The sequence below is a fragment of the Bacillus sp. FSL K6-2431 genome (assembly GCF_038005165.1).
Lineage (GTDB): Bacteria > Bacillota > Bacilli > Bacillales > Bacillaceae > Bacillus > Bacillus pumilus.
In genome coordinates this window covers 2,532,791-2,590,461 of record NZ_JBBOSQ010000001.1, presented here as the reverse complement: position 1 = coordinate 2,590,461, position 57,671 = coordinate 2,532,791, and the positions used below count along the sequence as shown (strand labels likewise).

Below are 57,671 nucleotides of genomic sequence, written 5' to 3'. Positions count from 1 at the left end.
CTTAAACACACGGCTGACGTAATTGGGGTCTGTATATCCTGCCTGATAGGTAATTTCTTTTAAACTAAGCGAGCTGTCTTTGAGAAGCTTTTTGATTTTATCCAGCCGGCAGGTCGTCACATACTCTTTAAATGTCAGCCCTGTCTCGTCTTTAAACCGTTTTGTGAAATAGGTTGGACTTAAATCAACATAGGCGGCAGTCTGCTCCAGCGTGATCTGTTCACAAAAATGCGTTTTGATGTAGCGCTTTGCCCGCTCGATATCATTCACAGTCTGGTTTCTTGCTTCGTACACGTCAAATAAATATTCACAGCACTGACGGCATTCAGCAGCGGTGCTGATCGTTAATATTGGCCAGTCTGTTCGGAGCCGTGATTTAAATAAAATCAGCAGCTCTTTTAGTTGTGACAGGGTCGCCCCCTCTAGCTCAAAGGCATCGAATAAAGCGAGCGCATCCTCTCTTCTCCCTTCTTCCATTGCCTGCATCATATCGTCTGCAAGCTCAGGCAGATGGATCAATGGATGAGACTGTTCTTCTGTTTGGTAAAAACCATAACGAACAACGCCGGGGCTCTTTTTCCGCTGATAATAGGCAAGCTTCGCCTCTGCTGCACTTTTCTGAAGATAAAGCGGATTTGAGACCGGGTGTCCTATGCCAACGACAGGTGAAGGCTGATCGCTTGTTGTGGCAGTTCGAATCGCCTGCAGGACATCTGCCTTTAACTGACCAGGCGCTTGGTGACGATAAATAAGACATGTAAACAGCTCACCACTCACCTGAATCGGCACTGTATGAAAAAGGGGAGATGTCTGTAAATCAATCAACAGCTGATCCCCGATTGTCCGCTGTACAGCGATGACAAGACCTGCTTCGAATTCATGAAACAGTTGTTGAAACTCCGTTGAGGTATAGGATTGACCGTTTATGACATGAGCTTCAAGCCAATTTGACTGCTGACCGGCCGCCATCGCCTGCCGCTGAGACGCCTCCTGCTGAATCTCTGCCGCAACCGTGCGAATGGCGGCGATGGTTTCATCTTTGTCAGCCGGTTTGACGAGGTATTGCTTCACCCCTTCTTGCATCGCTTGCTTGGCATAATCAAACGTATCGTAGGCTGTCAGCATAATAAATTTTGTATGAGGGCTGCTCGCTTTGATTTGCTTGATCGCTGTGAGTCCATCCATTCCCGGCATCTGAATATCCATGAGCACAAGATGAACGGGCTCAGTTCGCACGAATTCAACCGCTTTCTTTCCATTTTCAGCTTCTCCTGCGATATGACACTCTGGAAGCCAATCCGTCATGAACTTCCGCATCGCTAGCCGTTCTATTTTTTCATCATCCACAATCAGCACGTTCAGCATGATGGTCCCTCCTTCATCGGAATAGCCAATTGAATGGTGGTGCCTTCGTTTGGCTTTGAGTCAATTTGCAGGGCATCTTTTACCCCATAAAACAAATGCAGCCTTGACATCACATTGCGAAGACCGATCCCTGTCGAGTGCCCTTTACTCAAGATGTTTGGATCTTCCTCTTCTTTTTCTGATAGCAATCTCCTTTTCTCTTGTTCGTTGATTCCCATCCCATTGTCCCGAATCCGAATCATCACATAGCCGCCTTCTTGATAGATCGAGAGTTCGACAAGCCCGTTTTCCTCCTTTGGTTCGACGCCATGAATAAAGGCATTTTCAACAAGCGGCTGTAAGGTGAGACTTGGGATATGTACAGATAAACACGATTCATCTATGATCGTTTTGCATGTGATACGATCGGCAAATCTCGTTTCTTGTATATGAAAATATTCTTTGACCACTTTTACTTCTTGTTCGAGCGTAACGGATGCACTGAGAGCTGACAGCGAATAACGCATGAGAGTGGAAACAGATTGGATCAACCTCGATGTGGCATCCGCTGATTCTAAGTAAGCCATGCGTGAGACGATGTTTAAGGTATTAAATAAAAAATGTGGGTTCATTTGGTTTTGCAGCGTTTTCAGCTTCATGTCTTTGATTTTTTGATCTAAGGCTGCCTTTTGTTTCATCTCTTCAATCATCATTTTCATCTCTTGTCGCATTCGCTGAAAAGCCTCATTTAATACAGAAATTTCATCCTTTGAGGTGACATGCAAGTTCGCTCCATCAAAGTTTCCTTCTGATACTTCCTTTACGCTTCGAGAGAGATGGACGATCGGTCTTGATATCCCGCCAGCAATCATATACGCCATCCATAAGGCGACCCCAATGGACAGCGTAAACAAACATAGGGTAAAGAGCGCATAGGTTTGGTGTCTTTTTTGCAGAGATTGATAGAGTACTTGATACTCAGACAATTCATCATCAAGCAGGGTCATCGTTTGCTCTTGTATGTAGGAGGAGACGGTTCTTACTTCCTTCACACTTGCTGCATATTCTTTGATTTTCCCTTCTTTTACATGTGTCATGGTCGCATCACTTTCATTGATGAGCGTCCGCATCATATATTGGTATTTTTCGATAGAAGGAATGGCCGCATGAAGCCCGGCATCTTTTCGCAATGCCTGGTCGTAGGATTTCATTTTTTGTTTTGAAGCTAGATATTCTTTGGCAAACTGCTGATCCTTTTCAATCGCATACGCATTGACCTTTTCATACATCGTTTTTGCCTCTGTCGATATATCATTAAGCAGGAGAAAAGAACGAAAGCTTCTGCTATATTCTGATGTGATATTCGAGCTGCTCCAATAGACGAAAAAAGCGGCCACATTGCCAAGGAACACAAGGGTCAAAAATGCCAGTAGCAATTTACTTCGAATCCTTCTCACGGCTGCACCCCCTGCCTTCTGTCTGTTTGCTGCAGCGGCAGATCCTCGCGCCGAATCACACTCGTTCCTGTGTACTGAAGCGGTTCTTCTTTTTCACCTTTTTGCAAACGCACAAGCGATTCCACTGCTTGATAGCCCATTTCATAAGGGTGCTGAACAACGACTGCATCAATCTCTCCATCATCGAGCGCCTGAATCGTATCTGGCAACGTATCAAATGCGAGTACATAGATATCTGTGGACGATTGATATTGCGCTGTTGCTTGAATAATCCCTGCACCATCTAATGCACTCGTGCCGTAAAATGCGGTGAGCTTCGCATGATCGTTTAATAGTTTATACGCGGCACCGGAGGCCCCTGATTTGGTAATGGCTGATTCTTCTATTCCAGCAATATGAATGCGTTTTTCAGCGGCGACGGCATCTCGAAACCCTTTGACGCGCTGCTTTTGATGAACGGCATCAAGCCTGCCTGTGACAATTCCTACATACTGTTCGCCTTTTGTATCTGCGATGAGTGCCTGTCCTGCGATAAAGCCAGAATAATAATTGTCCGTGCCTACATACACTTGACGCTTGCTCCCCTCTGCATCCGTATCAACGGTGACAACATCAATGCCCTTTTCCCTCGCCTTCTGAAAAAGCGGTTTGTATTTTTTCGCATCAAGTCCCTGTGTCATAATGCCATCGACATGCCCTGCGATTGCCATATCAATGGTTTTCAAATGGTCGTCTATATCGGCTTGCTTCGGACCCAAATATTCTAAATACACGTGATGAGCGGCTGCCGCATCAGCAGCTCCCTTTTGTACTAGCTGCCAATATTCGTTATCAAGCTCCTCCGGTACAAGGACAAAGTGATATTGATAGGTTGTTGACGCTTTTTCGGAAGCGCTCTCAATTTTAAATAAATCTTGACCTAATGATGTTAAAAAAATGACAGATACGACACAAAAAGTGAGAAAGGCGCCCACCCCGATCCACTTTGATACTTTCACCACATCCTCCCCCTTTCAAAAATTGCGCATAAAAAAAGAGCTGCTTATAAGCATACTCTCTCAACCTCTATAATTCCTTTGTCATAAATAAACTGTTTGGATCTTCGTGATATGAACCGAAAGGCGGACAAATATAAAACCCAACACTCTCATATAGTTTTCTTGCTGGCTCGAAGAAAGACATCGCACCTGTCTCTAAGCTGATACGTGAATAGCCGCGCCTTTTTGCCTCTTGGAGAAGATGGTTCAGCATATACCTTGCTACACCTTTTCGCATATGGTGAGCTGCGGTCCTCATGGATTTGATTTCGCCGTGATCACTTGACAGCTCCTTTAACGCTCCGCAGCCAAGAAGCTCTTCTCCATCCCGCACACTCCACACTGTGACATCTTGCTTTTTCAAATCAGCTAACGGAAGGGCATGAATGCTTTCTGGCGGGGAATGCTCTTTCATTTCTTCTATATGAGCGGTAATCAGCTGCTCTATTTGTCCATCCGTGAGTGTATCTTGTTGAATGTACACATCTATCACTCCTTCACAAATATTGTACGTGAAGAGTCAGCATTCACCTGCTGTTATGTCAGATAAACGAACAAACAACCGGCATCCATCTGCCAGTTGTTCATTTGATAGCGCTTATTTATGAAGAAAGAACCGCTTGTAATTCTTCTGCTGTACTGCTCTCCAGCTGACTTCCGACCCCTACAGCCACTGCGCCTGCTTTCAGCCATTTTGGCACATCAGCTGGATGAATCCCACCCGTTGGAATAAATTCAATGTCTGGAAATGGGCCTTGTAAGTTTTTCATATAGGATAAACCGAAGGAGCCGCTTGGAAAAAGCTTGAGCAAGCAGTATCCAGCTGCTTTTGCCTGCATGATTTCACTTGGGGTGAGGACACCTGGTACATAGAGTGTGTCGTGAAATGAGAGATGCTCTCCAATGACAGGGAGATACCCTGGACTGACAATAAATTGCGAGCCTGCGTCAATGGCTGATTGCGCCTGCTGAAGGGTGGTGATTGTGCCCGCTCCTACAATCAGATCTTGCTCATGCTGAAAGGATGCGATGATGCGTTCCGCATTGGGCGTGGTATACGTCACTTCAATGGCACGAACGCCCTTTTTCTTTAAACGCTCTATGATCTCAATGCCTTCTGCTTCGCTCCCCGCTCTCACCACTGCGATCAGCTTACAAGCCGCGAGATGTTCTTTAACGCTCAAACTTGCTGACTTTCCCATATCCTTCGTCCCCCTTCATATATTCCCGTCTCTGATATCGTTTGGCGTCTTTCATAAAGGCCTGAAGCTCTTCCCGAGTAGGCAGGCCGTCCTTATCGCCTGGAGACATCACCGCAAGAGCCCCTACAGCATTGGCTCTTATCACAGATTTTTCATATGATAAACCGTCCAGTAAACCGCTGATAACCCCCACGGCAAACCCATCACCGGCACCGACTGTATCCACGACATTTGGCACATAAAAGCCGCTCACAATCCCCTGACTGGCTGCACTTTTATAAAAGGCACCTTCTGCACCGAGCTTAATGACCACAAGCTTGACGCCTTTTTGCAAATAAACATCGGCAATCTCTTCCGGCTCGTGATAGCCTGTGAGCCTTTGCCCTTCTGCAAGCCCCGGAAAAAACCAATCTACTTGAAAAGCGATCTGATTCACTGTATGGATCATATCTTCCTCCTCTTCCCATAGCTGCAGCCGAAGGTTTGGATCAAATGAAATGGTTTTGCCTGCTTCTTTCATCTTTTGAAGAGCACGAAAAGAAAACGCTCTCATTTCATTGGATAATGCAGGTGGAATACCTGTCATATGGAGATGTCCTGCCTGTTTGAAATAATTCGCGGGAAAGTCGCTAGGACTCATTGTGCTCGCAGCAGAGCCTTTGCGATAATACGTGACGTCAGGATCTCCATCCATCACTTTGGATTTAAGTAAAATCCCTGTTTGAGACCCATCATTTGAACGGATCACTGCACTTGTATCGACTCCTTCTTTTTGAAGCTCTTCTAAAATAAATGTGCCAAGTGAATCTGCTCCGACTTTGCTCATCCATCCCACATCAAAACCTAGCCTCGCCAAACCGACTGCCACGTTACTTTCGGCACCAGCAAGCGCCTTTTGAAATGTATGCACTTGATGAAGCTCTCCGGCTTCTTTTGCGTAAAACATCGCCATTGATTCCCCAAATGTGACCGCATCCAATGCTTTCACTCATTTCTCCCCTTTCTTGGTACCGGTTTCAAATCAGTTGAAAAAGAGAGAGCATGCACGTATGTATACTCTTCTCTGTCTGTTTATAAGGATTTTCTTACGATGATTTCTCCATCAAGCTGAATGGTTTGGGGCGCACTTTCATCCCCTTCAAGCCGAGTCTTGATTTTTTGCATGGCGGCTTTCCCCATTTCATGAGATGGCTGGGCAACCGTTGTGATTCCAGGCCCAATCAGCTTATACCATTCTGTATCATCAAAGCCTGCGATGCCTATATCTTCTGGAATCTTTAACCCGAGTTCTACAAGCTCACTGATCAGCTTCAGCATAAGTAATCCATTGGCTGCTAAAATCGCTTTTTTTTGCTGGCTTGATTGTACAAAATGGACAAGCTCTTCTCGCAGTTGTTCCTTTTGTTTCAAATCAATTTCTGCAATGAGCGGCTTCTTATATTTACTCATGGCTGTCTGTTCATATGCTTCTTTTCGTTCTTCACGAGGACTGATTCCATCGACCGGTTCAGTAAAGAAGGCGATGTGCTCATAGCCTTTCTCATACATTTGTTGAAGCAACTGGATGGTGATATCACGGTTATTCGTTGTCACTGTGTCGACTTTTAGTTCAGGTAATTTCCGGTCAACAAGGACAATCGGCACACCGTTTTCCTTCAAATCCTGCAGAATGTCATTGTTCTGACCTGTCGTATTGATGATGAGCCCTTCAATATAATGTGCATTCAGCTTGAGGAGCATTTCTCGTTCTTTTTCTGGTCGGTTATCTGTGTTGCATACCATGATGCTGTATCCATATTCATCACAAATTTCTTCGACTCCGCGAAGTGTCGCTACAGAGAATGGGTTCGTAATGTCGGCTACAATGAACCCAATGACCTTGCTTTTTCTTACTTTCAAACCTTGTGCGAGCTGACTCGGACGATAATGCAGTTCCTCAATGGCTTTTTTAATTTTTTTGACCTTTTCAGTAGAAATTTCATTTGTTCTGCCATTGATATATCTGGATACAGTTGATTTTGAAACACCTGCATAAGCGGCCACTTCGTTGATGGTCACTTTCGTTTGCTTTTTCTCTTTCATTCAAAAAACTCCCACAATCAATGTCTTCTCATTTGTTTCGAAACCGATTTCAAATAACTTAAAAAGAGCATATCATAATTTCTTGAATTCTAGAAGATTTTTTTGCTTGGAGATGGCAAAAAACCATTTAAATAAACAAAAAGAAAGCGATTTCAAAATAACGGTTGACGGCATGCTCTTTTTCCTCTAAAATTTTCCTTGAAACCGATACCAAATAAAATACCCATACTTTGTTTCAGATGGAAAGGGAGGCTTATTTCAAATGGAAAATCGTTATGCTGTACATCCTGAGCAGGTCAAACGTTTTACAACAGAGGAACTTCGTCGTCATTTTCATATTCCTACACTATTCGTCAGCGGTGAATTAAAGCTCTACTATTCACATGAGGACCGCGTGGTGATTGGCGGAGTCATGCCATCTGCAGAGCCGCTCAAATTAGATGCCGGCGACTTTCTACGTACAGAATATTTCCTTGAAAGACGAGAAATCGGCATTGTAAATGTCGGCGGTCAAGGAACAGTCACTGTCGATGGTGAAGCCTTTGTACTGGAGCACAAAGATTTCTTATATATTGGGCTTGGACACGAAGATGTACAGTTTGCTAGTTCATCCGGCGAGGGAGCCAAGTTCTATCTTGTATCCGCCACGGCTCATCAAGCGTACCCTACGCAAAAAGCAGCTATCGCTGAATTAACACCGAATCACTTAGGGGAAGCGTCTGCTTCAAACGTACGAAACCTGTATCAAGTCATCCACGCAAACGGCATCCAAAGCTGTCAGCTCATGATGGGAATCACTCAGCTGGAAACCAATAACACGTGGAATACGATGCCCGCTCATATTCATGATCGACGTATGGAAGTGTACTTATATCTTGATATCGAAGAAGATGCTCGTGTCTTTCATTTTATGGGGGAGCCATCTGAAACAAGACACCTCGTTGTGGCCAATGAGGAAGCGGTCATTTCTCCTGCCTGGTCCATTCATTCAGGCTCGGGTACAGCGAATTATTCATTTATTTGGGCGATGGCGGGCGAGAACTATACGTTCAAAGATATGGACTTTGTCCCAATGGACCAGCTGAGGTAATGTGATGACGACAGCATCCTATGTAGCGTCCCTCTTTTCTCTTGAAGGCAAAACAGCCCTTGTGACAGGCCCTGGAACCGGCATTGGGCAGGGCATTGCTGTGGCGCTTGCCAGGTCAGGCGCAAATATTATCGGCACATACCACCACACACCGCTTGAGGAAACGAAAGCGCTAGTCGAACAGGCGGGCCGCTCGTTTCATGCGGTTCAGGTCGACTTTTCCGACCCTCAAACTGCAAAGCAGGCTGTCGATGCCATGTTACAAAAGCATACGATCGATATTTTAATCAATAATGCTGGCACCATTAAAAGAGAGCAGGCCGCTCATTATTCAGAGGAAGATTGGCATACGGTCATGGATGTGAATATCAATAGTCTCTTTTTCCTCACCCAAAGGGTTGGGCGGCAGATGCTGAAAAATGGGCAAGGGAAAATCGTCAATATCGCCTCCCTTCTATCGTTTCAAGGCGGCGTCTTTGTCCCCGCTTATACAGCAAGTAAACACGCAGTCGCAGGGCTGACGAAGGCTTTTGCAAACGAATGGGCGAACCAGCATATACAAGTGAATGCGATCGCTCCTGGTTACATTGCGACCAATAACACGCAAGCCATTCGGGACGATGAGAATCGAAATGAAGAGATTCTCAAACGAATCCCTGCCGGGCGCTGGGGAAAGCCTGAGGATCTAGCCGGTGCGGCTGTTTTCCTTAGCTCACCAGCCTCCGATTATATGAACGGTCATATTTTAGCGGTTGATGGCGGGTGGCTTGCGAGATAAACAGACGAGAGAATTCCTATTTGCAGGGATTCTCTTTTTTCTATTTGCATAATTCTCCACCATCCGAGTCACTCTATAAAAAACATGACATGAGGGTGAGGTATTATGAAAAGTCGTATTGAACAAGATATAGCGTCCGTCATCAAGCGCGTCAAAAGCTTTGCTGGGAAAAGTGATGATATCGTGTTCCACTCATTTTCATTTGGCCCTTCTGCTATCTCTGCATGTCTCATGTACGTTGAAGGACTCACAGAATTTGAGATGATTTCCAAACAAATCATTTCACCCATGCAAAAGGAACTGGCTATCACCGAGGTTGATTCTAGTACGCTTCCAGCCCTGTCTAAAACGTTCTTTGGCATCCAAAATGACGTGCTGGAGGATATGAACCTTGCCATCGAGCAGTTATATAACGGCAGGGCTATTTTATTTGTAGATGGCGCGGCTCAAGCACTTGCGCTCCAAACGAACCTTTTTCAATTTAGAGAAGTAGAAGAGCCACAATCGGAAGTCCTTGTAAGAGGGCCTCGGATCGGTTTTATTGAAAATCTTGAAAAAAACACGGCTTTGATCCGTGAGCGGGCAAACGACCCAAACCTTGTCATTCAAAAGGTAAATGTAGGTACTCGCAATAAGAAGTCCGCAGCCCTTGTGTACGTTCGTGATATTGTTGACCCTAAATTAGTAGAAGATGTTTTATCACGTATGACCGAAATCAAAATGGATGACATCCCTGAAACCGGCTATATTGAACAGCTAATTGAGGACAGCCACATCTCCATTTTTCCGCAGATTCAAAATACAGAACGTCCTGACCGAGTGATTGCATCTGTGCTTGAAGGAAAAGTGTCAATTTTACTCGATGGCACTCCTTTTGCGCTCATTTTACCGATGACCTTTACAGCCTTGATGCAATCACCTGAAGATTATTATCAGAGATGGACTAGCGCGACTCTTTTACGTTTACTTCGTTATATCGCCGTGCTGCTCACGATTTTTTTACCTGGGCTTTACATTGCACTTGTCTCTTATCATCCAGGCTTATTACCCACACGGATGGCACTCACCATCGCAGGCAGCCGGCAGAATGTTCCGTTCCCTCCTGTTGTTGAGGCGATTCTTATGTCTTTTACGATAGAGCTGCTGCGGGAAGCTGGACTTCGGCTTCCTAGAGCCATCGGGCAGACAATTGGGCTCATTGGCGGCGTCATCATTGGTCAGGCGGCTGTCCAAGCCAATATCGTCAGTGCCTTAATGGTGATTATTGTGTCGCTGACTGCACTTGCTGACTTTACGGCACCATCCTATGACTTTAGTTTCCCACTACGCATCTTGCGGTTTATGGCTATTTTCAGTTCAGCGATGTTTGGGTTATATGGCTTAATCATGTGTTATTTATTTGTGCTTTGTCACCTGATGCAATTAAAGACCTTTGGTTTTGACTATTTCACACCTGTTTTGTCTTCACCGTTTTCAGATTTAAAGGATACGTACGTACGTTTACCAATTGGGCTATTTAAATCGAGACCGAAAACAGCAAAAATAAAAAATCTCAAAAGACAAGGAGATTAAACGATGTACAGAGCTGAGAAGCTATCATTGTTACAAGTCACCATTCTGTGCAGCTCTACAATGATAGGCGCTGGAATTTTAACCATTCCTCGCAGTTCTGCCAATTCAGGATTCCCTGATGGCTGGATCATTGTATTAATACAGGGAGTCATCTTTGCTTTCGTTGCTTTTTTGTTAGGATGGATTGCTGAAAAAAATGCGCCGGATACTATTTTTGAGTCAAATAGAAAAGGAGCCGGTGCCATCATTGGCACGTTCTTTAATTTAATGCTGATTGCCTATTTACTAGGCATTGTCGGTTTTGAAGCGCGTGTACTCGGGGAAGTTGTCCAATTTTTCCTGCTGGAATCGACTCCCATGGCAGTGATTGTGATGATTTTTCTTCTCGTGGCGATCTATCATTTGAAAAGTGGTATCTTTCCAGTCGTCAAAATGGTCACGTACATTTATCCCATCGCCTTGATCATTTACATTGGGCTCATGCTGTTTTGTCTGAAAATATTTGATTTTGATTATTTACGTCCTGTCATGGCGCACGGGTTTAAAGATTTCAGTAATTTGTTCTCTCAAACATTTATTCAATTTACAGGCTTTGAGGTCATTTTGTTTGTTGTACCACTCATTTATAAAGACAAATGGTCGAAGGCGAAATGGGCCGCTGCCATTGGAGTTGGAATTACAACCCTCGTGTACTCGCTCACACTTTTTATTGTGATTGGCTCCATGACAGTGGGAGAAACAAAATCCCTCACCTGGCCCACTGTCTCACTCATTCAAGCACTAGAACTTGAAGGGGTCTTCATTGAAAGATTTGATATTTTTTTACTGACGATCTGGACGTGCCAGCAGTTTATTTGCATGCTTGGCTTTTTCCAATTTGCCATTAAAGGATGCCACACAGTCTTTAAGACGACCAATGTAACGAGACTGCTTTGGCTGCTGTTTTTGATTACCTCTGCCCTCTCTTTATTTCCGAAAAATATCAATGAAGTCTTTTACTACTCTACTTTACTCGGCTACGCATTGTTCGCGGTTTTAGCCATTCCTTTTATTACAGCTGTTCTGCTGATGATACGCAAAAAATGGGGAGGTCGTTCTGCATGAGAGGAAGGCGTGTACTGTTATTCTTTTTTTCCTGCTGCCTTTTTCTTCTATCAGCAGGATGCTGGGATTTAAAGGATATTGAAAAACTATCGTTTGTACGCGGTGTTGGTATTGATGAGGAAGACGAGGATGGCGTTAAGCTGACCTACCAAAACCTTGTACCGAAAACAGGCGGAACACAAGAAGCCGATTCTCCCAGCTATGTGAATGTTGTCTCGAAGGGAAAAAATGTGCTGGAGGCTGTCAGTAATGTCGCCTTGAAGGACCCGCCGATCTATAGTGATCACCTGAAAATCTTTTTGTTTGGTAAAACCCAGGCGGAGCATCACGATATTCAAGGAACACTCAATCATTTTATTCGAGATGATGAGGTTCGGCGCAGCAGCTATCTCCTCGTGACACGAGGAGATGCGTCAAAAGTCGTCAACCAAAAATTGAAATCACAGCAAAAGGTCCCAGTTGAGCATATCTTCGAAACATCCAAAAATCGAAGCTTTAACGGAAAGATCGCACCGCCAACACGTATTGGCAGAGCGTCTGATTACTTTCAGATGGGCGTTAGTTTCCTTGTGCAAAGTGTAGATGCGATAGACGGTGAACTTATTTATGATGGAGCAGGCATCATTCACGGAAAAACACGTAAGCTGATCGGTTTCATCCCTGCGAAGGATGTCCAATCTTTAAACTGGGTGATGAACCGAATTTCAGGCGGCGTTGTACCTGCCACCTACAAAGGTTATCCGATAACGTATGAAATCAAAAAAGCAAAAACGAAGGTCGAGCCCTATCTGAAAAATGGAAAGGTATCCTTTAAAATTAGCGTACAAACAAATGGAAAATTGTCTGAGGATCAATATCCTCCTGAAAACTCATTCGATGAGCAGTATATCAAACGATTTGAGCGGATCTTTGCTCATAACATTAAAGAACGCATTCAAAAAGCGATCCATCATGTGCAAAAAGAAGTGGGCGTTGATCCCATATTGTTTAACCAGCAATTCCGTATGAAATATCCTGACTATTGGAATCAGCATGGTACCGAGTGGGATAGGCTCTTCCAAGAAGCAGCCATTGATTACGATGTCAAAGTCAGCATCTTGAACTTTGGTGCAGAAGGTGCAACAAAAAGCTTTAAATGGTAAAGCAAAAAGGCGGTTATCCCGAAGGGGAGCCGCCTTTTTTACGCACGACGATGAGAAGCTGATACAAGGTCACTTGATCAGTCAACGCTTTTGTTTGAAAGCCAAGTGACGCTCCTACTCTTGCCACCTCGTCAAAAAACAATTGGACGTTTTGATCAATCGGAACATTGATCCTCTGCTCAATCACCCGTTCAAACAAATGATCTGGGAAAAGCGCACGCATGGTATTTGGTGTGAAGAACCTCAGGTGACCTCGGTCTAAAATTCCTACATCTTGATACGTAAAATCCCCTGTCATTAACGGAAAAAGCACCTCCGCATGCATCATGTTGGGCAGGCAGCAAATGATCACGCCGCCTGGCTTTAAAGATGCGTGCGCTTGTTCAATGATGTGCCAAGGATCTGACACATGCTCTAAAACATCCGAAAAAATGACCGCATCAAAAAAAGCCTCTTTCTCTAACCATGGGTACTCATCCGCTTTTGCCTCGATGACTTCTTTGTAATATGCCTTTGCAATGGCTGCTTTTAATGGATCAGCCTCTACTCCGTACATGTCAACAGACTGCCGATTCATTAGTTCAAGCCCTGTTGCTCCTGCGCCGCATCCCGCATCCAGTACACAAACAGCATCTTCAGGCAGCAGAGCCGCAAAGTACGGATGAGGGGTCATCAAATTAAGATCAATGCCCCATTTATCTAAAAACCGAAGCCTGTTCTCTGCAAACAATGTAGAGATGTTCGTTTCTTGATTCGCTCGAAAGGTTGCATGACCGTGATGATGCACAAATGAATCGTGAACGATTTGAAGCTGATATCCCTTCAGCAAGGATCTCAAACAAAGGTCGTCATCCTCAAAAGATCCATACACGAACCGCTCATCAAATAAACCCACCTCTTCAATAAGCTCTCTTTTCACAAGCAGACAAAACCCCACAAGCCGATGTACATAAGTTCTCTGACCTTTTTTTACAGCCGTATAATTCTTAGCAAATGCTGGTAGCTCCTTTACATCTGTATACGTTGGCTCGACCATTTGAGGACCGCTCACATAATTGGAGACTGGCCCTACCATCCCGATACGTTCTGATGCAAATAACGCCTCTTTTAATGGAGAAAGCCAGTTTTCCGTGACGATCGTGTCGTTATTTAAAAAGAGAATGCTATCCCCAGTCGCTTTTTTTGCTCCTTGATTACAGCCCTTTGCAAAGCCTCGATTTTCTGCATTTTCTATGAAAATCACATCTTTCAGCTCTCTCACATATTCCTTCGTCCCGTCGGTTGACGCATTATCAACGATGATGAGTTCATATTGGTCACTTCGGGTATGCTGCTTGATGCTGTCGATACATTTTTTCGTTAAATGCAGTTCATTGTATGTCAGGATGACAATGCTCGTTTTCCCTTTCATCTCATTTCCACCTTTCGCCCGCCTATTCCATATGTATGTCATATGCAGCACGTTCAGAAGATGAGAGATTGTCCTTTCTTGATTAAACGTTTGTTTAACAAAGAAAAACCAGCTGCATGCGGGCAGCCGGTCATTGTTCACACCGTTTTTCCTTCGTCACCTGTAACGGAACGGTTCCTCTTTTTTAAATCTTCTTCAATTTCTTCAAGACTTTTCCCTTTCGTTTCAGTCACCATATATTTCACAAACAAGAAGGCGCCTACGCCGATGACCGCGTAAATAAGGAAAAGGTTACTGATACCCATCGCGCTTAGTAAAGTTGGGAATGTAAGCGAGATGATTAAATTCCCTGTATGAAGAAGGAAGGTAGAGACGCCTGTACCGATTCCTCGGACATGTACCGGAAACAGCTCAGGAAGCATAACCCAAACGACAGGACCCCAGCTGACAGCAAAGATGACGATAAAGAGCCCTAAACAAATAATAGTCGTCCATCCTGCAACTGTTGACCCCTCGAAAAATCGATTGACCACTGACAGGACTATTAAACTAAGGACCATGCCAGCATTCCCAAATAAGAGCAACGCTTTACGCCCTACACGGTCAATGATTTTAATCGCCACAAACGTCATGACAACATTCACTGCCCCAATTCCGACGGTTCCTAAAATGGCCGCTGAATTACCAAAGCCAACGCTTGTGAATGTTTTTGGTGCATAGTAAATAATCGTATTGGTACCGATAAACTGCTGCAGAAAGGCAAGACCGACACCAGCGATTAATGCTGGGCGTACCCATGGCTCAAATAATTCCTTAAAACCGCCTTTTTCTTCACTTTCCGCCTGTTGAATGTCTGAAATTTCTTCTTCCACTTCTTGCTTACTTTTTCTGAGTTTAGATAATATCTCTTTCGCACGGTCTGCCTGTCCATGGACAAACAGCCAGCGGGGGCTTTCTGGCATAAACATAATCCCACATAATAAAAGCACAGAAGGCACGACCGCAATTCCAAGCATCAGGCGCCATGCCTCTGCATCCGCTAAAGAGTAATTCACAATATAGGCGAGAAGAATACCAAATGTGATCATGAGCTGGTTTAATGAGGACAGTGCACCTCTCGATTCCTTTGGAGCAAGTTCAGATAAATATAATGGAACAATCGTGGTCGAGCACCCGACAGCAAGTCCTAGCACAATTCGGAATAAGACCATCACTTCCGTATTCGGAGCAAGGGCTGTACCAAATCCGCCGATAATAAATAAAATCGCTGCGGCGATGATGGCTTTTTTCCGCCCAAATTGATCTGTCAGCTTTCCAGATAAAGAGGAACCGAGCATCGCTCCGATTAAAATCGAGCTGACAACAAGTCCCTCTGTAAATGCGTTTAACCCTAAATCCTCTTTCATAAATAAGATGGCGCCAGAAATGACACCTGTATCATAGCCATATAAGGCGCCGCCAAGTGCGCCGAAAAAATAAAGCCATCCATTCCGATTTTTCATGTTCATAACCCCTCTTTTGTTTCTGTATGTACTGTATGTTTCTCTATGGAAAATCATTTTCCTCACTTTCTGTCACTTCAAACATTTCGATGTTTTATGACAAATATATTTCATTTGCGTATCATTGAAACTTTTTACGATAAGGAAACGTCAATTAAGCGTTAGTGAAAAAAACGTCGCACTATATCCCGTTTTAAGGTATATTTGTTTTAGTTTGTAAGCAAAAAGAAGGACATCTTTACTATAAAAATCATAGCGAGGGTTTAAAATATATGGATCAATCAAGAAGCAAACGCAAAGGAAAAAAGCGTTTAAAACCATGGGTGAAAGTCACTCTATTTATAGTCGGTATCCTTTTACTGACAACCGCTTCTGTCACAGGCTATGCCTACTATAAAGTGACAAGCGCTGCAAAAAAAGCACAAGTATCTTTAGATCGCGGCGCTCAATCTGTCAAACGGATTGAAGCATTCGATCCTGGGAAAGACAGCTTTTCTGTCTTGCTGCTTGGTATTGACAGCAGACCGGGCGAAACAGTGAAACAAGCACGAAGCGATGCGATGGTCTTAGCAACCGTCAATCGTACAAATAAAACCGTAAAATTATTAAGCATTCCAAGGGACTCATACGTGAATATTCCAGGGCATGGCTATGACAAAATTACACATGCACACGCATTTGGCGGTGCAGATTTAACTTTAAGTACAGTCGAAGATTTACTAGATATTCCGGTTGATTTTGTGATCCAAAGTAATTTCAAAGCATTTAAAGAGATCGTCAATGAACTAAACGGGGTCTCTATTAACGTCAAGGATGAATATGTAGTTAAACAGGTTCTAAAAGATACAAAGGGCAAGGTACAGCTTCAAACAGGAACCCATACACTAGACGGTGATCAAGCTCTTGCATATGTGAGAACAAGAAAAGCAGATAGTGATTTAATGCGCGGGCAGCGTCAAATGGAAGTATTAAAAGCCATTTTTGATAAATCAAAATCGTTAACATCTATTCCGTCATATGACAATATCATTGATACACTTGGTGATAATGTCGCGACCAACCTTTCAATGAAAGAGCTAGTCGGGCTTTTCCCGCTTCTGACGTCATTGAAATCGGTTGATACCATTCAGCTGAAAGGCTCTGATTACCAGCCAAACGGAGTTTATTATTACCAATTGGATCAAAACCAGCTAAACGAAGTGAAGACTGAATTGAAGAAGCAGCTTGAATTATCATAAACAGAAAGCGTCCCTAAGGGGCGCTTTTTGATTGTTGACAAAGGGCTAAAATGGTTTTTATTTTAGCTCTTTGTCTTCTTTTCAGCGTGATAGAAAACCTTTGCACTCTAGGAAGAACGAGCACAGAAGCGGAGCGAATTTAATATTCGTGAGCATCGGCGCACAGGACTGACACCGAATGCGAGGGTTTGTCTACACGCTGAAAGCGTCCCTAAGGGGCGCTTTTTTACTTGCTGACGATGATGCAGATTTTACCCCTTTGGCTTATTTCCTTGATCATTCGATCATTTTTGTTTAGCCTTGATAGAGAGGACAAGCATCGTATTGCTCATGAGAATGAACGAAATCGTACATACTTTGAAGAGGCTATTGCATGCATGAAGGAGGATTTGACAGCGATGAAAAAAATGATTGCGATTGATTTAGACGGTACACTTTTAAATACAAAAAGTGAAATATCTGCTCAAAACAGGGAGGCATTGATCCGCGCGAAGGAAGCGGGATATATTGTCACCATCTGTACAGGGCGGGCGACTTTTGACGTGAAGGAACTGCTTGGCGATTTGGACATTCCTATTATTGCAGCAAACGGCGGAACCGTTCATACAGAAGGTTACGAACTTTTCAGCCGTATCACACTTGACCAAGAAGCAGGAAAACGAGCGGCTCAGGCTTTAGTAGAACGAAACATTTACTTTGAGGTTTACACGGACGATTCGCTCCTCTCTCCTTTTGATGGAAAAGAGAAGCTGAAAGCAGAATTTGATGTGATCAAAAGCGCGAATCCAAATGAAGATATAGCTGATTTATGGGAAGGGGCAATGACTCAATTCAAACAATTCGGCATCAAACCAGTGGATGATATTCGTCAGATTTTTGGGTCGAATGAAGCGACCTATAAATTACTCTGCTTCTCGTTTGATATGAACAAACTACAGGAAGCTCGAGATCTTCTCGCGGAAATGCCTGAGCTTTCATTGACCTCTTCTGGAAAACATATCATTGAGGTTCTTCCAAAAGAGTCTGGAAAAGGACATGCTCTTAAAAAGCTCGCAGCTCATTACGGCGTAGACCGCTCACATATTTATGCGATTGGCGACAGCCCCAACGATCTATCCATGTTTGAGGAAGTAGGCCACCGCATTGCAATGGGGAATGCCGTTGATGTCATTAAAGACAAGAGCACCTACATTACAAAAGGCAATCATGAAGACGGTGTTGCTTACTTTATTGATTTGCTTTTACAAAATCAATTCCATGAAAAAAAGACGCTTGTGTGATCAGCGCCTAGAGAGAAGTCTAAAAGTCCGATGCGAGCATTGATCGGGCTTTTTCTTTATTTTTTAATTCGAACTGCCGTCTCATACTTATCCTTCCAGTACGTACTTGTTTTCATATTCGTAAGCACGACACCATTTGAGACGGTCATGTGAATCACTTGATTTGATCCTGCATAAATGGCCGGTATCAATGACGTGCCACTAAAGAAAACGAGATCTCCCGGCTTCAGCTCCGACCGTTTCACAGGCGTACCTGCCTTGACTTGACCTGACGCATAACGAGGCAGCTCAATACCAAGCACTTCACGATACACATATTGTGTGAACCCTGCTGTGTCAAAGCCTTGCTTTGGATTCGTCCCACCTTTAACATAAGGAACTTCACCAATATACGTAGCGGCTTTTGAGACAATCGGGTCTTCTTTTGCTAATTTCAGCTCCGTTAATCGTTTCGCACCTGTCCATTTTTCGCGCCAATACGATTCAGACAAATAAGAAATCGTGACACTTTCCGAACGGCTCGCATGAATAAAACGGTCGCCCCCAATATACATCCCTACATGAGAAATGCCTGGCTTATAGGTGTTGCTAAAAAAGACAAAATCCCCAGGACGTACATCATCTAATGCCACTTTTTCTCCAACCATCCACTGCTGTTCAGCGCTTCGAGGCAAATAAATCCCTAGTGATTTTTCAAATACATATTGTAAAAAGCCTGAACAATCAAAGCCAATCTTAGGGTCTGCTGCACCAAATACATAAGGAATACCTACATATTTCATCGCATCTTTCACAAGACGATTATCCGAGATTGACGGTGTGCCGGGAAGTCGTTTGACTGCATAAAATCGGTCCGTCCAGTATTTGCTTTTGCTGACGTTTGTTTTCACCACACCTTGACTAAGCGTGATGTGGATGACCTGATTGTTACCAGCGTACAATGCCACATGTGTCGGGATATCCTTTGTTTCTTCAAGGCTTCGAAAATATACAAGGTCACCTGGCTGGGCTTTGTCCCATGATACCTTTTTTCCAATCTGATACTGATCGATTACCTTCCGCGGCAAATCAAAAGCGCCTGATGTCTTGTACACATATTGCGTAAACCCTGATGCGTCAAAGCCCGTTTTTGGATCGGTTCCTCCTTTATGATAAGGTGTTCCAATCAGCTTTTCCGCTTGCTGCAAAGGAGACGCTGTTTGAGCAACTGCTTCTGATTGAGACATGAACATGAGCCCTACGAGCGCGCACCCACCAATCAATATTCCTTTCCACTTCATGATCTTTCCCCTCCTTTCTTCTATAGTTTCGGCATGACACCTTTCATTTTACACCTTATTTCGACAAAAAAAGAGCACGCGATATGCGTGCCCTTTATCCTTTTTAGGTTATTTACCTGCTTCCGCTTTTGACTGCTTTTGCTGTTCAATTTTCTGCATTTCAACCGAGATCTTTTGTTTTTCATGATCTGTGAGGCTGTCACTAAATTTAAAAGCAGACATAAAGACAAAGACTAAAATTAACGCAACAAACGGCCAGCTTGCTTTTAGAAATTTCATTTCTTCTCTTTCCCTCCGTTTTCTTTTAAGTGTTTAACTTTATCAGCGTGATCTACTTCAAAGAAAATGTGTCCGTCTTTTTCTTTCCAATCCGCATTCGTACCATTTGTCAGCATACGGATAATGGATTTTGATTCAAATGATCCTGCTTTAACCGGAGCAGGTGTTGCTTCTTTGATGTACATTGGGACCACTTCAAATGTCGCTTTTCCATCTTCATTCAGATGATACTGAACAAGTGCAGAATCACGTGTTCTTGACCAGCCTTGGTCAAAAATAAAGTTTCCTAAGCTATAGAAGATCGCCGTGCCGTTATAGACTTCCATTGGCTCAAGAACGTGCGGATGAGCACCGATAATGATATCAGCACCAGCCTTAGACATCGCTCTTGCCAATTCTCTTTGTCTATCGTTTACCTCATTGTTGTACTCCTGTCCCCAGTGAGCATGAACAACGACGACATCTGCCTTTTCAGCAGCCTGCGAAATCATCGGAATAAAGATAGATGGATCGGCTGGCAAGATACCCGCCTGGCGATTCGTTGCTTTAAAATCTTTCCCATACACATCTGTAAAACCAAGTGTAGCGATTTTGACACCATTTACTTCTTTATACGAAATGTTCTGCTTCGCATCCTGAAGGTTAAGGCCTGCGCCTGTATAATCCATGTCAGCTTGTTTAAAGGCATCAATCGTTTTGTTCAGCCCTTTTTCACCATAGTCTGCCGCATGGTTATTCGCAAAGTTTAATACAGAGAAATTCAAATCCTTCAACGCTTTGACAGAATCCTCATCTGTTTTTAAATGAATATTCTTTTGCGCCGCTTGTTCCCGGTCTGATGCGACTGGATGCTCAAAGTTACCAGTCACATAATCTGATACATCAAAGTATGGTTTAGCATAGCGAAAGAGATGCTGTTTTCCATAACGGTCTGTTACTTTCTCTACGTTTCTTCCAAACATAATGTCACCGACAAACGAAGCGGTCAGGATGTTTTCTGGATTCTTTTGTACAGTTGGCACTTTTGCTTGCCCGATAAACGTAAATAGAAATGTACAAGCAATGACGATCGGTAAAGCAATCAGCACGTGTTTATTCGTTTTTTTCTTTTGGTTCTTTGTGATTTTCAGCAGCTTTTCCTGAAAGCTCAATTTTTTATTCATCATTGGACACACCTTATCTTAAAATAGATAGTAAACATACATGATGGCAAATGTTGCACCACTTAGAAGTAACGTGCTTCCAAGGGTCATCGTAAGACCTTGCTTTTGAATCGTATTTGCAATCAATCCAGGAACGATAATACCGATTCCGCGGAATTCTGCTATTTCAAATGGGACCACTGGGTAGAAGAAATCAAAGACTAGCTTTAAGGCAATCCCTGTAATCAGCATTGCAGCAAACTTTCTGCGTCCGTATAAAATCATAAATTTCGATAGACCAAAGCGAACGATGACATACGTAAGCAAGCTGACAGATAAGACAACTAAAATGAAGACTGGCTGGTTAAATACAAGCGCCAGATAACCTGGGACAACAAGTCCAGCTGGTACGATTCCTGTTTTTTCTGCAAAGATTAAACTAAGTAGAACACCTAAAATTAACGAGATATAAAGATCTGATCCGAACATTTTCTATATTTCCTCCTAGCTGACAAGCTGCTTAATTTTGTATTCTTGAATTTTTTCGATTAACGGTTCAGCGGCACCATGAATATTGCCGACTCCATAAACCACTCGATTATGAAGCTTTTTCTCAAGCATGTTCATAATTTCTTCTGTAGATTGATATTCAAGGTTGTGTAAGTGGTCAGCCGGAATTTTTCCATCCTCATATGCCTTTACAATTGGATCTGTTGTTTCACCAATTAAGACGAGATCACTTGCTTCAATATAAGGAAGTACATCCTCCGCAAACTGGATCGTTCGATCTACACGATCCGCACGGCAGTTCATGATAATAATCGGTTCATCTGTTGGATATCCAATTTCTTTCACACGCTTCCAAATGTTCAATGTAGATGATGCGTCATTTGCCGCAAAACCATTTACAAAGTGTCCAGGCGTTTTCGCATCCATTAATGGAAGAATTCTCATCGCTCCTGGATCAGGCGGCGCATTTAACATTCCTCGGAATGCCGTATCTTCATCAATTCCCAATGCCTGTGCAACACCAAGTGCAAGTGAGGCATTATCTGGGAAGACCATGTACTCAAATTTCCGTAAATACTCATCAGAAATCTTGGAATTATCTGCAACAATGACTTCTGTATTGCGTTTTTTCGCAATCTCTTTAAAGAAATCCGTATATTCACTATCCGTAATAACCAAGTGTCCATTGTAAGGAATTGTCGCTGTAAAGGCTTCTGCTATTTCATCAAGTGTCGGCCCCATGACGTCCATATGATCTTCAAGAACGTTTACGATCACGCCAATATTCGCTTGAAGCAGCTCTTCCTGAAAGATGATTTGGTAATCTGGATTTACCGCCATACATTCACTGACGATGGCATTTGCTCCTCTTTCAACGGTTTCTCTCATAACTTCCTTCTGCTCACCGATATTCGGTCCTTGCGGTTTCCTTTTAATCGGTTTCTCCTCTGGCGTATCCCAATAAATCATTCTTGCATCTGTTCCCGTTGTTTTGCCGACAGTTTTATAACCTGCCTCCATTAAGATACCGGTTGTCAATCTTGTAACGGTAGACTTTCCGCGAATACCATTAATATTGACGCGCACCGGTAGGGCATCGATATTTTTCTGGTGACGCTTCTTTTCAATAAAGCCAATCCCTAACATGATGACACAGGCTATAACGATTAACCACATCGCTTATCTACATCTCCTTTTTTTATGAGTGTGATATGTAAATTCAATCAACAGTATATAGGTTCAGCATAAAATCACAATCGGTATTATGTAACATAATCTTTCACTTCCTCGTATGCCAAATTCCTCTAATCAGAAGGTGTATTGACCTAGCTCCTCTTTAAATGAAAAGGCCAAAAGACGGACAAAAATCAGCCTGAATTTCGCCTTCAATCAAGAGTAAGCGTTACCATCAAGCATCGAAAAATCTTTTGTCCTTTTCTCCCTAAATTTTTTGACAATTGTTAAGATGTATTTTGAATCAATGTTTTAAAGCCCTTTAAACTCTATAACCTCAGTCATATCAGCGCTTTAAATGAATAGTGCGTGTTTTGGAATGTTTTCGATTTTTGAAGGAACAGGTTAGAAAGTCATCCTCAGCGCTCAGAATGCTATGTGTTGACCTATGACAAAGGTCATCTCTAAAAAAATCAAGTCATATGCTTATTTTCAGGTCACGAAAAATTGGGATAAGATGTAAACTATTGATCATTTCGAAATGCCTTCTCATTACGAATTTCGCTCCTTATGACCTAAACAATGAAACATTATTCATTTCTTTTTATCAAGATTCATCATTTCTTAACATTTTTAATATGATTTTAGTTGAAAGTTGTCAGCTTATGTCATGCTTTCAACTAAGGTGACGAATAAAATCAGCCTCTCCGCTCACACTATGGTTAAAAAACTGTGAGAGGAGGCTAAAGATGCCAAATACGAATGAGCAAACACGCTTACACTTTTTATCAGGCGGTTTTGAGGAAAAAATTCGAATCCTGAAGAAAGCATTTCAGCAAAGCGCCGATTTTGAATACCGGGAATTAATGGTGAATGAAACGAAATCAGTGCTGTTTTATATTAAAACAAGAGTTGAAGAAAGCAAATTAAACGACTTCATTATCGGCAACTTGCTCGGTCCTCCTGGAGAGCAGAACTATACAAAATCACTTAGTACACTCGAAACAGGAGACTTGACGCTGATTGTCGACAGCATTATTGCAGGAAGCATTGCCTTCCTTGATGAAAAATCCTCACAGATCAAAATATTTGCCGTTGGACAGCCGCCGCTGCGTTCCATTTCTGAACCTTCTTCTGAAAGTATTATTGCAGGCGCACATGATGGGTTTGTTGAGAGTTTAGATACCAATTTATATTTACTGCGGTCACACTTAAATGATCGAAAACTTGCGATCCAGTATCATAAGATCGGCACAAAATCTGAAACAAAGGTTGCGACAGTTTATATTTCTGATATTGCCAATCAAGAAAAGATAGATGAGGTCAACAGACGAATTTCTTCCATTAAAGTAGACACGCTGCTCAGCCCCGGTTCTATTGTAGAAGCGATTGAGGATGATTCATATTCCATCTTCCCGCAGCTCATTGATACAGAACGACCTGACAAAGTGAGATCCGCCATTCTTGAGGGGAGAATTGTTGTGCTGATGGATGGCAGTCCAATGGCTATCATTCTGCCTATTACGTTCTTTAGCTTCTTTCAATCACCAGATGACTACAATAGTCGCTGGATTCCAGCTACGTTTATTCGTATTCTTCGTTATGTTGCCTGTATCATCGCTGTGATTTTGCCTTCTTTTTATATTGCGGTCATCGGCTTTCATTATGAGGTTGTCCCGGATGAATTAGCGATTACGATGAAAAATTCCATTATTGGCGTTCCTTTTCCACCTTTAATAGAAGCTATGCTGATGGAGATTACGATTGAGCTCATACGCGAGGCAGGGGTGCGTCTGCCAAAACCAATTGGACAGACCATTGGGATCGTAGGCGGTTTGGTCATTGGAGATGCGGTAGTAAAGGCTGGGCTCATTTCGAATGTTCTTATCGTTGTGGTCGCCGTGACCGCTGTTGCTTCCTTTGTTCTTCCTTCGTTTGAAATGACGTCTACCATCAGGATGCTGCGTTTTCCGCTCATGTTCATGGCATCGATGTTTGGGTTTATCGGCATTTCATTCGGCCTGTCGATCGTCCTGATGAATTTATGCCGCCTTGAATCACTAGGTGTCCCGTATTTATCTCCAGTAACTCCATTTAACTGGCAGGACTTAAAAGACACTGTGATTCGATTACCGATGTGGATGTATAAAAAACGCCCTGTTTACTTAAATCCAAAAAAGAAAGAGCAAATTGAAAATTTGAGAGGATGGAAAAATCAAGATGAAAAATAAAATATCTCCATCTCAAGCTGTCTTTTTTATCATTCAATCTCAAATTGGTGTCGGTATTTTAGCCCTGCCTCATTTGCTTATGAAAGATATGGGGCATGATGGCTGGATGGCTATCATTTTGGCTTGTTTTTTTATCCAAATCATCAATACCATTTTTATATATATCATTCACAAATATCCTGAGACATCATTTTTCGAGGCGTTAATTGAGGTTTTTGGAAAATGGATTGGGCGAATCTTAGTGGCTCTTTATACAATTTATTTCGCCTCAGTCTGTATTGTCGTTCTATCTATTTTCACGAGAATTCTGGGTATATGGGTTTTACCACTTACACCCAATTGGGTGATCAACCTACTACTCATGATATCCATCCTTTACATCGCCAAGGAACAAATTACAGCGATTGTCAGATTCAACTTTATTCTGACTCCTTTTTTACTCTTGTTGTCTCTCATCATGCTGTATTCATTAAAAGGAACCAATATCGACTACCTTATGCCCTTTTTCCAAACGGACTTCTCTCAATTTCAGCTTGGATTAAAGGATGTTGTATTATCTATGAATGGATTTGAAATGATTTTGATCATCTCTCCACTGATGAAAGGCACCATTAAAGCGCGATACAAGGTCATGACCATTGCCAATATATGCACGACTCTTTACTACCTATTTATCACAGTGATTTGTTTTATGTTTTTCAGCCCGATTGAGCTTAAAATCATTCCAAATCCTGTTCTTTATCTGTTAAAAACCATTTCGTTCGGTGTGATTGAGCGGACAGATCTGATTTTTCTGAGTTTCTGGGTATTTATCATTCTTGCCACACTCAGTAATTATCTTTACTTTTGTGCAAATGGCGTAGCAAGTATTCTCAAGAAAAAAGACCACAAAAAATACGTCTTTTATTTTGCCATTTTGATCTATGCGGCTAGCTGCTATCTTGCAACCGATAATTTTAGAATTCAACGTTTTAATGACTTTACCACCATTGCGCAATATTCATTTATTTACACACTCCCGATCTTTATGGCAATTATCATCTTTTTCAAACATCGTAAAGGGAAGGTGAAATCACATGCGTCATAAGTACATACTGACTTTGCTCATGTGTGTGTCTCTCATATTCATGCCTGGCTGCTGGGATCAAAACTTATTAAAGAATATCTCTCTTGTTTTAACCTCTGCTGTTGATCAAGGAGAAGATGACAATGCCAAGTACTCGATTACTTATCGAAAGGTGCAGCAGTCTCAAAGTATGGAGCAAGGAAACACAGGCAGCTTTTTAACCACTCTTCTCACAACGGAAGCACCTACTTTAAGGAAAGCAAGAACCAACTTCAGCCGGATTGTGGATCAAAAAATAGACATGTCGAAAATGCGGGTGATGCTGGTCGGTGATGAATTTGCCCAAAATCGTCTTCTTCCCTACTTAGATATGTTTTATCGTGATCCGAAAAGCCCCCTCCTCGCAAATCTCGCCGTTGTTCAAGGGGGGACCTGTGAAGAAGTGATTAACTCGCTGCTGAAGGAAAAGCTCATTGTGAGTGACTATTTAAATAACTTGATCACAACCGCATCACGCTCATCCCAAGTAGCACCTAAAAACATTCAAAGTATTCGATCTAAAATGCTCCAAACTGGAGAGGACTTCACACTGCCCTTAATCCATTTTGATCAATCGAAGAAATTAATCAGTGTAAAAGGTGTTGCCCTATTTGATAATGAGAAAAAGAAAGGCGAGTTGTACGGTCAAGATGCGATCTTGCTCACCATCATGGACGGAAAAATGGGCAACTATGCCAACTTCACAAAAAAAGTGAGAAGTGACATGAAGTCAAAGGAAAACAATTACATCACCATCCAAGTCACTGATGTGAAGAGAGACATCGAGATTCTGAATCCTGATCATCGAAACTTAACATACTCACTCAAATTTGAATTTAATACTTCTGTCCTTGAATACCCAAAAGATAATCTTGATACAGACAAAAAAATTAAAATGCTGAACAAAAGACTTTCAACCATCTTGACAAAAGAAGCAGAAAAAATTGTTGCTACGTTACAAGAAGCAAATTCTGACGTCTTAAGTCTAGGCAGAAAATATAGAGTCAGACATTATGATGAGTATATGAAAATGAATTGGGTCACTGATTATCCAAATGTAAAAATCATCCCAAAAGTCAAAGTGAATATTACCCAAACAGGGATTATTAGTTAAGAAAAGGAAGATGTCATCTTTCTTTTCTTTTTTTATTTTTTTAAGATTGTCATTTAAAAGCTTTCATGATAATCTATTTGTGTAAACGGTTACACATTCACGAAGGGAGGCACTCCATTGGCTACCATTAAAGATGTTGCAAAAGCTGCACAAGTGTCTGTTGCCACTGTGTCTCGCGTGCTTAACGATACTGGATATGTCCATACAGATACGAAAACCCGCGTGACACAAGCGATGCAGGAGCTGAACTACTTTCCCAATGAAGTGGCTAGATCCCTTTTCAAAAGAGAATCCCGCTTAATCGGTTTGATCTTGCCTGATATCACAAACCCCTTCTTTCCTCAGCTTGCTAGAGGCGTAGAGGATGAGATTCATGCGCAAGGTTTTCGGTTATTATTCGGAAACAGTGATGAAGATCGAGAAAAGGAATTGGCTTATTTACAAACCTTTAAACAAAATCAAGTAGTCGGTGTCATCGCTGTCACAAACGAACCTGAATCAGATATATACAATGATGATGAATTGCCGGTTGTGTTCTTAGATCGAACCGTCTCGCATGCACCTTCTGTATCTGCAGATACTGCAGCTGGCGGGAAAATGGCTGCAATGGAATTAATCAGGCGCGGCAGCCGGCAGATCACACTGCTGAAAGGACCTGCCCACCTTCAAACAGCGAGGCAGAGATTCAAGGGTGCACTCGATGTACTGACCGAAAAGGGTGTCGACTTCCATGTGATGTCTAATGCTTCATTTTCTTTTCAAGAAGCCCGTAAGAGTGCCAAGGCTCTTTTCCAGCTGTACCCTGAAACAGATGGCATCATTGCCAGTAATGACATTGTCGCAACAGCGGTCATACACGAAGCACTTCGGATCGGAAAAGCCGTTCCAGAGGATGTTCAAATCATTGGGTTTGACGATATTCCGCAAAGCGAGCTGCTCTTCCCTTCCCTATCGACAATTAGGCAGCCTGCCTATGAGATGGGAAAAGAAGCGGCGCAGCTGTTAATTAAAGCGATTCAGAAACAACCTATAGATCAACCAGTTATTCAAATGCCCGTCTCTTTTATTGAACGAGAGACCACAAGAAAGGTGGATTCACAATGAGTCATATTGTCGTAGTAGGAAGCTGTTCAATGGATTTAGTCGTCACTTCGGATAAACGGCCAAATGCCGGTGAAACAGTGTTAGGCGAATCATTTAAAACCGTCCCAGGCGGAAAAGGCGCCAATCAAGCAGTCGCCAGTGCCAGACTCGGTGCTGATGTTTACATGATCGGCCGGGTCGGTGATGACGCTTATGGTCAAGATATTCTCAGCAATCTACAAGACCAAGGGGTCCGCACCTCATATATGAAACCGGTTACCGAAATGGAAAGCGGCACGGCTCATATCATTTTAGCGGAAGGTGATAACAGCATTGTCGTGGTCAAAGGGGCAAACAATGAGGTGACACCTCACTATGTAACAGATGCTCTTTCTTCTATTGAAGACATTGGAATGGTCCTCATTCAGCAAGAAATTCCTGAAGAAACAGTCGAAGCCGTCTGCACCATTTGCAGTGAGAAAGGGATTCCGGTCATCTTAAATCCCGCACCAGCTCGTCAAGTTTCTCAGCAAATATTAGATCAAGCTGCCTATATTACTCCAAACGAACACGAAGCAGCTCTTATGTTTGATGGACTCACCATAGCAGAAGCTTTGCGCCAATATCCAAACAAATTACTCATTACAGAAGGAAAAAATGGTGTTCGTTACTTTGACGGAATAAAAGAAGTGTTGGTGCCAGGCTACCCTGTGAAAGCCGTTGACACTACAGGCGCTGGTGATACTTTTAACGGTGCTCTAGCTGTAGCACTAGCAGAGGGAAAATCCCTATACGACGCACTTGCCTTTGCCAACTTAGCCGCATCTATCTCTGTTACAAAGTTCGGTGCACAAGGCGGCATGCCAACAAGAGAAGAACTGGAGAGAAAAAAATGAAAAAAAACGGCATCTTAAACAGTCATATCGCCAAGGTACTTGCTGACCTTGGTCATACAGATACAATCGTCATCGCAGACTGCGGCCTGCCGATTCCAGAAGGTCCAGTCAAAATCGACCTGGCACTATCAATCGGCACACCGTCCTTTCAGGAGGTCACCTCCCTCCTTCTTCAAGAAATGGCGGTTGAACACATGACTGTAGCTAGTGAAATCAAAGAAGCCAATGAGCGAGATCATCTATTTCTAAAGAAAGCGTTCTCAAAGCCATTACATGATGTAGACCACGAGACGTTTAAAGATATGACCAAACAGGCAAAAGCAGTCATTCGCACGGGTGAAGCCACCCCATACGCAAACTGCATTCTTCATGCCGGTGTCATCTTTTAAAAGGAGGAGCCAGATATGAACATTGAGATGCATAACATCCATAAGGCCTTTGGAAAAAACACCGTTCTTTCCGGGGTCTCCTTTGACCTCGTCACAGGTGAGGTTCACGCGCTCATGGGTGAAAATGGCGCAGGAAAATCAACTTTAATGAACCTGCTCACAGGTCTTTATTCATTAGACCAGGGAACGATTCAAATCGACGGGAAAGAAACCGCTTTCAAAAATCCGAAGGAAGCGGAACAACACGGCATCGCCTTTATTCATCAAGAGCTCAACATATGGCCAGATATGACCGTCTTGGAAAACCTATTCATCGGGAAAGAAATCTATACGAAATTTGGATTGCTAGACACAAAGAAAATGAAGGTTCTTGCCCAAAGCCAGCTGGACCGATTGTCTGTGAACCTCTCGCTTGATCAAGAGGCAGGTAGCTGCTCTGTTGGACAAAAACAGATGATTGAGATTGCAAAGGCATTAATGACAGAAGCGAAGGTCATCATCATGGATGAGCCAACAGCAGCTCTTACAGACCGTGAGATTGAAAAGCTCTTTCAGGTTATTGAATCTCTCAAAAAGGAAGGCGTATCCATCGTCTATATTTCTCACCGTATGGAGGAAATTTTTGCGATCTGTGACCGGATTACCATCATGCGCGATGGGAAAACGGTCGATACGAAAGCCATACCTGAAACAAATTTCCATGAGGTCGTCAAAAAAATGGTCGGCCGCGAATTAACAGATCGATACCCTGAGAGAACGCCTTCTCTAGGAGATACTATCCTTGAGGTGAAGCAAGCGACAAGAAAAGGACAATTTCAAGATATCAATTTCTCCGTTAAAGCTGGAGAAATCGTCGGTGTTGCAGGCTTAATGGGCGCTGGCAGGACCGAAATGATGCGGTCACTGTTTGGTCTTGATCCTCTTGATCAAGGGGAAATCTGGGTTCATGGGAAAAAGGCTATCATTAAAAAACCAAGTGATGCCGTCAAGCTCGGCATCGGCTTTATCACAGAGGATCGCAAAGATGAAGGACTCATGCTGGATGCATCCATTCGAGAAAACATTGGTCTGCCAAACTTAGAAAGCTTCTCTCCAAAGGGACTGATCGATAAGAAAAACGAACAGGATTTTGTTGACCTGCTCATCAAAAGATTGACGATTAAAACGGCTTCCTCTGAAATCTCTGCTCGAAGTCTCTCTGGTGGAAATCAGCAAAAAGTCGTCATCGCCAAATGGATCGGCATCCAGCCGAAGGTCTTGATTTTAGATGAACCGACAAGAGGTGTCGACGTCGGAGCGAAACGAGAAATCTACCAGTTAATGAATGAACTGACTGATCGAGGTGTTGCCATTTTAATGGTCTCCTCTGAGCTCCCAGAAATTCTAGGGATGAGCGATCGAGTGCTTGTCATTCATGAAGGAACCATCAGCGGAGAATTAAATAAAGCAGACGCAACACAAGAACGAATTATGACACTAGCTACAGGAGGGAAGTAACATGAAACCACTTACTTCAAATGGACGATTTGACAACATCATGCAAAAGCTTGGGCCATTCTTAGGACTCATCATCCTTGTCGCCATTGTTTCTATTTTAAACCCGGCCTTTTTAGAGCCATTAAACATCTTAAACTTACTGAGACAAATCTCCATTAATGCCCTCATTGCCTTTGGAATGACGTTTGTTATTTTAACAGGAGGAATTGATTTGTCGGTCGGTGCCATTTTAGCACTTTCTAGTGCGCTGACTGCCGGATTTATCGTGTCTGGTATGGACCCGATTTTAGCTATTATCGTTGGCTGTATCATCGGCGCTATTCTTGGGATGGTCAACGGTCTTTTAATCACAAAAGGAAAAATGGCTCCTTTTATCGCAACACTTGCCACGATGACGATTTTCAGAGGATTAACACTTGTTTATACAGACGGAAACCCGATTACAGGACTCGGTTCTAACTATGCCTTTCAGTTATTCGGACGCGGGTATTTCTTAGGCATTCCTGTTCCAGCGATCACGATGCTTCTCACCTTTATCGTGCTCTGGGTGCTGCTTCATAAAACGCCTTTCGGCAGAAGAACATATGCAATCGGTGGGAATGAAAAAGCTGCGCTCATTTCAGGAATCAAAGTACCACGCGTAAAAATTATGATCTATTCATTGGCAGGTTTCATGTCTGCTTTAGCAGGTGCCATTTTAACCTCTCGCCTAAACTCAGCTCAGCCAACAGCTGGTACGTCCTATGAGCTTGATGCGATTGCTGCCGTTGTACTTGGCGGGACAAGCCTTTCCGGCGGAAGAGGGCGAATTGTCGGCACACTGATCGGGGTGCTTATCATCGGTGTCCTGAACAACGGTATGAACTTACTTGGTGTATCATCATTCTATCAATCTGTTGTGAAAGGGATTGTCATCTTGATTGCAGTCCTACTAGACAGAAAGAAATCTGCTTAAGGAGGCAGCTGCTATGAAAAAATTTCTCATTCTCATTCTGACTCTCTCATTGTTCATGCTTTCTGCCTGCTCGCTAGAACCGCCAGAGTGGGCCAAATCAACAAAAGATGGGAAGAAAAAAGACATCAAAATCGGTCTCTCGATCTCGACCTTAAACAATCCATTCTTCGTTTCTCTTAAAAACGGGGTGACGAAAGAAGCGAAAAAGCTTGGCATCGAAGTCGTCATTGCAGATGCTCAAAATGATTCAGCAAAACAAACAAGTGACGTAGAAGATTTAATTCAGCAAGGGGTCGACGCATTGCTTATCAACCCAGCGGACTCGTCTGCCATCTCAACTGCTGTTGAATCAGCGAATGCTTCAGATATTCCTGTCATCACATTAGACCGTTCAGCTGAAAGCGGTAAAGTAGAAGCACTGGTTGCTTCAGATAACGTCAAAGGCGGCGAAATGGCAGCCAACTTTATTATCGACAAGGTTGGAAAAGGCGCTAAAGTCGCTGAATTAGAAGGTGTACCAGGCGCTTCCGCTACACGTGAGCGCGGAAAAGGATTCCATCAAATAGCAGATAAAGATCTAAAAGTGACAGCAAAACAAGCGGCTGACTTCGACCGAACAAAAGGGTTGAACGTCATGGAAAACCTCCTTCAAGGAAACCCTGACATCAAAGCCGTTTTTGCCCACAATGATGAAATGGCGCTTGGCGCACTAGAGGCGATTCAAAGCTCTGGAAAAGACATTCTCGTCGTTGGCTTTGACGGAAACGAAGATGCACTCAACTCGATCAAAGCAGGAAAACTATCTGCCACAGTCGCCCAGCAGCCAGAGCTGATCGGAAAACTGGCAGTCGGTGCTGCAAGCGACGTCTTAAAAGGGAAAAAGGTAGAAAAGAACATCGCAGCTCCACTGAAACTAGAACAGAAGAAATAAACAGAAAACCCCCGATTTCCCTCGGGGGTTTTCTATTTATCTGCAGCCTTATTTTTTAATGGCTGGCCAGCTTCATAAATATGACTGATAATTGGATTGAAATCTATTTCAAATTTATTCAATATTAGTTTGAAAAACAATATAAATAGTTTAAACACGAATACATATCCAATTATTGTGCCTAAAAGGTTATAAATTATATCATCGATATCTACCACTCTAAAGGAATAACCCGCATATAATCCAACAATCAATTGAAAACTTTCAAATAGTATGCCAACTAACAAACCTACTGAAAATATCTTTTTAAATGTTGCCTTAATTAGAAATGGCAAACCAAAACCTAAAGGTATCGTCATGAATACATTATAAAGACTGGCTAAACTAACACCTTCACTAAAAGGAATTAAATTCATTTCTACTAAAATATTATTTTTTTCACCGAATACTTCTTTGAAATTCTCCCTTTGAGTGTCATCAATAGTAATTGGGAATTGAGTTAAATTTATAACATGATATACATAAAAAGTCATGATTGAAAAGAAAAATAAATATGTATAACTTTTCTTATACTTAATTTTGAGTAAGACTGCAAAAGCTAAATATATAAATAAAAAACTATAGAGTATCCAACCTTCAAAAAATATAATCATAATGTAGCTCTCCTAGTAAATAAAACAGAAGAGAATTTATAAACAAATTCTCTTCTGTTTTATTAATTAGATACTTTACCTTTACCTGTAATAGTTCTGCCGTCTCTTTCTATTTTATAAATAAACAAATAATATTTATTTCCTCCACCAATTCCTGTATATTTACCAGAGACCTTATTAACTTTTCCATCGGATCTAGGTCTAGAAGTAACTGTACCATAGTCCTTTCCTGTCGACTTATTTCTCAATTCATAATATACCGTATTAGGCCCATTAGCATTTGGCAATTTAGATAATTCCCATTGCTCTCCAGAAATTTTAGCTGGCCCTTTATTTAGTTCATAAAATCTTTTTTTATCAGCTCCATTCACAGCTCTATATTCCATCGTGAAATCATAATAATTAGTTTTCGCAAATGTCGGTACAACCATTGCAAAAGAAAATAATACTAACATTACCACGGAAAATATACTTGATTTTTTCAACTTTCACAACACCTTTTCTATAAATTTTGATGACTAGCAATACCAAAATTTATAATACCATATATATGTATCAAAAAAAACCCTAAATTTACATATTTACATTATAAAGTCTATTTAATTTAAATTATTATAATTTATACAATGAAGGAATATAACGGATTTTATAACAAATTTAGAGTTTTCATTATTAGCCACCAAATCTTTTCGAGTCATTAAAATTTTAATTTATTTTACAGAACATACCACCCATTATTCCTCATTTCTCTTGGTATGACGACGGTGCTATTCAAATCTTTTGACTGTCACCTTCCCATTTCTGTGATAAATCTGTTTAAATTAATATTTTCACTGTATCACCCTGACCTTAGTCAGGATTGATCTTTTGTCGAGAAATATATCCTTTTATTCAATGAGAAATTTCCATAAAATTGTGACTTGTTTATATAATAGATATAATTCACAGGACTGGTTTTCTAATTATACGTTGCAGCAAATCAACCGGTTATTTCTTAAAATTAGAACAAAAGAATAATAGGAAGAACCCCCGAGGGAAATCGGGGGTTCTTCCTATTACTGTGGTCTTTTCAGCACAAATGACGTGCCTAAATGGGCATAATCATTTCCCGCTAAACGTGCGACTGGCTTCAGTTCATTAGTAGAAACATAGCCTTTTTCCGCATCATAAACTGACTCATCTAAATGTGCACATACAACCCGGCCAATGATATGATCGACCGTGATTTCTCCTTCATCATTTTGAAAGGTGAGATGCTTTTCCAGCTGACATTCGAAACGAATGCGCGCTTCCTTGATCCCCGGAACTGAAACGACATGGCTTTTTACTTGATGAAGACCGGTTCGATCCAGCTCACTCTCCTCCTGCGGCAACGTAGCAGCTGTTTCATTAATATCTTCTATCATGCCTTCATCGCTTACATGGACAACAAACTCTTCCCTGTCGATGATATGCTGCGCTGTATCTTTCATCTGACCTTCTCGTCGTCCAATAGAAACCGCAATAAGTGGCGGGTGTCCGCTGATGACATTAAAGAAACTAAATGGTGCGGCATTGACAACATCGTCTTTAGACAGACTTGTAATAAACGCAATCGGTCGTGGAACAATAGAGCCCGATAATAATTTATATGCTTCTTTTCTTGATAGCTGATCCATTTGCAACGTAATCAATTCAGACACGCCTCCTTTTGGTGTATCGACATCATACCATACCTCTTTTTCTATGCCTCTGATTCAGGCTCGGTGCGATGCAGGATATGGTGGACAAGATGAAATAAAGCAGGATTATGATTTTCTCTTCTATAGGAAATCGTCCATTCTGCCAGAAGCTGTTCACCTTCAATGGACCGATACACAACATCTAGATTAAATAAACGCCGGGCTGATTTCGGAATGACCGCAATGCCGATACCAGCTGTGACAAGGCCAATGACCATTTGGTATTCCGCTGCTTCCTGCACGATATTTGGACAAAATCCGTATTTTTCACATAGCAGGATAAAGTGCTGATAAAGGGACGGCCATGATTCCTTTGATAAAGAAATAATCGGTTCATGACGGATATCTTCGATCGTGACCGCCTCTTTTTTCGCCAGCGGATGATTTTTTGGAATCGCAAAAATACATTCACTTTGCTTCATCAAACGGCTGACCAGTTCTTCATGAGGAGATGTAGGATGTAAAAAACCGATATCAATCTCCCCATTTAAAAGCGCTCCTAGCTGATGCGGAACAGAAAGCTGCTCCAGCTCAATACTGACAGAGGGATACAGCTCTCTGAATTCGCGTACAACTGGCGGCAGAATATCATACGTCGCTGTTCCAACAAACCCTATGATGATTTTTCCCAGCTCTCCTCTTGCTGTATGCCGGGCATGATCAACGGCTTTATCAAGCTGATGCAGCACACCACGCACCTCATGTAAAAAGACCTTTCCAGCAGCTGTTAGCTCCACCACTCGCTTCGACCGGTGAAACAAAGGAAACCCCAATTCTTCTTCAAACTGCTTAATTTGCTGACTAAGTGGCGGCTGTGTCATATTCAACCGTGCGGCTGCTCTGCCAAAATGCAGCTCCTCCGCTACTGTGACAAAGTACTGCAAATGTCTCAGTTCCATCCTTTCACTCCTCGCACACTTATTCGTGAAACATATTAAAACCACGTTAAACAGATATTGGAAATTTTCCATTTTGAAATGTATAGTAAATCATATCATGAAAATATATTTTCATAAAAAATTTTACTTGCCGAAAGGAGTGCGGGGTAAATGAATTCTCAAGCACAACCCCTAACAAGACGAGGAGCAGAATTGATTGTTGATACGCTGATTGCTCAAGGTGTGACCCATGTTTTTGCAATTCCAGGTGCCAAAATTGACGCCGTATTTGATGTATTAAAAGACAGAGGTCCAGAGCTTGTCCTATGCAGACACGAACAAAACGCCGCCTTTATGGCAGCTGCTGTCGGCCGCTTAACCGGCAAACCAGGTGTTTGTCTCGTCACATCAGGTCCTGGCGCATCTAATTTAGCAACAGGTCTATTAACAGCCAATACAGAAGGTGACCCTGTTGTCGCAATCGCGGGAAACGTCATTCGTGCAGATCGGCTAAAACGAACACATCAATCACTCGACAATGCGGCATTATTCAAACCAGTCACAAAATACAGTGTTGAAGTACAAGACGTTCATAATATACCCGAAGCCTTAACAAATGCTTTTCGCGCGGCACAAAAGGGGCAGGCTGGAGCAGCATTTATCAGCTTTCCACAAGATGTCGTGACAGAACACACCACACAAACACCAGTGTCTGCTCACCCTTCTCCAGAACTAGGTCCTGCACCGGATGCTCTCATCAGCTCGGCTATCGCCAAAATTCAAAATGCACACTTACCTGTTGCCATTGTGGGAATGAAAGCAAGTCGTCCAGCTGCTGCAAAGGCTACAAGAACATTATTGAAAACACTTGGAATTCCATTTGTCGAAACGTACCAAGGAGCCGGGGTTCTCTCAAGAGAGCTCGAGTCTCAATATGTAGGCAGAATCGGTTTATTCAGAAATCAGCCGGGGGATCTTCTCATTGAACAAGCAGATGTCCTTTTAACCATCGGCTTTGATCCAATTGAATATGATCCGAAGCATTGGAATATTCAGCCGAAGCAGCGACAGATCATCCATGTCGATGACATGCAGGCAGATATTGATCATTTTTATGAGCCAGCGCTTGAGCTTGTCGGCAATATAGCTAAAACCGTTAAACATCTAGCCCATGACAGTGTTCCACTTTCTCTATGCAAAGAACAAATTGAATTCGTCACTGAATTACAGGAGCTGTTAAGCGACATTGAAAAAGCACCAGAAAGAGAAAGTCATCTATCTCACCCGCTGGATGTCATTCATACATTAAGACGCCTGATTCCTGATAACACGAAGGTCACCTGTGATATCGGGTCTCACGCGATTTGGATGTCGCGTCACTTCCGCGTCTATGAGCCGAACACATTCCTTGTGAGCAACGGAATGCAAACATTAGGCGTCGCCTTACCATGGGCCATTGCGGCTTCCATATTGAATCCAGATGAAAAGATCATTTCGGTCTCTGGTGATGGCGGTTTTCTCTTCTCTGCAATGGAGCTAGAAACAGCCGTCCGCATGAAAACAAACCTCGTTCACCTTGTTTGGAATGACAGCACATACGACATGGTGGCATTTCAGCAGGAAATGAAATATGATCGCACATCCTGCGTTGAATTCGGACAGATCGACTTAGTGAAATATGCGGAAAGCTTTGGAGCGACTGGATTACGGGTTAACTCACCTGAAGAGCTTTCAACTGTCCTACAAAAGGGTATAAACATAGAAGGACCCGTTATTATTGATATTCCGATTGACTATCAAGACAACCCAGACCTCGCCAGTCAAAAATGGCCAGAAGTCTTTCGTGAAAAACACACATTGAACGTCTGATAAGATGTCCATACATTACACCAAAGGAGTGAGCGGATATGGGTATGATGCACCCAATGAATCAACACAGCGACACAAGACAACATGACAAACAGCAAGAGGTCTATCAAGTATCGACGATGACCTCTTTGCTGGAAGCCGTATATGATGGAGATTTCTCCCTTTCACAAATTCCCGAGCACGGTGATTTCGGTATTGGTACATTCAATCAATTAGATGGAGAGCTGATCGGCTTTGATGGCGCATTCTACCGACTGCGCTCGGATGGAACAGCGACACCGGTTACCAATCAAGACTATTCACCCTTCTGCTCTTTAGCATTCTTTGAAACAGATATCGTTCATCGAATTGATGCAGCCATGACGAGCAAAGAGCTAGAAGAAGAAATTGACCGCATTTTACCAAGTAAGAATGTGTTTTATGCAATCCGCATTGATGGATCATTCAAAAAGGTGCAAACACGTACGGTCGAAAAACAGGAAAAACCTTACGTTCCGATGGTGGAAGCAGTCAAGTCACAGCCCATCTTCGATTTCGAGGATATTCAAGGAACGATCGCCGGTTTCCGTACACCGCAGTACGCACATGGTATTGCAGTGAGTGGATATCATCTTCATTTCATTGATGACGATCGAAGCGTCGGCGGACACGTTTTTGATTACACTGTTGATCAAGTGACCATCCGAATTTCTCAAAAACGTCATATGAATTTACACTTGCCAAATACGCAAGAATTCTTCCAAGCAGACATTGATCGAGCTGACCTCGCACAACAAATTACCAGTGCAGAAAGCAGTCCAGATCAATAAAATAAAGACATCCCGGTGATTCCGGGGTGTTTTTTTATACAAAAAGAATACTTATCACTTCATTACATTTCATTTCGTTAGTAAATTCAAATTCACTCATTCTATTCGTAATGAAATATGTTAAAATATCAACAGAAGAAAGGTGGTCATACGGTGTCAAACGACTATAGCATTCCGAACTTAACATTAGATAAACGAGATAAACAAATTTTATCCATATTACACGAGGACGGGCGTATGTCCTATACAGATCTCGGGAAACAAGTCGGTCTTTCACGTGTTGCTGTACAAGCCCGTATACAGCAGCTCATTGAAGCAGGCGTCATTGAACGATTCACAACGGTCATCAATCCTGCTAAGATCGGCATTCATGTTTCTGTCTTCTTTAATGTAGAAGTGGAGCCGAAATTTTTAGAAGCAGTCGCCCTTCAGCTTGAGCAGGAAACAGCTGTCACAAGTCTTTATCACATGACAGGGCCAAGCAAGCTGCATATGCATGGCATTTTTCAAAATGAACAGGAAATGGAGACATTCCTGACAAAAAAACTGTACCCGCTAGAAGGCGTCGTGAGTGTGGACTGCCAAATGCTCATTAAACGATACAAAAGCCGAATGGGCATGAAATTGTAGACAGGAGTTGAAGCACTTGCAATCATATATCGAACTCATCATCGCTATGGTGCGAACCGGTATTCTCGGTTTTGGCGGAGGTCCTTCCGTCATACCACTCATTCGCCATGAAGCGGTGGTGAAATATCAATGGGTCAATGATGACGAGTTTGGAGAAACACTCGCCATCGCCAACGCATTACCAGGTCCGATCGCGACCAAAATGTCGGCATATCTCGGCTATCGATTGAAGGGCGTATCTGGCGCAATTGTTGCGACAGCTGCTCATATTTTACCGACATGCCTCGCCATGGTGGCACTCGTCACACTTGTCAGCGTCTTAAGCTCCTCACAAATCATTCAAAATATGATTGGCGCCGTGACACCAGTTATTGCCGTCCTGCTCGGGATCATGGCATACGAGTTTGGACAAAAAACGCTGAAAGGCTTCGGAATGATCTTCGGGATCGCTCTGTTCCTGCTTGCCTTTATCGGGCTACAGGTGCTGTCCATTCATCCAGGAATCATTGTTATCATCTTTTTATGCTATGGCGCTTTTCATTTCAAACTGAAACAACGCTGGAATCGACCAAATAAAGAGAAAGGAGTGTCTTCATGATGCTGATTTTCTTTTTATTCTGGGCATTCTTCTTGTCCAATCTATTAGGATATGGCGGAGGACCTGCATCCATCCCGCTGAATTATGAAGAAATCGTCAACCATTTTCATTGGATGACGAACGAAGGATTTTCCAATATGCTTGCTTTAGCCAATGCACTGCCAGGACCAATTGCGACGAAAATCGCGGCATATGTCGGCTATGACGTCATGGGCTGGCCAGGCTTTATCGTGGCACTGCTTGCAACTGTACTGCCATCAGCCATTGGATTGATTTTATTGCTCAAGCTGATTGACCGTTTTCGCCAATCCCCTGTCGTCAAAGGCATGACCTTATCCGTCCAGCCTGTCATTGCGATGATGATGCTTTTATTAACATGGGAAATTGGCGGAGATGCAGTGAAAGCCATTGGCTGGACGCAGTCGCTCGCCATTGCTGCGATCTCCTTTTTCTTTATGACTAAATTCAAAATGCACCCCGCCTTTCTCATTGTGGCTGCCTTTTTATATGGCGGATTCATTCTGCCGCATTAAAAAAACCGATAACATGACCTGTTATCGGTTACAAATTGTTGACAAATGGCTAAAATGAATTTTATTTTAGCCATTTGTCTTCCTTTCAGCGTGATAGAAAACCTTTGAAGTCTAGAAAGAGCGAGCACTGGAGCAGAGCGAATTTGACATTCGTGAGCACCAGCGCGCAGGTCTGACAACGAATGCGAGGGTTTGTCTACACGCTAAAACCGATAACATGACCTGTTATCGGTTTTCTTTTACATATATATTGGAGAAACTGGTCTGCGCCCAATCGAATGATACTCGACTCCTGCTTGTTCTGCCGCTTCAAGCGTATGGCAGTTGCGTCCATCGAAAATAAGCGGCTGTCTCATCCATTCCTTGTAGGACGTGAGCGGGAACGTCTGAATTTCTGTCCACTCTGTTAATATACAAGCTGCATGGACATCCTTTAGCGCTTCTTCAATCGTATGAGCAAACACGACTTTTTCAGGTAGCTCACGAGCGGCATGGCGTGCGGCAACAGGATCATACGCCACAAGCTCCGCGCTTAATTGATGGAGTTCATGAGCAATTGGAACCGACGGCGCCTCCCTCATATCGTCTGTATTCGGTTTAAAAGCAAGGCCAAGAAGTGCAATTCGCTTTCCTTCAAGATTTGATCCCAGTCTCTCCTGAATACTTCGGATAAAACCGGCTCGCTGCTCATTGTTTACTTTGATAACAGCCTTTAACAGCTCAAAATCATGCGACACATGCCCTGCGATTTGGACAAGTGCATTTGTATCCTTTGGAAAACAAGAACCTCCGTAGCCAATCCCCGCCTTGAGAAATGAAGAACCAATCCGCTGATCGAGCCCCATTCCCTGCGCCACCCATTCAACATCAGCACCTGTTTTTTCACAAATGGAGGCAATCTCATTCATAAAGCTGATTTTGGTCGCAAGGAAAGCATTTGATGCATACTTGATCATTTCTGCACTTTTTCGGTCTGTCTTGACCACTGGCAGGTGGAAATGAGCATACATCTCCTCGAGCCGGTCTAATACAGCTTTTGTTTCAGCCCCAATAACAAGCCGATCTGCCCTCAATGTATCTGAAATGGCAGAGCCTTCTCGTAAAAACTCTGGGTTAGATGCAATCGATAATGGCTCATTCCGTCCTAATTCTTGATGGATCATCTGTTCGATTTGATCACCCGTTCCAACAGGCACCGTACTTTTCACCACAAGAACCGCACCTGATTTCGCTTTTGTACCCATCTCCTTTGCGGATTGAAACACATATTGTAAATCAGCTTGGCCATCTGCCTGCTGCGGGGTGCCAACCGCAATCATTAACACATCTGCCCGCGGGTAGGCTGCCGCTCCATTTATGTGAAATTGAATTCGTCCTTGCTCAAGATTGCGTTTCAGCAGTTCTTTTAATCCTGGCTCATACATTGGTGGATGTCCCTGTTTCAGCTGCATGACCTTTCTCCGGTCAATATCAATACACGCCACATTGTGCCCTGCCTCCGCTAAACACACACCTGTGACCAATCCCACATATCCACAGCCTGCAATTGCAATATTCATGACACCATCAGCTCCCCATACGCCTTATGCTTGTAATGACATCGTATGCCGGGAGCTTTCGTTCCATTCATAAAAGCATACAAAAACCCCCTGCCATCACCAGCAGGGGGTCACTTTTATGAAACAAGACCATTTCGAATATGAGCAATCAGATTTTCAAGCATTTCTTTTGTGGTGACATCATTTGAATTCTCACCAATATCATGAGCGTACATCAAAATTTTTAAAAACTCTTCTTGATTCAAACCCTTATTATCCATGTCTGTATCCTTTCGATTCCACTAATTTCATTATTATATGCTGTAAGGTTGGTTTATGCAATACTCTAATACATCATTCGACAGCTTTTGAAATTTATGACCATTTTCATGAAAAACTTTTTTATAAATCACCATTGAGCTATAATAAAAGAATTGGAATCTTTTACTTGGTTAGGAGCGGATCAAATGCTTCAGCACAACATCAACGAGGAAGAAATCAAACAAACAGCCGAACAGATCAAAGAACTTCTTCCTGCAACAGATGAAAACAAACAACTCATCAAAAAAGCATTGATTACTTATAGACAGGACAGTGTATATCGTCTCAAGCAAGAATCTGATACGGAATGGTCAGCTTATGTACATGATGTTGTGGCAGCAAGAGTCCATCTTCATGTGCTGTTTCCTGTGAGAAGCAGCTGCTCATGTCCGGCAGATGGACTTTGTAAACACATTCTCGCTGTCTTCTTTTCGCTATACGCTCAAGTGGAGAGTGTGACTGGATTTACAGAAAATTGGTCAGCAAAGGATGAATTACAGCGCAGCAAAGAATTGATTCGCCAGCACTTCCAAGTGAAGCGCCCAGACGAACAATCACTCCAAAGCTGGCTGAATTTTTTCCAAGAGGAATTTAACCTCTGGCTGAAACGGACACCAAAGCATCAGCAAACACCGCAGCATTTGTATTACGGCTATTTATCGATCCTAAAAAAACACGCACCTCATTCTCCTGAATTCAAGAGTTTGTATGCGATTCATACGTCAATCGATGTGTGGTTAAGGATTCATGAATTAATCGACCTTGGCCAGCTTGATGCCGAGAAGGACTTTTATTCCATGAATCCATATGTCGAACAGCTTATGAACACCATTTTCGATTCAGTGGATCACTTGAAGACATACGCCCTTTCCTTTTCCCTCGATCCGTTTCTTGAAAACACACCAACTGCCGTTCGGACACTTCTTCAAATAAACGGACCTTTCCAGCATGAACGAGTAGCGGTCTTTATGGAGATTTGGGGCACCATATTAAATAGAGGGAAATGGGTTAAAAAAGAAACAGAATTACTAAGGAACGCTCAGAAGCAAGAACAAACGGTTGAACGTACCATCGGATTGATGCACATGGATTATTTAATGAAAGAAGACGATAGCCTCTTTCAGCAATTAAAGCTGCTCAATGCAGATATGCTGCCAAATGTGCTCAATTGGCTGAAGGATCTGACAAACCGCAAGGACTGGAAGCGGCTCAAGCTCTGGTATCATGAGATCACCTATATTTTAGAGGAATATTGCCAGCTCGACCTTTCCTACAGAGAACTGCGAGGAGCCGTCAGTGATTTCTTCTTTTATTTAGACGCATACTTTAAGCAGACGAAGGATCATCATTTATATGAACGCTACCTCCAGATTTGCATGCCCTATGCGTTTACTGAATATAGTCAGCTATTATATGCACAACAGCGTTATGCAGAATGGATTGAGATTCACAGCCTTGTTGGTTTCTCCATCAGTGAACTGGAGAAGGATCTGATCAAACAAATTGCAAAAGAGGAGCCTGAAGCGCTCATTCCATCATATCACCGTGAAATCTCACAGCTTCTCGATCAAAAGAATCGAAGTGCTTACCGAGAATCTGTGAAAATGCTAAAAAAACTGCGCACGCTTTATCATAAAACGAAAAAAACTGCGATTTGGGAAAGATATGTAAAGCAGCTACAGGATTCAACGAAACGGCTGCGTGCGTTCCAAGAGGAAATGAAGAAAGGAAAATTAATTGATGACACGCCATAAACAAATTGTCATTCATGCAGAACAAACAGAAGATTTCTCTTTCACCATTTCAGCGCAAGCAGAGGACGGACACCCTGTTCCGCTTAATGAAATGAAGAGGCAGCTTTTCCAATGGCACGAATCGTCTTTTTACGGAACATTTTTAGAAGATGTGAGCTTTATTGGCACACCTGCCTTCCTGCTAAGCCCTTGGATGACCGTCGAACTGCTAGGAAAAAATTCGTTTAATACCTTTAGTCATGTGACACTAACCGATGAAACGGAACCACTGATGAAGACCGCCTCCACCATTTATGAATTCATTGAGGATGAAGATTTCATTCCCGATTACGAGGCATGGACAAAAGGTGTGCTTCGTTTTAAAGACAAAGAAGGACTATTAGATGGCTATACGGCTGATTGGTTCTCCTTTGCCGTACAGGATTATATTCAATATGATGATGCCTTACAGCACAAATGGAACCGGATGACAGAACAATCGCCTGCGCTCTCATCCTTCCAAGGACATTTTTTAGATGAGCAGGATTTCTTGGAAACGATTGGCTGGATTGATGACGACACACCTTTCACTGTCGGCTTGCGTTTAAATGAACCGGATTTCGACGGAGATGATTGGAAAATCGAATTGTTTTTGCGTGATAAGAAAAACAGCGACCTTCACTTTTTTGAAGGCATCCGTTCATTGAAAAGGTCTTGGCATCCGTATCAAGATAAAATCTCAAGAGAGCTGGAACGATTCGGTCAAATTGTCCCTTGGCTTTCTTTCACATCTGGCACCACGCTCATGTCAGAAGACGAAGCATGGCTCTTCCTATCTGAAGCAAGTGAAACACTTGTGAATATGGGCATTGAGATCCTGCTCCCATCGTGGTGGCAAATTGTCAAAGAAAGCACCATGATGCTAAAAGCAAGGATTTCCTCTACCCCGAGAGGCGAGTCGCATGTCGGAATGGATGCCTTGATGGACTTTAATTGGCGCTTCGCTACAAACGGCATCGAGCTGACAGAAGATGAGTTCAACGAGCTTGTCCAAAGTAAACGGCGCCTTGTCAATATTCGTGGACAATGGATCAAAATCGATCCAACCTTCATCCAGCAAATGAAAAAATGGATGGAGCGTGCCGAAAATGAAGGGCTGCACATGTCTGATATTTTGTCACGTGAACTGGCAGATCAAGAAGCATCCTCTGAATCGATTCCAGAGCTGCTAGACAGCTCAGCATTTGCACATATTCAATTTGAACTTTCGTCTCAATTAAGAGGGCTTGTCCATCAGTTAAATGAGACGCATGAGCTGCCTTCCTACGAAATGAGTGAGTCCTTCAAAGGCACACTCAGGCCGTATCAGCAGCATGGTGTCAACTGGCTGTTATTCTTAAGATCTCATGGATTTGGGGCTTGTTTAGCAGACGATATGGGTCTTGGAAAAACGATTCAAATGATTGCGTATTTCACATATTTAAAGGAGCAGGAGCAAAATGCCGCTCCATCTCTTATCATTGCGCCGACCTCTGTTTTAGGAAACTGGCAGCGAGAGCTTGAAACCTTCGCACCACATTTGAATGTTGCCTTGCATTACGGGCCATCGCGTCCTCAAGGGGAACACTTTACAAAGGCATACGAGTCAACAGATATTGTCCTGACGTCTTATGGACTCTCACATTCTGATCGTGATGAATTAACGTCAGCAAAGTGGGATACGATTTGTTTAGACGAAGCCCAAAACATTAAGAATGCCCATACGAAACAATCGAGAGCGATCAGACAGCTCAAAGGGCAGCATCACATTGCCCTTAGCGGGACACCTATGGAAAACCGTTTAACAGAGCTTTGGTCCATTTTTGACTTCGTCAACAAAGGATATCTCGGCAGCCTGACGAGCTTTCATAAGAAATTCGTTCTGCCGATTGAAAAAGATCGTGATGAAAAAAGAATTGAACAGCTGCAGCAGCTGATTAAGCCTTTCCTATTAAGACGAACAAAGCAAGATGAAGAGGTCGCCCTGAACCTGCCTGAGAAACTCGAAGAAAAAGAATTCATTCCGCTATCTGCTGAGCAGGCTTCTTTATATGAACAGCTCGTGAAAGATACATTCGAACACATGGCTTCGTTAACAGGAATGCAGCGGAAAGCCATTATTTTAAGTATGCTCGGCAGACTCAAACAGATTTGCGATCACCCGGCTCTCTATTTAAAAGAGAGTGGAACCGATGTGAAACTGCTGAAACGTTCATTAAAAATGGATAAACTCGCAGAGCTGTTAAAAGCAATACATGAGCAAGGAGAAAGCTGCCTCATTTTTACGCAGTATATTGGAATGGGGAACATGATCAAGCAACTGGCGGAAAAAATGTTTGGAGAACCAGTTCAATTTTTAAATGGCAGTCTGTCCAAACAGGAACGGGATAAAATGGTGGACCGCTTCCAGAAGAAAGAATTCAACATCTTAATTCTCTCTTTAAAAGCAGGAGGAACAGGACTTAACCTAACCGCCGCAAACCATGTCATTCACTACGACAGATGGTGGAATCCTGCTGTGGAAAACCAAGCGACCGACCGTGCTTATCGGATCGGACAAAAACGATTTGTTCACGTCCATAAGATGATCACAACGGGCACGATTGAAGAAAAAATCGATCAAATGCTCGAAACAAAGCAAACGTTAAATGATCAAATTATCCAAAGTGAAAGCTGGATTACAGAGCTATCGACAAACGAACTAGAAGATTTATTCACATTAAGTGCCGCCGCTCAATCATCTTAATCCAAGCAAAAAGAGGACTTTTCTCAAACATGATGAAAAGTCCTCTTTTTTCATTTCATATGAACATAGGTTAAATGTGCAGTTTTTTCAATGCAGATTTAACGTTCATATACGTATTCAATTCACGGAAGTCTTCTCTCATTTCTCCCATTTTCATCGCAAGATTCGGTTTAATTCCTGTCACGATGAGTTCCGTACCTGTCATTAAAATCAAATCGTTCAGCTTAAAGATCGCATCTGCCACAAATGAATCGACTTCTAATAAACCAGACAGATCGACAATAAAATAATCGTCCTTGGATTGAGAGATATAGGTGGAGACTGTGGAGATAATCTTATCAAATCTTGGCGCTGTTAACGTACCAATGATCGGTAACACAGAAATACCATCTTTCACAGGAACAATGGGAACGGAAATGTTCAGCACTTCATCAATTGATTGCTCAAGAAGCTCCTGCTGTTCCTTCTCTTTCGTGACATCCTTTTGCAGACCAACGAAATAAAGACGTTTCCCTTCATTTTCGTCAATCCAAAGAGGAGCTACACTTAACTCATTCCAAAACATCTGTCCAGATTTTTTATAATTTTTCAGCTGAACAGTGACAGCCTCTTTGTTCTCAATAGCTGTTCTAATTTGTTGGAGAGCAATTTGCTCTGTTTCATTTCCTTGAAGGAAACGACAATTCTTCCCCAATACTTCGGGTTCTTGATAGCCTGTCATATCTAAAAAGCCCTTGTTCACATATATTAAAGGATTATCAGGTAAAGACGGGTCCGTCACCGTCAGGCCAACCTGAGTATAGTCTAAGGCTTCCTTGATTAAATGCAGATTTTCGGACTTATAAGATTCCAGCGCCATTCGTTTACTCTCCTTAATTTCCTTACAAGCGGGTTATGTTCATAATTAAATTATATGATGTTCCACATGATGTGTAAATAGAAGTAGTTCTGAATTACTCTTTTGTAGAATGCGCTTTATCCTATGTGATTTATACAACGACATCCGATGCATCTATTTCAACAGGTGTCGAATCATATACGCCACACCATGTTCATCATTTGTTAACGTGACATGATCAGCGATTTCTTTCATATCCTGTCTCGCATTGCCCATCGCAACCCCAACACCAGCTGCTCGAAGCATCGATTCGTCATTTAAACTGTCTCCTACAGCCGCTGTCTGTCTTAAAGGAACACCAAGTCGTTCTGCCAGCCTTGTTAATGCCTGGCCTTTAGATGCATCCTTAGCACCAATTTCAAAGTTATGATCGGCTGAACTGACCATTGTGACATCTGAATCATCACCAAACATATTCCATCCTGCCTTCAATCTGTCTTCAAAGAAAGAGAAACCTAAGATGTTGTAGAATGAAAGCTTTCGATCCTCACGAAACAACTCTTTATATGTATCAATATAAGAAAAACCCGACTGACTGTATTGCACTTCTGCCGCTTGTTTTAAAACACTCAGGTCCGCTTCTGGATTTGCACTTTTTAAGCGATCCATTTCAATCGCAAGAAGCTCTCTACCACGATTCGGTGTGAAAATGGCTTCGTTTGTAAAAACTTCATAATAATAATCACGTTCTTCAAGCCACGACAATATGCGTTTGGCCTTTTCTTCTTGTAAAGCAACTGAATGATATACTTGTCCAGCCGGATCATGAATCACAGCTCCATTGGCACTAATCACCCATGTATTCATCCCAAGCTCATCAAAAATAGACCTCACATCAAAATACGCTCTTCCTGTAGAAACGACAACTTCCAATCCATTCGCCGCTGCTTCCTTTAATGCCTGCTCATTTTCCTGACTCACTTTGTGTTCACTATTCAATAACGTTCCGTCTAAATCCGTTGCAATCAATTGAATGTTTGTCATCGTTCTCTCCTTTTTGTCTCCATTTTGGCTATCATACCGCTGATAAAATCCATCATCAAGAGGTGATCGGTTTATCATTGAATAAAAGGGTACCCAGCCACGCTACATGACCGGATACACACAAGGGGATTTAAGGGGACACATGACCTATACAAAGAAGCGATGGTTCTATTACGCAGTGTTCTTATGCTCAAGGCAGCGTCTATCAGCTTTAGCTAGAGGGGGCTGTCAGATGCTAGACGTTACCTTTTGATTCAGACCGTACCTCCTTTCCTTTCAACTGCCCTTAGTCTACCGAGAAATGTTGTATATGACAAAACATGAAAATGACAAAATTCCCCCTCAAATTCTCTATTTCCTCTTTAATTTCTGCTTTTTACCGCTTGAGTATAAAACATCATCTTGTTTTGTTTGATGAAAAACTTATTTTTCATAAATTGATAAAAAACATCTGAATGAATCCAATTACTAGAAGGCATGTGAATATAATCAGATCCGTCCCACGCAAACCAATAAAAACAAAGCTGCCCGTCATGAATCGACAATTGAAATTCAAAGTAGTCCATTTGATCCTCGGTGACGTATTGAAACGTGAGTGACTCGCCTTCTTCCATGTACACATCACAAAATGAAAGAATGTCTCCCCACGAATAAACGCGCATTTTGCTCTTTGCCTTCTCCTCGCCAATATGTATGTTTCGCAATTGATAAGACTCCATAAAACATCTCCTTTCACTCATATGCAGCTCGCTTTAAGCAGGCAGCGGTTTCATTTATACAGATGTTGTATGCTATAATGTTACTTACGAATAATGAACGCTTGTGAGGTGCAAAAAATGAAAACCTTTAGGCTGATTGATTTAAAAATCGAACTTGATCCAAAGCAAGATAAAATGTCCAGCATTCCCCTTCGTGACGGTTTAATCATTAATAAAGAAGATGGTGAAAATCACTGGATGATCGAAGCACTCATTCCAAAGAAACATAGACAGGTGTTTGAGGTGCTCTTTCAGCAGCACACTGAAGTGAAGATTCTAGTAACGATCACAAAAGAAAACAACCGCCCTGTTCATCTATCTGTCCAAGTCAAAAACATTGTTGCTTTAGAAGAAAACATTTCTGTGCTGCTCGATGGTAAGATGATTACAAATCGTTACAGAACAGAAACCGAAGAAGTACTTAAAGACCTCGTCAAAGAGGGGCTTTCCGGAGAAAAACTGCTGGATGCATTTAAACAAAACACATAAAAAGAGCGGGATTAGCCGCTCTTAGATAGTTGACAAAGGGCTAAAATGAATCTTATTTTAGCCCTTTGTCTTCCTTTCAGCGTGATAGAAAACCTTTGCAGTCTAGAAAGGGCGAGCACCGAAGCACAGACCTGACAACGAATGCGAGGGTTTGCCTACACGCTGAGAGCGGGGTTAGCCGCTCTTTTTCTATTGCACATCTTTCGATTGGCTTTGATGTTTCAAGAGATCTCTAATTTCAGTTAGTAAAACTTCCGTTTGATCCGGCGTTTCTACAACCTCTTCTTCCTCTACCTTTTTCCGTTTTAATTTATTCAAATAACGAATAAAGATAAAAATGGAAAACGAGATAATCAAGAAATCAATCACTGTTTGTATGAAGCTTCCATATAAAATTTGCGCAGATCCGATCTTAATAGATAGACCGCTAAAATCATGTCCGCCAATAATAATACCGACGAGCGGCATGATCAAATCATTCACAAGAGAAGTGACAATTTTGCCAAATGCTCCCCCAATGATGACACCTACAGCCAAGTCAATGACATTTCCCTTGACTGCAAATTCTCTAAATTCTTTCAGCATCTTTTATCACCTTCATCTTTTTTGTCTAATATGACGTTTTTTTGTCAAAAATGCAAGTCCTGATCCGTTCAGACTAGTTGTTTCCATATAAAAAGCGATTCATCCTTGATGAACCGCCAGGCAAATCATGATACTTTAGGACCGATAGAAAATGTAAGTTCTGCTTCACATGCCACTTCGCCATCTACTGTGGCTACTGCTTTTCCTTTTGCAACCGGACCCTTGAGGCGCGTCACTTCTACCTCTAAACGAAGCTGATCGCCAGGCTTCACCTGTCTTTTGAAACGGCAGCCATCAATTCCTGCAAATAAACCAATTTTCCCTTTGTTTTCTTCTTTGCCTAACATAATGACTCCAAACACCTGCGCAAGTGCTTCTACAATTAGCACACCCGGCATGACTGGGTATCCTGGGAAATGACCATTAAAAAATTCTTCGTTCACTGTGACATTTTTAATCCCAACCGCTCTTTTCTCTCCCTCAACCTCTAAAATACGGTCGACCAATAAGAATGGATAACGGTGTGGAATAATGTCTTGAATTTGCTGAGCATCAAGCATATCTTGATCTCTCCTTTTTTCTATATCGATGATCTTCATTTGATTCCTATAGAAGTATATTATGAATGCTCGTATTTTTCAACGTCCGCTCCACATATATGGTAAAAAATAGAATCTACTATTACCTATTGTCATCAAATATAATCCACACTACACTCATTGTTTTTTCACAAATATGGTAATATATATTACATCATTGATTGAATAAGAGGGTAAAAATGAATTTTATAAGTGATAAATCCATTAAAAAACTTCTCCATTCGTGGTATACAATGCTAAAGCATCGACATTTTTCGAAGGCTGAAGAAATCAAAACAACTCTATTAAAACATCAACGTAAAATATCAAAAAAACAGGAACTCTATTTACATTATCAGCTGATGCTTTTTCGCCAGCAGCTCTGGATGAATCAGACAGAGGACTTAGAAAAAATGAAACATGAATTGATGCAGCACAAAGATGATATGAACGAAGAACTGGCCTATTACTTTTACTTCTTTCTCGGACTTTACGAAGCTTTAAACAGCGATCAAAATGATGCGATCTACTATCTCGAAAAGGCGGAAGAACGACTGTCGTTCCTTAACGATGAGCTGGAGGAAGCAGAGTTCCATTTCCGTACAAGTGGTGTTTATTACAACAACCGCTATTCGTTGCTATCGATTCGTCATGTTCAAAAAGCCATGGATATCTTTGCAAAGCATGGGGATGACCACAGCCTCTATCGTTGTAAAATTGTGCTTGGTCTTAATTATAGCGATCAAAAAAAATATGAAGAAGCAGAAGCTCTTTTTATTGAGATCATCGAATACGTGAAAATCATTGATGATCAAGAACTGCTCGGTATCGTTTATTATGACGCTGGCTTTATTCAGTCGAGACAAAACCGTCACAAGAAAGCGCTGGAATACTTTAAAAAAGCACTTCGTCTGCCAGCATACCGAAAGTCCGCACACTCTTATGTATCGTGCCTCTACGAAACTGTGCGTTCCTGTTATAAAGAAAATTTAACCGATGAAGGTATGAAGTATATTCAAAAAGGATTAAAAGAAGCCGTTGCTTCACAATTTGATATATTAAGAATCAAGTTCCAAATCTTATTTCTTCTCTACAGCCAAACGCCAAAGGCAGATGAGCAGATTGCAAGGCTCGTCACATGCCTTGAACGAAAAGAAGCTTGGATTGATCTTGAGGATTTGCTTGCCGATGTCTCAGATTTTTATAAAAAAAAGGGCGACTTTGAGCGAGCCGCCTTTTTTATCATGAGAGGCTGATGTCAGCCTGCCCATTATCGAATTGTATTCACTAATCCAAGCATTTGATCACCCATCGTAATCGTTCTTGAGTTCATCTGATAGGAGCGCTGTGTTGTCATGAGATCTGTTAATTCTTTAGACATGTCCACATTCGACGTTTCAAGTGCACCTTGCTGAAGCTGAATCGCTTGACGGTTTGCTCCATTTAGTGCCGTTAATGCACCTTGATAAGTACCGTCAACTGAGAACAAATTATCTCCTTCAGAGACAAGTGCTGAAGAGTTATTGACTTGTACAACACCTAGATTCACTTGCTGATTCGGTTGATTATCTCTTGAAATGGCTGTTAGACGTCCATTTTTATCAATTGAAATATCACGGAAATTCGCATTTAAGACGATTTCATTTCCGTTTTCATCAAGAATCGGATGGCCTTCGCTAGTGACAAGCTGCACTTGATTACGATTATTGCCTGGCTGTAAGTAAAGAGAACCGTCTCTTGTATAACGAATATTACCGCCGACATTGACCTGCATATACTGAGACGGCGCTCCAAATGCAACATCAAGATCACGGCCTGTTTCTTTAATCGAGCCTTGCAGCGAGTTAATGGACGCATTCACCATCGTACCCGTACCAAGCCTTAGCCCATCAGGTGTCAGACGACTGTTTGCCACCTGCGCATTTTTTTCATCCACCTGGTTGAACTGTTGTCTGATAAGCTCTGAGAAACGGGTATTTTTCGCACGGTACCCTGTTGTTTCACTGTTCGCGATGTTATTACTGATAATATCAAGCTGCTTTTGTACTTCGTTCATTGATACAGCTGCATTGATCATCGTTCTAAGCATGAGAATCCTCCTTTCTTTTTCATGTCTTGATTAGTACACTCTGCCAATTTCATTCACTGCTTTTTCTAAGCTTTTATCATACGCCTGAACCACTTTTTGGTTTGTTTCAAATGCTCGATAGGCGGTTGTCATTTCTGTATATGATTTCGTCACATCCACGTTCGACAGCTCCGATACACCTTGACTTAGCGTATAGGACATTTGACCGTTATTGACTGCGCTTGGCAGGGGCTGGTTATCAGCTGTACGGTATAAATCATTTCCTTCTCTCGCTAAGTTCCTTGTATCCATCGCAACACGCACATCAATTTGCCCGAGATTTTGTCCATTTTCACTCACAGTTCCATCTGCATTCACTTTGAAATTCTCACTCTGAACCGTAATTGGCTGACCTGTGACAGAAAGAAGGGCACGTCCATTGATAGTCAACTGATTTTGTGCGTTCATTGTAATTGAGCTGCTTTTCGTATAACGAACGCCTTCTGGTGTATTGACCGCATAAAAAAGCGCTGATTTCTGATTGGTCTCCGGGTTGATCGGCACATTATTTTCGACTAGTGCGACATCCGTTGTTTGATCTGTTGTTTTTAAAGTTCCTTGTGTAAATTGAGGAATCAGTTCCTGCATATATGTCCCCGTATTAATGCCGCCAATCGGCGTTTGCTGTGGAACACTAAAACCTTTGCCTGAGGAAGTTTGGAAACGTCCTGACTCCATTCGGCTTAGCAGCATTTCTGGAAATGCCCGCATGGTCCCCTCATCCGCTTTATATCCTGGCGTATTCGCATTTGCGATATTATTTGAAAGCATTTCTGTCCGCCGCTCTTGAGCGATCATGGCAGATGTTGCGGTATATAGTCCTTTTAACACGTGCTCACCTCATTAAAATTCTTTCACATGACCTAAACACAATCTTCTATGAAATATATCGGCATATTTGCAGGGTTCTTTAATAAAAATCCCCCATTCTTTCGAAAAAGAATGAGGGACATCATTAGCTGAGTTTACGCTTTGGCAGCTTGTCCATATTATCAAGCATGACGCCAGTACCAACAGCTACACAATCCATCGGATTTTCAGCCACGAAAACTGGTACTTTCAGCTCTTCTGCAAGCAATTGATCAAGCCCGTTTAGAAGAGCTCCGCCACCTGTAATGATGACGCCGCGATCAATAATATCAGCTGATAATTCAGGCGGTGTTCTCTCAAGAACTTGCTTCGCAGCCTGAACAATCGCAGATACAGATTCACGCAATGCTTCTTCTACTTCTTTGCTTGTGACGGTAATCGTTCTTGGTAATCCTGTCACCATGTCTCGTCCACGAATTGAAATCTCTTCATGACGTGCGTCTGGGAATACCGTTGCAACTTGGATCTTAATATCCTCAGCCGTGCGTTCACCGATCAACAGCTTGTACTCTTTTTTAATGTAGTTGAGAATTTCCAGATCAAATTTATCTCCAGCCATTTTAATAGAAGAGGCGGTTACAATGTCACCCATTGAGATGACAGCGATATCTGTCGTTCCGCCTCCAATATCTACGACCATGTTTCCACTTGGCTGAAAAATATCCATACCAGCACCAATAGCTGCTACTTTTGGCTCTTCTTCAAGAAATACATGCTTACCGCCGCTTTTTTCAGCAGCTTCTTTGATCGCCTTCTGCTCAACAGATGTAATGTTTGTTGGGCAGCAGATGAGCATACGCGGCTTAGAGAATAGCCCTTTCACATTTAATGAGTTAATAAAATGCTTGAGCATCGCTTCAGTTACTTCAAAATCAGCAATTACGCCATCTTTTAATGGACGAATCGCAACAATATTCCCAGGCGTACGTCCAACCATACGTCTAGCCTCTTCTCCAACAGCCAAAACTTTCCCGCTGTTTTTGTCAAGAGCTACAACAGATGGTTCATTTAACACAATTCCTTTTCCTTTGACATGAATCAGTACATTGGCAGTACCAAGATCAATTCCAATATCCCTAGCAAACATCTATATATATCCTCCTTGAAAATCTGTTTCCATAGCAAATACCACATTCTGCCCTAATTATATATTCTATCATAATTTGCAGAAAAAAAGATATTTCTTTACAAAAGTCTTTACAAAATTTGTGGTTAGAAACTACCGATATGAGGAAGATATATATATCATGTTTAAGAACAAAGAACTAATCTTATTGTTTCACAGGCTCGCCTTCTAAAATTTCTTCTTTTTTATACTTTAATTTAGTGGCTTCTCCCCCTCGCAAGTGGCGGATTGATTTATGATAATCCAGTATCTCCTTCACTTCATTAGCCAGATCTGGATTAATTTCTGGCAGTCTTTCTGTTAAATCCTTGTGTACAGTACTTTTAGAGACTCCAAATTCTTTCGCAATTACACGAACGGTTTTCTTTGTCTCCACGATATACTTTCCTATCTTGATTGTTCGCTCTTTGATGTAATCGTGCACACCACTCGACCTCCCTAAAATGGATGTGAGAAGTGTGAAATGAGATCCGTATCAATATTGTCCATTTTCAGCGGCGCTTGTTCGTCTTAATTCCTCATCCATTAGGTAGTAAATGCCAAACACGATCCCTCACCTCAAACACTCTCTTTGTCAGGTTTGTAACAGTGTATTAGCATTGCATAGGGAATATGCTAAAAATGAAGATGGGACAAGGAATTTATCAGAAAATGCAATCATTTCGAGTGGCGAAAATTTTCACTTTACAAGAATGGGTTGAGCACGTAAAATAGAAAAGGTGATTTTATTTACCTAGCTAAATATTGAATAAAGGTGATCATATGGATACGTTAAATAGAGAGTGTTTACATCAAATACACCAAAGCGCCAGGTTGCTGTCTAAAAAGGCGAACGAAGCGCTTGCTGCTTATGACTTGTACATGTCCCAATGGACTGTACTTTTTTGTTTGGATACATTCGGCCCGAAAACCCAAAAAGACATTTGGACATATTTGAACGTCGAAGCCCCAACCATTACCCGAACCGTAACCCGTCTAGAAGCAAATGGCTGGGTGAAACGTGTACAAGGAAAAGACAAACGTGAAAATCTGATCGTGATGACAGATGATGCTAAGGCCCGATTTGAAGAAATCAAACGTACGATGGAACAATTTGAAGAAGAATGTCTTTCAAATTTCACCCACGAAGAAAAACAACTCCTCCATACACTTTTACACAAATTATCAACTGAATAGGAAGTGACATACATCATGAACGAACGCATTTGGACGAGAGACTTTATCATGATTGTCCTGGTGAATTTATTTACGTTCACCTCTTTTTATGCCCTTTTGACATTACTGCCCATTTACACAATGGATGAACTAAATGGAACAGAATCACAGGGCGGTCTCCTTGTGACGGTCTTCTTATTGTCTGCCATTGTGACAAGACCGTTTTCAGGAGCGATTATTGAGAAATTTGGTAAAAAACAGATGGCGATTTTCTCATCAACGGCTTTTGCCTTACTCACTTACTTATACATCCCAATTGATCAATTCCAAACGCTTCTCATGCTGCGTTTCGTGCAGGGCATCTTTTTTAGCATTTTGACGACAGTAACCAGTGCCATTGCGGCAGATATGATTCCAAAACATAAACGCGGGGAAGGACTCGGCTACTTTGTCATGTCCATGAACCTCGCTGTGGTTATCGGTCCATTTATCGCACTGAATCAAGTAGGAAAAGTAGGATTCCATTCCTTATTCCTTCTTTTTTCCATTATCGTTACCATTGGTGCCGCTTTTACAATGCTGATCAGACAGCCAGAGCTTGAAGATGGGGGTAGTGTCGTCTTCCGATTTACTTTTTCTCATCTGTTTGAAAAAGGTGCATTAAAAACAGCGGCAGTCGGCATCATTATTTCCTTCTGTTATTCGCCGATCATTTCATTTATTTCAGTCTATGCCAATTCCCTTGACTTGATGGGGGCAAGCAGTTATTTCTTTATTGTGTTTGCGGCAGCGATGCTTGGATCACGTCCATTTACAGGCAGACTTTTTGACCGAGTAGGACCTCACATTGTGATCTATCCTTCGATTGCTCTTTTTGCGATTGGTTTATGGATGCTGACAGCTACACATTCAGCTACAATGCTTCTTCTATCAGGTGGTGTCATTGGACTTGGCTATGGATCGCTAGTACCATGTTTACAAACACTTGCCATTCAGCACTCACCAGCTCACCGTACAGGCTATGCGACGGCTACTTTCTTTACCCTATATGATACGGGTATTGCTGCTGGATCATTTGTATTTGGTCTTCTTGTCAGCTTCACAGACTTTTCAAATGTATATCTCATTGCAGGTATTGTTGTCTTGCTCAGTATGATTGTTTTTTATTGGAGTGAACGAAAGCCCCAAGAAGCAAAAGCACAGAAGGT

The 57,671-nt window shown here is 42.2% G+C and carries 56 protein-coding genes (2 of these 56 running past the window's edge); 27 read left to right on the top strand and 29 right to left on the bottom strand.

What is annotated here, in order from left to right; genetic code table 11:
• The 7 genes from MHH40_RS12940 to MHH40_RS12910 form a co-directional block, all read right to left on the bottom strand.
• On the bottom strand, positions 1-1,365 hold the 5' portion of the coding sequence (locus MHH40_RS12940; RefSeq protein WP_340901170.1) for a response regulator. Its footprint begins 54 nt before the window's first position; the window shows 1,365 of its 1,419 coding nt (coding positions 1-1,365); it begins with the start codon at positions 1,363-1,365; its stop codon lies off the left edge, out of view.
• Complete coding sequence (locus tag MHH40_RS12935; RefSeq protein WP_310025561.1) at positions 1,359-2,801, bottom strand: sensor histidine kinase; 1,443 nt, start codon at positions 2,799-2,801, stop codon at positions 1,359-1,361. The genes MHH40_RS12940 and MHH40_RS12935 overlap by 7 nt, the downstream gene beginning before the upstream one ends.
• Positions 2,798-3,799 carry a sugar-binding protein gene (locus MHH40_RS12930; RefSeq protein ID WP_340901169.1) on the bottom strand — a complete coding sequence of 334 codons (1,002 nt, stop codon included), beginning with the start codon at positions 3,797-3,799 and terminating at the stop codon, positions 2,798-2,800. The genes MHH40_RS12935 and MHH40_RS12930 overlap by 4 nt, the downstream gene beginning before the upstream one ends.
• A 67-nt stretch (positions 3,800-3,866) precedes the next feature.
• Positions 3,867-4,322: a GNAT family N-acetyltransferase gene (locus tag MHH40_RS12925; RefSeq protein WP_050944379.1), complete on the bottom strand. Its 456-nt coding sequence runs from the start codon at positions 4,320-4,322 to the stop codon at positions 3,867-3,869.
• Between the two features lie 118 nt (positions 4,323-4,440).
• Positions 4,441-5,040: a bifunctional 4-hydroxy-2-oxoglutarate aldolase/2-dehydro-3-deoxy-phosphogluconate aldolase gene (locus MHH40_RS12920; protein ID WP_340901168.1), complete on the bottom strand. Its 600-nt coding sequence runs from the start codon at positions 5,038-5,040 to the stop codon at positions 4,441-4,443.
• Positions 5,012-6,028, bottom strand: a complete 1,017-nt coding sequence (locus MHH40_RS12915; protein ID WP_309216008.1) for a sugar kinase — start codon at positions 6,026-6,028, stop codon at positions 5,012-5,014. The genes MHH40_RS12920 and MHH40_RS12915 overlap by 29 nt, the downstream gene beginning before the upstream one ends.
• Before the next feature lie 83 nt (positions 6,029-6,111).
• A complete protein-coding gene (locus MHH40_RS12910; protein ID WP_050944382.1) occupies positions 6,112-7,122 on the bottom strand; it encodes a LacI family DNA-binding transcriptional regulator in 1,011 nt (336 codons plus the stop codon).
• Between the two features lie 262 nt (positions 7,123-7,384).
• Here MHH40_RS12910 and kduI point away from each other — a divergent pair, with 262 nt between their 5' ends.
• From kduI to MHH40_RS12885, 5 genes are all read left to right on the top strand, one after another.
• Complete coding sequence (gene kduI, locus MHH40_RS12905) at positions 7,385-8,212, top strand: 5-dehydro-4-deoxy-D-glucuronate isomerase (protein ID WP_003212793.1); 828 nt, start codon at positions 7,385-7,387, stop codon at positions 8,210-8,212.
• Positions 8,213-8,216: 4 nt separating this feature from the next.
• On the top strand, positions 8,217-8,990 hold the full coding sequence (gene kduD, locus MHH40_RS12900) for a 2-dehydro-3-deoxy-D-gluconate 5-dehydrogenase KduD (protein ID WP_340901167.1): 774 nt from the start codon (positions 8,217-8,219) through the stop codon (positions 8,988-8,990).
• 105 nt (positions 8,991-9,095) lie between these two features.
• Complete coding sequence (locus MHH40_RS12895) at positions 9,096-10,562, top strand: spore germination protein (RefSeq protein ID WP_050944386.1); 1,467 nt, start codon at positions 9,096-9,098, stop codon at positions 10,560-10,562.
• Between the two features lie 3 nt (positions 10,563-10,565).
• A complete protein-coding gene (locus MHH40_RS12890) occupies positions 10,566-11,666 on the top strand; it encodes a GerAB/ArcD/ProY family transporter (protein WP_050944387.1) in 1,101 nt (366 codons plus the stop codon).
• Positions 11,663-12,808, top strand: coding sequence for a Ger(x)C family spore germination protein (locus MHH40_RS12885; RefSeq protein WP_340901165.1), 1,146 nt, complete (start codon positions 11,663-11,665; stop codon positions 12,806-12,808). Before MHH40_RS12890 ends, MHH40_RS12885 begins: the two co-directional genes overlap by 4 nt.
• Positions 12,809-12,821: 13 nt before the next feature.
• Here MHH40_RS12885 and MHH40_RS12880 read toward each other — a convergent pair whose 3' ends face one another.
• Positions 12,822-14,219, bottom strand: a complete 1,398-nt coding sequence (locus tag MHH40_RS12880) for a bifunctional glycosyltransferase family 2 protein/class I SAM-dependent methyltransferase (RefSeq protein WP_340901164.1) — start codon at positions 14,217-14,219, stop codon at positions 12,822-12,824.
• Between the two features lie 137 nt (positions 14,220-14,356).
• Positions 14,357-15,721, bottom strand: a complete 1,365-nt coding sequence (locus tag MHH40_RS12875; RefSeq protein WP_106918396.1) for a sugar porter family MFS transporter — start codon at positions 15,719-15,721, stop codon at positions 14,357-14,359.
• A 272-nt stretch (positions 15,722-15,993) separates the two neighbouring features.
• On the opposite strand from MHH40_RS12875, the gene MHH40_RS12870 reads away from it, so the two are divergent.
• Both MHH40_RS12870 and MHH40_RS12865 read left to right on the top strand, forming a co-directional pair.
• Positions 15,994-16,959 (top strand): LCP family protein, encoded by a 966-nt coding sequence (locus MHH40_RS12870; protein ID WP_003212964.1) that lies wholly within the window; start codon positions 15,994-15,996, stop codon positions 16,957-16,959.
• Positions 16,960-17,357: 398 nt separating this feature from the next.
• Entirely contained in the window at positions 17,358-18,239 is an 882-nt protein-coding gene (locus MHH40_RS12865) for a Cof-type HAD-IIB family hydrolase (protein ID WP_199852789.1), read from the top strand.
• A 56-nt stretch (positions 18,240-18,295) separates the two neighbouring features.
• Here MHH40_RS12865 and MHH40_RS12860 read toward each other — a convergent pair whose 3' ends face one another.
• From MHH40_RS12860 to pgsB, 5 genes are all read right to left on the bottom strand, one after another.
• Positions 18,296-19,519: a C40 family peptidase gene (locus MHH40_RS12860; protein ID WP_050944396.1), complete on the bottom strand. Its 1,224-nt coding sequence runs from the start codon at positions 19,517-19,519 to the stop codon at positions 18,296-18,298.
• Positions 19,520-19,627: 108 nt separating this feature from the next.
• A complete protein-coding gene (locus tag MHH40_RS12855; protein WP_087976066.1) occupies positions 19,628-19,798 on the bottom strand; it encodes a hypothetical protein in 171 nt (56 codons plus the stop codon).
• Positions 19,795-20,961, bottom strand: coding sequence for a CapA family protein (locus MHH40_RS12850; RefSeq protein ID WP_034620154.1), 1,167 nt, complete (start codon positions 20,959-20,961; stop codon positions 19,795-19,797). Before MHH40_RS12850 ends, MHH40_RS12855 begins: the two co-directional genes overlap by 4 nt.
• 18 nt (positions 20,962-20,979) lie before the next feature.
• Positions 20,980-21,429, bottom strand: a complete 450-nt coding sequence (gene pgsC, locus MHH40_RS12845; protein WP_003213696.1) for a poly-gamma-glutamate biosynthesis protein PgsC — start codon at positions 21,427-21,429, stop codon at positions 20,980-20,982.
• Between the two features lie 15 nt (positions 21,430-21,444).
• Positions 21,445-22,626, bottom strand: a complete 1,182-nt coding sequence (gene pgsB, locus MHH40_RS12840) for a poly-gamma-glutamate synthase PgsB (protein ID WP_012011489.1) — start codon at positions 22,624-22,626, stop codon at positions 21,445-21,447.
• Between the two features lie 746 nt (positions 22,627-23,372).
• On the opposite strand from pgsB, the gene MHH40_RS12835 reads away from it, so the two are divergent.
• The 9 genes from MHH40_RS12835 (at position 23,373) to rbsB (ending at position 32,824) form a co-directional block, all read left to right on the top strand.
• Positions 23,373-24,854, top strand: a complete 1,482-nt coding sequence (locus MHH40_RS12835; RefSeq protein ID WP_050944398.1) for a spore germination protein — start codon at positions 23,373-23,375, stop codon at positions 24,852-24,854.
• Positions 24,844-25,941 carry a GerAB/ArcD/ProY family transporter gene (locus tag MHH40_RS12830; RefSeq protein ID WP_050944400.1) on the top strand — a complete coding sequence of 366 codons (1,098 nt, stop codon included), beginning with the start codon at positions 24,844-24,846 and terminating at the stop codon, positions 25,939-25,941. Before MHH40_RS12835 ends, MHH40_RS12830 begins: the two co-directional genes overlap by 11 nt.
• Complete coding sequence (locus MHH40_RS12825) at positions 25,931-27,073, top strand: Ger(x)C family spore germination protein (protein WP_050944402.1); 1,143 nt, start codon at positions 25,931-25,933, stop codon at positions 27,071-27,073. Before MHH40_RS12830 ends, MHH40_RS12825 begins: the two co-directional genes overlap by 11 nt.
• Before the next feature lie 117 nt (positions 27,074-27,190).
• Positions 27,191-28,177 (top strand): LacI family DNA-binding transcriptional regulator, encoded by a 987-nt coding sequence (locus MHH40_RS12820; protein WP_003215185.1) that lies wholly within the window; start codon positions 27,191-27,193, stop codon positions 28,175-28,177.
• Positions 28,174-29,052, top strand: coding sequence for a ribokinase (gene rbsK / locus MHH40_RS12815; RefSeq protein WP_050944404.1), 879 nt, complete (start codon positions 28,174-28,176; stop codon positions 29,050-29,052). Before MHH40_RS12820 ends, rbsK begins: the two co-directional genes overlap by 4 nt.
• Positions 29,049-29,441, top strand: coding sequence for a D-ribose pyranase (gene rbsD / locus MHH40_RS12810; protein WP_050944405.1), 393 nt, complete (start codon positions 29,049-29,051; stop codon positions 29,439-29,441). The genes rbsK and rbsD overlap by 4 nt, the downstream gene beginning before the upstream one ends.
• 15 nt (positions 29,442-29,456) lie before the next feature.
• Entirely contained in the window at positions 29,457-30,938 is a 1,482-nt protein-coding gene (locus tag MHH40_RS12805) for a sugar ABC transporter ATP-binding protein (RefSeq protein WP_050944406.1), read from the top strand.
• Between the two features lies 1 nt (position 30,939).
• Complete coding sequence (rbsC, locus tag MHH40_RS12800; protein ID WP_003215300.1) at positions 30,940-31,893, top strand: ribose ABC transporter permease RbsC; 954 nt, start codon at positions 30,940-30,942, stop codon at positions 31,891-31,893.
• Between the two features lie 13 nt (positions 31,894-31,906).
• Complete coding sequence (gene rbsB, locus MHH40_RS12795) at positions 31,907-32,824, top strand: ribose ABC transporter substrate-binding protein RbsB (RefSeq protein ID WP_050944407.1); 918 nt, start codon at positions 31,907-31,909, stop codon at positions 32,822-32,824.
• A gap of 32 nt (positions 32,825-32,856) precedes the next feature.
• Here rbsB and MHH40_RS12790 read toward each other — a convergent pair whose 3' ends face one another.
• The 4 genes from MHH40_RS12790 to alsR form a co-directional block, all read right to left on the bottom strand.
• Entirely contained in the window at positions 32,857-33,477 is a 621-nt protein-coding gene (locus tag MHH40_RS12790; RefSeq protein WP_050944408.1) for a VanZ family protein, read from the bottom strand.
• A gap of 62 nt (positions 33,478-33,539) precedes the next feature.
• Positions 33,540-33,962 carry a hypothetical protein gene (locus tag MHH40_RS12785; protein WP_050944409.1) on the bottom strand — a complete coding sequence of 141 codons (423 nt, stop codon included), beginning with the start codon at positions 33,960-33,962 and terminating at the stop codon, positions 33,540-33,542.
• 570 nt (positions 33,963-34,532) lie between these two features.
• Positions 34,533-35,135, bottom strand: coding sequence for a flavin reductase family protein (locus tag MHH40_RS12780; RefSeq protein ID WP_050944702.1), 603 nt, complete (start codon positions 35,133-35,135; stop codon positions 34,533-34,535).
• 65 nt (positions 35,136-35,200) lie between these two features.
• Complete coding sequence (gene alsR / locus MHH40_RS12775) at positions 35,201-36,097, bottom strand: acetoin biosynthesis transcriptional regulator AlsR (RefSeq protein WP_050944410.1); 897 nt, start codon at positions 36,095-36,097, stop codon at positions 35,201-35,203.
• A 150-nt stretch (positions 36,098-36,247) separates the two neighbouring features.
• Here alsR and alsS point away from each other — a divergent pair, with 150 nt between their 5' ends.
• From alsS to MHH40_RS12750, 5 genes are all read left to right on the top strand, one after another.
• Entirely contained in the window at positions 36,248-37,945 is a 1,698-nt protein-coding gene (gene alsS, locus MHH40_RS12770) for an acetolactate synthase AlsS (protein WP_050944411.1), read from the top strand.
• Between the two features lie 38 nt (positions 37,946-37,983).
• A complete protein-coding gene (gene budA, locus MHH40_RS12765; protein ID WP_050944412.1) occupies positions 37,984-38,754 on the top strand; it encodes an acetolactate decarboxylase in 771 nt (256 codons plus the stop codon).
• A 153-nt stretch (positions 38,755-38,907) separates the two neighbouring features.
• A complete protein-coding gene (locus tag MHH40_RS12760; RefSeq protein ID WP_050944413.1) occupies positions 38,908-39,384 on the top strand; it encodes an Lrp/AsnC family transcriptional regulator in 477 nt (158 codons plus the stop codon).
• Positions 39,385-39,400: 16 nt separating this feature from the next.
• Complete coding sequence (locus MHH40_RS12755; RefSeq protein WP_003214813.1) at positions 39,401-39,982, top strand: chromate transporter; 582 nt, start codon at positions 39,401-39,403, stop codon at positions 39,980-39,982.
• Positions 39,982-40,515, top strand: coding sequence for a chromate transporter (locus tag MHH40_RS12750; RefSeq protein ID WP_034620321.1), 534 nt, complete (start codon positions 39,982-39,984; stop codon positions 40,513-40,515). The genes MHH40_RS12755 and MHH40_RS12750 overlap by 1 nt, the downstream gene beginning before the upstream one ends.
• Before the next feature lie 239 nt (positions 40,516-40,754).
• Here the strand turns inward: MHH40_RS12750 and MHH40_RS12745 are convergent, their stop codons facing one another.
• Both MHH40_RS12745 and MHH40_RS12740 read right to left on the bottom strand, forming a co-directional pair.
• Positions 40,755-42,074 carry a UDP-glucose dehydrogenase family protein gene (locus MHH40_RS12745; protein WP_050944414.1) on the bottom strand — a complete coding sequence of 440 codons (1,320 nt, stop codon included), beginning with the start codon at positions 42,072-42,074 and terminating at the stop codon, positions 40,755-40,757.
• A gap of 116 nt (positions 42,075-42,190) precedes the next feature.
• Positions 42,191-42,334 (bottom strand): hypothetical protein, encoded by a 144-nt coding sequence (locus tag MHH40_RS12740; protein ID WP_003214884.1) that lies wholly within the window; start codon positions 42,332-42,334, stop codon positions 42,191-42,193.
• A 186-nt stretch (positions 42,335-42,520) separates the two neighbouring features.
• Here MHH40_RS12740 and MHH40_RS12735 point away from each other — a divergent pair, with 186 nt between their 5' ends.
• Together MHH40_RS12735 and MHH40_RS12730 are read left to right on the top strand one after the other, a co-directional pair.
• The gene (locus MHH40_RS12735) at positions 42,521-44,128 is read left to right on the top strand and encodes an SWIM zinc finger family protein (RefSeq protein ID WP_050944415.1); all 1,608 of its coding nucleotides are present in this window, start codon (positions 42,521-42,523) and stop codon (positions 44,126-44,128) included.
• Positions 44,115-46,892 carry a DEAD/DEAH box helicase gene (locus tag MHH40_RS12730; protein ID WP_050944416.1) on the top strand — a complete coding sequence of 926 codons (2,778 nt, stop codon included), beginning with the start codon at positions 44,115-44,117 and terminating at the stop codon, positions 46,890-46,892. Before MHH40_RS12735 ends, MHH40_RS12730 begins: the two co-directional genes overlap by 14 nt.
• Positions 46,893-46,962: 70 nt before the next feature.
• Here the strand turns inward: MHH40_RS12730 and MHH40_RS12725 are convergent, their stop codons facing one another.
• The 3 genes from MHH40_RS12725 to MHH40_RS12715 all read right to left on the bottom strand — a co-directional run bounded on the left by MHH40_RS12725 (position 46,963) and on the right by MHH40_RS12715 (position 49,493).
• Positions 46,963-47,751: a PAS domain-containing protein gene (locus tag MHH40_RS12725; protein WP_003214597.1), complete on the bottom strand. Its 789-nt coding sequence runs from the start codon at positions 47,749-47,751 to the stop codon at positions 46,963-46,965.
• A gap of 153 nt (positions 47,752-47,904) precedes the next feature.
• The gene (locus MHH40_RS12720; protein ID WP_050944703.1) at positions 47,905-48,765 is read right to left on the bottom strand and encodes a Cof-type HAD-IIB family hydrolase; all 861 of its coding nucleotides are present in this window, start codon (positions 48,763-48,765) and stop codon (positions 47,905-47,907) included.
• A 371-nt stretch (positions 48,766-49,136) separates the two neighbouring features.
• The gene (locus MHH40_RS12715; protein WP_050944417.1) at positions 49,137-49,493 is read right to left on the bottom strand and encodes a hypothetical protein; all 357 of its coding nucleotides are present in this window, start codon (positions 49,491-49,493) and stop codon (positions 49,137-49,139) included.
• A 117-nt stretch (positions 49,494-49,610) separates the two neighbouring features.
• Here MHH40_RS12715 and MHH40_RS12710 point away from each other — a divergent pair, with 117 nt between their 5' ends.
• A complete protein-coding gene (locus MHH40_RS12710; RefSeq protein WP_003215215.1) occupies positions 49,611-50,021 on the top strand; it encodes a YwpF-like family protein in 411 nt (136 codons plus the stop codon).
• Between the two features lie 189 nt (positions 50,022-50,210).
• Here MHH40_RS12710 and mscL read toward each other — a convergent pair whose 3' ends face one another.
• Both mscL and fabZ read right to left on the bottom strand, forming a co-directional pair.
• Positions 50,211-50,606, bottom strand: coding sequence for a large conductance mechanosensitive channel protein MscL (mscL, locus tag MHH40_RS12705; protein ID WP_003215139.1), 396 nt, complete (start codon positions 50,604-50,606; stop codon positions 50,211-50,213).
• A 125-nt stretch (positions 50,607-50,731) separates the two neighbouring features.
• On the bottom strand, positions 50,732-51,166 hold the full coding sequence (gene fabZ, locus MHH40_RS12700; RefSeq protein WP_034620258.1) for a 3-hydroxyacyl-ACP dehydratase FabZ: 435 nt from the start codon (positions 51,164-51,166) through the stop codon (positions 50,732-50,734).
• Between the two features lie 218 nt (positions 51,167-51,384).
• Between fabZ and MHH40_RS12695 the strand changes: the two genes are divergently transcribed.
• On the top strand, positions 51,385-52,440 hold the full coding sequence (locus MHH40_RS12695) for a tetratricopeptide repeat protein (protein ID WP_050944418.1): 1,056 nt from the start codon (positions 51,385-51,387) through the stop codon (positions 52,438-52,440).
• A gap of 14 nt (positions 52,441-52,454) precedes the next feature.
• Here MHH40_RS12695 and MHH40_RS12690 read toward each other — a convergent pair whose 3' ends face one another.
• The 4 genes from MHH40_RS12690 to spoIIID all read right to left on the bottom strand — a co-directional run bounded on the left by MHH40_RS12690 (position 52,455) and on the right by spoIIID (position 55,732).
• Positions 52,455-53,273 (bottom strand): flagellar hook-basal body protein, encoded by an 819-nt coding sequence (locus tag MHH40_RS12690; protein WP_003215031.1) that lies wholly within the window; start codon positions 53,271-53,273, stop codon positions 52,455-52,457.
• Between the two features lie 30 nt (positions 53,274-53,303).
• Positions 53,304-54,143, bottom strand: coding sequence for a flagellar hook-basal body protein (locus MHH40_RS12685; RefSeq protein WP_003215293.1), 840 nt, complete (start codon positions 54,141-54,143; stop codon positions 53,304-53,306).
• Between the two features lie 124 nt (positions 54,144-54,267).
• Positions 54,268-55,269, bottom strand: coding sequence for a cell shape-determining protein Mbl (mbl, locus tag MHH40_RS12680; protein WP_012011515.1), 1,002 nt, complete (start codon positions 55,267-55,269; stop codon positions 54,268-54,270).
• A 184-nt stretch (positions 55,270-55,453) separates the two neighbouring features.
• The gene (gene spoIIID, locus MHH40_RS12675; RefSeq protein ID WP_008343327.1) at positions 55,454-55,732 is read right to left on the bottom strand and encodes a sporulation transcriptional regulator SpoIIID; all 279 of its coding nucleotides are present in this window, start codon (positions 55,730-55,732) and stop codon (positions 55,454-55,456) included.
• Positions 55,733-56,070: 338 nt separating this feature from the next.
• Here spoIIID and MHH40_RS12670 point away from each other — a divergent pair, with 338 nt between their 5' ends.
• Both MHH40_RS12670 and MHH40_RS12665 read left to right on the top strand, forming a co-directional pair.
• On the top strand, positions 56,071-56,484 hold the full coding sequence (locus tag MHH40_RS12670; RefSeq protein ID WP_003214738.1) for a MarR family winged helix-turn-helix transcriptional regulator: 414 nt from the start codon (positions 56,071-56,073) through the stop codon (positions 56,482-56,484).
• A gap of 15 nt (positions 56,485-56,499) precedes the next feature.
• On the top strand, positions 56,500-57,671 hold the 5' portion of the coding sequence (locus MHH40_RS12665; RefSeq protein ID WP_050944419.1) for an MFS transporter. The gene runs 16 nt beyond the window's last position; 1,172 of the gene's 1,188 nt are visible here — the first part of the coding sequence; its start codon is at positions 56,500-56,502; the stop codon falls past the right edge of the window.

Excerpts from the sequence above, each read along its gene's own strand:
- MHH40_RS12920 (WP_340901168.1), bottom strand. The coding sequence starts at position 5,040 with ATGGGAAAGTCAGCAAGTTTGAGCGTTAAAGAACATCTCGCGGCTTGT.
- MHH40_RS12910 (WP_050944382.1), bottom strand. The coding sequence starts at position 7,122 with ATGAAAGAGAAAAAGCAAACGAAAGTGACCATCAACGAAGTGGCCGCT.
- kduI (WP_003212793.1), top strand. The coding sequence starts at position 7,385 with ATGGAAAATCGTTATGCTGTACATCCTGAGCAGGTCAAACGTTTTACA.
- kduD (WP_340901167.1), top strand. The coding sequence starts at position 8,217 with ATGACGACAGCATCCTATGTAGCGTCCCTCTTTTCTCTTGAAGGCAAA.
- MHH40_RS12895 (WP_050944386.1), top strand. The coding sequence starts at position 9,096 with ATGAAAAGTCGTATTGAACAAGATATAGCGTCCGTCATCAAGCGCGTC.
- MHH40_RS12890 (WP_050944387.1), top strand. The coding sequence starts at position 10,566 with ATGTACAGAGCTGAGAAGCTATCATTGTTACAAGTCACCATTCTGTGC.
- MHH40_RS12885 (WP_340901165.1), top strand. The coding sequence starts at position 11,663 with ATGAGAGGAAGGCGTGTACTGTTATTCTTTTTTTCCTGCTGCCTTTTT.
- MHH40_RS12880 (WP_340901164.1), bottom strand. The coding sequence starts at position 14,219 with ATGAAAGGGAAAACGAGCATTGTCATCCTGACATACAATGAACTGCAT.
- MHH40_RS12875 (WP_106918396.1), bottom strand. The coding sequence starts at position 15,721 with ATGAAAAATCGGAATGGATGGCTTTATTTTTTCGGCGCACTTGGCGGC.
- MHH40_RS12870 (WP_003212964.1), top strand. The coding sequence starts at position 15,994 with ATGGATCAATCAAGAAGCAAACGCAAAGGAAAAAAGCGTTTAAAACCA.
- MHH40_RS12865 (WP_199852789.1), top strand. The coding sequence starts at position 17,358 with ATGAAAAAAATGATTGCGATTGATTTAGACGGTACACTTTTAAATACA.
- MHH40_RS12860 (WP_050944396.1), bottom strand. The coding sequence starts at position 19,519 with ATGAAGTGGAAAGGAATATTGATTGGTGGGTGCGCGCTCGTAGGGCTC.
- MHH40_RS12855 (WP_087976066.1), bottom strand. The coding sequence starts at position 19,798 with ATGAAATTTCTAAAAGCAAGCTGGCCGTTTGTTGCGTTAATTTTAGTC.
- MHH40_RS12850 (WP_034620154.1), bottom strand. The coding sequence starts at position 20,961 with ATGAATAAAAAATTGAGCTTTCAGGAAAAGCTGCTGAAAATCACAAAG.
- pgsC (WP_003213696.1), bottom strand. The coding sequence starts at position 21,429 with ATGTTCGGATCAGATCTTTATATCTCGTTAATTTTAGGTGTTCTACTT.
- pgsB (WP_012011489.1), bottom strand. The coding sequence starts at position 22,626 with ATGTGGTTAATCGTTATAGCCTGTGTCATCATGTTAGGGATTGGCTTT.
- MHH40_RS12835 (WP_050944398.1), top strand. The coding sequence starts at position 23,373 with ATGCCAAATACGAATGAGCAAACACGCTTACACTTTTTATCAGGCGGT.
- MHH40_RS12830 (WP_050944400.1), top strand. The coding sequence starts at position 24,844 with ATGAAAAATAAAATATCTCCATCTCAAGCTGTCTTTTTTATCATTCAA.
- MHH40_RS12825 (WP_050944402.1), top strand. The coding sequence starts at position 25,931 with ATGCGTCATAAGTACATACTGACTTTGCTCATGTGTGTGTCTCTCATA.
- rbsK (WP_050944404.1), top strand. The coding sequence starts at position 28,174 with ATGAGTCATATTGTCGTAGTAGGAAGCTGTTCAATGGATTTAGTCGTC.
- rbsD (WP_050944405.1), top strand. The coding sequence starts at position 29,049 with ATGAAAAAAAACGGCATCTTAAACAGTCATATCGCCAAGGTACTTGCT.
- MHH40_RS12805 (WP_050944406.1), top strand. The coding sequence starts at position 29,457 with ATGAACATTGAGATGCATAACATCCATAAGGCCTTTGGAAAAAACACC.
- rbsC (WP_003215300.1), top strand. The coding sequence starts at position 30,940 with ATGAAACCACTTACTTCAAATGGACGATTTGACAACATCATGCAAAAG.
- rbsB (WP_050944407.1), top strand. The coding sequence starts at position 31,907 with ATGAAAAAATTTCTCATTCTCATTCTGACTCTCTCATTGTTCATGCTT.
- MHH40_RS12790 (WP_050944408.1), bottom strand. The coding sequence starts at position 33,477 with ATGATTATATTTTTTGAAGGTTGGATACTCTATAGTTTTTTATTTATA.
- MHH40_RS12780 (WP_050944702.1), bottom strand. The coding sequence starts at position 35,135 with ATGGATCAGCTATCAAGAAAAGAAGCATATAAATTATTATCGGGCTCT.
- alsR (WP_050944410.1), bottom strand. The coding sequence starts at position 36,097 with ATGGAACTGAGACATTTGCAGTACTTTGTCACAGTAGCGGAGGAGCTG.
- alsS (WP_050944411.1), top strand. The coding sequence starts at position 36,248 with ATGAATTCTCAAGCACAACCCCTAACAAGACGAGGAGCAGAATTGATT.
- budA (WP_050944412.1), top strand. The coding sequence starts at position 37,984 with ATGGGTATGATGCACCCAATGAATCAACACAGCGACACAAGACAACAT.
- MHH40_RS12750 (WP_034620321.1), top strand. The coding sequence starts at position 39,982 with ATGCTGATTTTCTTTTTATTCTGGGCATTCTTCTTGTCCAATCTATTA.
- MHH40_RS12745 (WP_050944414.1), bottom strand. The coding sequence starts at position 42,074 with ATGAATATTGCAATTGCAGGCTGTGGATATGTGGGATTGGTCACAGGT.
- MHH40_RS12740 (WP_003214884.1), bottom strand. The coding sequence starts at position 42,334 with ATGGATAATAAGGGTTTGAATCAAGAAGAGTTTTTAAAAATTTTGATG.
- MHH40_RS12735 (WP_050944415.1), top strand. The coding sequence starts at position 42,521 with ATGCTTCAGCACAACATCAACGAGGAAGAAATCAAACAAACAGCCGAA.
- MHH40_RS12730 (WP_050944416.1), top strand. The coding sequence starts at position 44,115 with ATGACACGCCATAAACAAATTGTCATTCATGCAGAACAAACAGAAGAT.
- MHH40_RS12725 (WP_003214597.1), bottom strand. The coding sequence starts at position 47,751 with ATGGCGCTGGAATCTTATAAGTCCGAAAATCTGCATTTAATCAAGGAA.
- MHH40_RS12715 (WP_050944417.1), bottom strand. The coding sequence starts at position 49,493 with ATGGAGTCTTATCAATTGCGAAACATACATATTGGCGAGGAGAAGGCA.
- MHH40_RS12710 (WP_003215215.1), top strand. The coding sequence starts at position 49,611 with ATGAAAACCTTTAGGCTGATTGATTTAAAAATCGAACTTGATCCAAAG.
- mscL (WP_003215139.1), bottom strand. The coding sequence starts at position 50,606 with ATGCTGAAAGAATTTAGAGAATTTGCAGTCAAGGGAAATGTCATTGAC.
- fabZ (WP_034620258.1), bottom strand. The coding sequence starts at position 51,166 with ATGCTTGATGCTCAGCAAATTCAAGACATTATTCCACACCGTTATCCA.
- MHH40_RS12695 (WP_050944418.1), top strand. The coding sequence starts at position 51,385 with ATGAATTTTATAAGTGATAAATCCATTAAAAAACTTCTCCATTCGTGG.
- MHH40_RS12690 (WP_003215031.1), bottom strand. The coding sequence starts at position 53,273 with ATGCTTAGAACGATGATCAATGCAGCTGTATCAATGAACGAAGTACAA.
- mbl (WP_012011515.1), bottom strand. The coding sequence starts at position 55,269 with ATGTTTGCTAGGGATATTGGAATTGATCTTGGTACTGCCAATGTACTG.
- MHH40_RS12670 (WP_003214738.1), top strand. The coding sequence starts at position 56,071 with ATGGATACGTTAAATAGAGAGTGTTTACATCAAATACACCAAAGCGCC.